At 72.7% G+C, this 57,050-nt stretch carries 48 protein-coding genes and 1 pseudogene (2 of these 49 cut by a window edge); 17 read left to right on the top strand and 32 right to left on the bottom strand.

Annotated features, from left to right (window positions below):
• Positions 1-695, top strand: the 3' portion of a protein-coding gene (cseC, locus tag ABZ490_RS29135; RefSeq protein ID WP_358996122.1) for a two-component system sensor histidine kinase CseC. The gene continues 640 nt to the left of window position 1, outside the view; 695 of the gene's 1,335 nt are visible here — the last part of the coding sequence; the start codon falls outside the window, past its left edge; the stop codon is at positions 693-695.
• A gap of 106 nt (positions 696-801) precedes the next feature.
• Here cseC and ABZ490_RS29130 read toward each other — a convergent pair.
• Positions 802-891, bottom strand: a pseudogene (locus tag ABZ490_RS29130) (helix-turn-helix transcriptional regulator); the annotation flags it as partial.
• Between the two features lie 66 nt (positions 892-957).
• On the bottom strand, positions 958-2,532 hold the full coding sequence (locus ABZ490_RS29125; RefSeq protein WP_358996120.1) for an MDR family MFS transporter: 1,575 nt from the start codon (positions 2,530-2,532) through the stop codon (positions 958-960).
• 134 nt (positions 2,533-2,666) lie between these two features.
• Between ABZ490_RS29125 and ABZ490_RS29120 the strand changes: the two genes are divergently transcribed.
• Complete coding sequence (locus ABZ490_RS29120; protein ID WP_358996117.1) at positions 2,667-3,254, top strand: TetR/AcrR family transcriptional regulator; 588 nt, start codon at positions 2,667-2,669, stop codon at positions 3,252-3,254.
• A 13-nt stretch (positions 3,255-3,267) separates the two neighbouring features.
• Here ABZ490_RS29120 and ABZ490_RS29115 read toward each other — a convergent pair whose 3' ends face one another.
• Positions 3,268-3,837: a M23 family metallopeptidase gene (locus ABZ490_RS29115; protein WP_358996114.1), complete on the bottom strand. Its 570-nt coding sequence runs from the start codon at positions 3,835-3,837 to the stop codon at positions 3,268-3,270.
• 535 nt (positions 3,838-4,372) lie between these two features.
• Between ABZ490_RS29115 and ABZ490_RS29110 the strand changes: the two genes are divergently transcribed.
• The gene (locus ABZ490_RS29110; RefSeq protein WP_358996111.1) at positions 4,373-5,005 is read left to right on the top strand and encodes an HAD family acid phosphatase; all 633 of its coding nucleotides are present in this window, start codon (positions 4,373-4,375) and stop codon (positions 5,003-5,005) included.
• Positions 5,006-5,080: 75 nt separating this feature from the next.
• On the opposite strand, the gene ABZ490_RS29105 is transcribed toward ABZ490_RS29110, so the two are convergent.
• The gene (locus ABZ490_RS29105) at positions 5,081-7,606 is read right to left on the bottom strand and encodes an ATP-dependent Clp protease ATP-binding subunit (protein ID WP_358996108.1); all 2,526 of its coding nucleotides are present in this window, start codon (positions 7,604-7,606) and stop codon (positions 5,081-5,083) included.
• A gap of 430 nt (positions 7,607-8,036) precedes the next feature.
• On the opposite strand from ABZ490_RS29105, the gene ABZ490_RS29100 reads away from it, so the two are divergent.
• Positions 8,037-8,639, top strand: coding sequence for an SCO3374 family protein (locus ABZ490_RS29100; protein ID WP_358996105.1), 603 nt, complete (start codon positions 8,037-8,039; stop codon positions 8,637-8,639).
• Here the strand turns inward: ABZ490_RS29100 and ABZ490_RS29095 are convergent.
• The 19 genes from ABZ490_RS29095 to ABZ490_RS29005 all read right to left on the bottom strand — a co-directional run bounded on the left by ABZ490_RS29095 (position 8,618) and on the right by ABZ490_RS29005 (position 33,841).
• Positions 8,618-8,953 (bottom strand): Lsr2 family protein, encoded by a 336-nt coding sequence (locus tag ABZ490_RS29095; RefSeq protein WP_055631914.1) that lies wholly within the window; start codon positions 8,951-8,953, stop codon positions 8,618-8,620. The genes ABZ490_RS29100 and ABZ490_RS29095 overlap by 22 nt on opposite strands.
• A 225-nt stretch (positions 8,954-9,178) precedes the next feature.
• Positions 9,179-9,736: an amino-acid N-acetyltransferase gene (locus ABZ490_RS29090; RefSeq protein WP_358996102.1), complete on the bottom strand. Its 558-nt coding sequence runs from the start codon at positions 9,734-9,736 to the stop codon at positions 9,179-9,181.
• A 9-nt stretch (positions 9,737-9,745) separates the two neighbouring features.
• Positions 9,746-10,189: a BlaI/MecI/CopY family transcriptional regulator gene (locus ABZ490_RS29085; protein ID WP_358996099.1), complete on the bottom strand. Its 444-nt coding sequence runs from the start codon at positions 10,187-10,189 to the stop codon at positions 9,746-9,748.
• Between the two features lie 119 nt (positions 10,190-10,308).
• Positions 10,309-10,488 (bottom strand): hypothetical protein, encoded by a 180-nt coding sequence (locus tag ABZ490_RS29080; RefSeq protein WP_358996096.1) that lies wholly within the window; start codon positions 10,486-10,488, stop codon positions 10,309-10,311.
• Between the two features lie 57 nt (positions 10,489-10,545).
• Positions 10,546-11,241, bottom strand: coding sequence for a hypothetical protein (locus tag ABZ490_RS29075; RefSeq protein ID WP_358996215.1), 696 nt, complete (start codon positions 11,239-11,241; stop codon positions 10,546-10,548).
• 127 nt (positions 11,242-11,368) lie between these two features.
• Entirely contained in the window at positions 11,369-12,166 is a 798-nt protein-coding gene (locus ABZ490_RS29070) for a type III pantothenate kinase (RefSeq protein ID WP_358996093.1), read from the bottom strand.
• A 16-nt stretch (positions 12,167-12,182) separates the two neighbouring features.
• A complete protein-coding gene (gene nadC / locus ABZ490_RS29065) occupies positions 12,183-13,169 on the bottom strand; it encodes a carboxylating nicotinate-nucleotide diphosphorylase (protein WP_358996090.1) in 987 nt (328 codons plus the stop codon).
• 5 nt (positions 13,170-13,174) lie between these two features.
• The gene (locus ABZ490_RS29060) at positions 13,175-14,890 is read right to left on the bottom strand and encodes an L-aspartate oxidase (protein WP_358996087.1); all 1,716 of its coding nucleotides are present in this window, start codon (positions 14,888-14,890) and stop codon (positions 13,175-13,177) included.
• Complete coding sequence (gene panC, locus ABZ490_RS29055; RefSeq protein ID WP_358996084.1) at positions 14,887-15,897, bottom strand: pantoate--beta-alanine ligase; 1,011 nt, start codon at positions 15,895-15,897, stop codon at positions 14,887-14,889. The genes ABZ490_RS29060 and panC overlap by 4 nt, the downstream gene beginning before the upstream one ends.
• Entirely contained in the window at positions 15,894-16,850 is a 957-nt protein-coding gene (locus ABZ490_RS29050) for a DUF2520 domain-containing protein (protein WP_358996081.1), read from the bottom strand. Before ABZ490_RS29050 ends, panC begins: the two co-directional genes overlap by 4 nt.
• A 111-nt stretch (positions 16,851-16,961) precedes the next feature.
• A complete protein-coding gene (locus tag ABZ490_RS29045) occupies positions 16,962-19,634 on the bottom strand; it encodes an amino acid adenylation domain-containing protein (protein ID WP_358996078.1) in 2,673 nt (890 codons plus the stop codon).
• A gap of 109 nt (positions 19,635-19,743) precedes the next feature.
• The gene (locus tag ABZ490_RS29040; RefSeq protein ID WP_358996075.1) at positions 19,744-20,568 is read right to left on the bottom strand and encodes an SDR family oxidoreductase; all 825 of its coding nucleotides are present in this window, start codon (positions 20,566-20,568) and stop codon (positions 19,744-19,746) included.
• Between the two features lie 17 nt (positions 20,569-20,585).
• Complete coding sequence (locus ABZ490_RS29035; protein ID WP_358996072.1) at positions 20,586-21,314, bottom strand: alpha/beta fold hydrolase; 729 nt, start codon at positions 21,312-21,314, stop codon at positions 20,586-20,588.
• Positions 21,311-22,705, bottom strand: coding sequence for a cytochrome P450 (locus tag ABZ490_RS29030; RefSeq protein WP_358996069.1), 1,395 nt, complete (start codon positions 22,703-22,705; stop codon positions 21,311-21,313). Before ABZ490_RS29030 ends, ABZ490_RS29035 begins: the two co-directional genes overlap by 4 nt.
• On the bottom strand, positions 22,705-24,009 hold the full coding sequence (locus tag ABZ490_RS29025) for an MFS transporter (protein ID WP_358996066.1): 1,305 nt from the start codon (positions 24,007-24,009) through the stop codon (positions 22,705-22,707). Before ABZ490_RS29025 ends, ABZ490_RS29030 begins: the two co-directional genes overlap by 1 nt.
• Positions 24,002-27,748, bottom strand: coding sequence for a beta-ketoacyl synthase N-terminal-like domain-containing protein (locus ABZ490_RS29020; protein WP_358996063.1), 3,747 nt, complete (start codon positions 27,746-27,748; stop codon positions 24,002-24,004). The genes ABZ490_RS29025 and ABZ490_RS29020 overlap by 8 nt, the downstream gene beginning before the upstream one ends.
• Positions 27,745-28,839, bottom strand: a complete 1,095-nt coding sequence (locus ABZ490_RS29015; RefSeq protein WP_358996060.1) for a cytochrome P450 — start codon at positions 28,837-28,839, stop codon at positions 27,745-27,747. The genes ABZ490_RS29020 and ABZ490_RS29015 overlap by 4 nt, the downstream gene beginning before the upstream one ends.
• Entirely contained in the window at positions 28,836-32,255 is a 3,420-nt protein-coding gene (locus tag ABZ490_RS29010) for an amino acid adenylation domain-containing protein (protein ID WP_358996058.1), read from the bottom strand. The genes ABZ490_RS29015 and ABZ490_RS29010 overlap by 4 nt, the downstream gene beginning before the upstream one ends.
• Positions 32,255-33,841: a condensation domain-containing protein gene (locus ABZ490_RS29005; RefSeq protein WP_358996055.1), complete on the bottom strand. Its 1,587-nt coding sequence runs from the start codon at positions 33,839-33,841 to the stop codon at positions 32,255-32,257. Before ABZ490_RS29005 ends, ABZ490_RS29010 begins: the two co-directional genes overlap by 1 nt.
• A 437-nt stretch (positions 33,842-34,278) precedes the next feature.
• Here ABZ490_RS29005 and ABZ490_RS29000 point away from each other — a divergent pair, with 437 nt between their 5' ends.
• The 4 genes from ABZ490_RS29000 to ABZ490_RS28985 all read left to right on the top strand — a co-directional run bounded on the left by ABZ490_RS29000 (position 34,279) and on the right by ABZ490_RS28985 (position 38,554).
• Positions 34,279-35,496 carry a cytochrome P450 gene (locus ABZ490_RS29000; protein ID WP_358996052.1) on the top strand — a complete coding sequence of 406 codons (1,218 nt, stop codon included), beginning with the start codon at positions 34,279-34,281 and terminating at the stop codon, positions 35,494-35,496.
• Between the two features lie 65 nt (positions 35,497-35,561).
• Positions 35,562-36,332 carry an alpha/beta fold hydrolase gene (locus ABZ490_RS28995; RefSeq protein WP_358996050.1) on the top strand — a complete coding sequence of 257 codons (771 nt, stop codon included), beginning with the start codon at positions 35,562-35,564 and terminating at the stop codon, positions 36,330-36,332.
• Between the two features lie 32 nt (positions 36,333-36,364).
• Complete coding sequence (locus ABZ490_RS28990) at positions 36,365-37,351, top strand: aldo/keto reductase (protein WP_358996047.1); 987 nt, start codon at positions 36,365-36,367, stop codon at positions 37,349-37,351.
• 96 nt (positions 37,352-37,447) lie between these two features.
• Positions 37,448-38,554, top strand: a complete 1,107-nt coding sequence (locus ABZ490_RS28985; protein ID WP_358996044.1) for a DUF5937 family protein — start codon at positions 37,448-37,450, stop codon at positions 38,552-38,554.
• Positions 38,555-38,590: 36 nt separating this feature from the next.
• Here the strand turns inward: ABZ490_RS28985 and ABZ490_RS28980 are convergent, their stop codons facing one another.
• Positions 38,591-39,262, bottom strand: a complete 672-nt coding sequence (locus ABZ490_RS28980) for a response regulator transcription factor (protein ID WP_358996041.1) — start codon at positions 39,260-39,262, stop codon at positions 38,591-38,593.
• An 87-nt stretch (positions 39,263-39,349) separates the two neighbouring features.
• Positions 39,350-40,552 carry a sensor histidine kinase gene (locus ABZ490_RS28975; protein ID WP_358996038.1) on the bottom strand — a complete coding sequence of 401 codons (1,203 nt, stop codon included), beginning with the start codon at positions 40,550-40,552 and terminating at the stop codon, positions 39,350-39,352.
• Positions 40,553-40,670: 118 nt separating this feature from the next.
• Here ABZ490_RS28975 and ABZ490_RS28970 point away from each other — a divergent pair, with 118 nt between their 5' ends.
• Positions 40,671-41,726 (top strand): SAM-dependent methyltransferase, encoded by a 1,056-nt coding sequence (locus ABZ490_RS28970; protein ID WP_358996035.1) that lies wholly within the window; start codon positions 40,671-40,673, stop codon positions 41,724-41,726.
• A 6-nt stretch (positions 41,727-41,732) separates the two neighbouring features.
• Here ABZ490_RS28970 and ABZ490_RS28965 read toward each other — a convergent pair whose 3' ends face one another.
• Complete coding sequence (locus ABZ490_RS28965; protein ID WP_358996032.1) at positions 41,733-42,884, bottom strand: NADH-quinone oxidoreductase subunit D; 1,152 nt, start codon at positions 42,882-42,884, stop codon at positions 41,733-41,735.
• Positions 42,885-43,036: 152 nt separating this feature from the next.
• Between ABZ490_RS28965 and ABZ490_RS28960 the strand changes: the two genes are divergently transcribed.
• Positions 43,037-43,459 carry a PH domain-containing protein gene (locus ABZ490_RS28960; RefSeq protein ID WP_358996213.1) on the top strand — a complete coding sequence of 141 codons (423 nt, stop codon included), beginning with the start codon at positions 43,037-43,039 and terminating at the stop codon, positions 43,457-43,459.
• A complete protein-coding gene (locus tag ABZ490_RS28955) occupies positions 43,456-44,799 on the top strand; it encodes a PH domain-containing protein (protein WP_358996030.1) in 1,344 nt (447 codons plus the stop codon). The genes ABZ490_RS28960 and ABZ490_RS28955 overlap by 4 nt, the downstream gene beginning before the upstream one ends.
• A gap of 66 nt (positions 44,800-44,865) precedes the next feature.
• Here ABZ490_RS28955 and ABZ490_RS28950 read toward each other — a convergent pair whose 3' ends face one another.
• Entirely contained in the window at positions 44,866-46,419 is a 1,554-nt protein-coding gene (locus ABZ490_RS28950) for a hypothetical protein (protein WP_358996027.1), read from the bottom strand.
• A gap of 103 nt (positions 46,420-46,522) precedes the next feature.
• Positions 46,523-47,641 (bottom strand): alpha/beta hydrolase-fold protein, encoded by a 1,119-nt coding sequence (locus tag ABZ490_RS28945; protein WP_358996024.1) that lies wholly within the window; start codon positions 47,639-47,641, stop codon positions 46,523-46,525.
• A 236-nt stretch (positions 47,642-47,877) separates the two neighbouring features.
• Here ABZ490_RS28945 and ABZ490_RS28940 point away from each other — a divergent pair, with 236 nt between their 5' ends.
• From ABZ490_RS28940 to ABZ490_RS28915, 6 genes are all read left to right on the top strand, one after another.
• Complete coding sequence (locus ABZ490_RS28940) at positions 47,878-49,692, top strand: phosphatidylglycerol lysyltransferase domain-containing protein (RefSeq protein ID WP_358996021.1); 1,815 nt, start codon at positions 47,878-47,880, stop codon at positions 49,690-49,692.
• Between the two features lie 133 nt (positions 49,693-49,825).
• Positions 49,826-50,686: a dihydropteroate synthase gene (gene folP, locus ABZ490_RS28935; RefSeq protein ID WP_358996018.1), complete on the top strand. Its 861-nt coding sequence runs from the start codon at positions 49,826-49,828 to the stop codon at positions 50,684-50,686.
• Complete coding sequence (locus tag ABZ490_RS28930; RefSeq protein ID WP_358996015.1) at positions 50,683-51,198, top strand: nuclear transport factor 2 family protein; 516 nt, start codon at positions 50,683-50,685, stop codon at positions 51,196-51,198. Before folP ends, ABZ490_RS28930 begins: the two co-directional genes overlap by 4 nt.
• A gap of 211 nt (positions 51,199-51,409) precedes the next feature.
• On the top strand, positions 51,410-51,769 hold the full coding sequence (folB, locus tag ABZ490_RS28925; RefSeq protein ID WP_358996012.1) for a dihydroneopterin aldolase: 360 nt from the start codon (positions 51,410-51,412) through the stop codon (positions 51,767-51,769).
• Positions 51,766-52,377, top strand: coding sequence for a 2-amino-4-hydroxy-6-hydroxymethyldihydropteridine diphosphokinase (gene folK, locus ABZ490_RS28920; protein WP_358996009.1), 612 nt, complete (start codon positions 51,766-51,768; stop codon positions 52,375-52,377). Before folB ends, folK begins: the two co-directional genes overlap by 4 nt.
• 77 nt (positions 52,378-52,454) lie before the next feature.
• Complete coding sequence (locus tag ABZ490_RS28915) at positions 52,455-52,940, top strand: DUF3180 domain-containing protein (protein WP_358996006.1); 486 nt, start codon at positions 52,455-52,457, stop codon at positions 52,938-52,940.
• Positions 52,941-52,955: 15 nt separating this feature from the next.
• Here the strand turns inward: ABZ490_RS28915 and folE are convergent, their stop codons facing one another.
• The 4 genes from folE to tilS all read right to left on the bottom strand — a co-directional run.
• Positions 52,956-53,561 carry a GTP cyclohydrolase I FolE gene (folE, locus tag ABZ490_RS28910; protein ID WP_358996003.1) on the bottom strand — a complete coding sequence of 202 codons (606 nt, stop codon included), beginning with the start codon at positions 53,559-53,561 and terminating at the stop codon, positions 52,956-52,958.
• Between the two features lie 146 nt (positions 53,562-53,707).
• Entirely contained in the window at positions 53,708-55,747 is a 2,040-nt protein-coding gene (gene ftsH / locus ABZ490_RS28905) for an ATP-dependent zinc metalloprotease FtsH (protein ID WP_358996000.1), read from the bottom strand.
• A 185-nt stretch (positions 55,748-55,932) separates the two neighbouring features.
• Positions 55,933-56,493 carry a hypoxanthine phosphoribosyltransferase gene (hpt, locus tag ABZ490_RS28900; protein WP_358996210.1) on the bottom strand — a complete coding sequence of 187 codons (561 nt, stop codon included), beginning with the start codon at positions 56,491-56,493 and terminating at the stop codon, positions 55,933-55,935.
• 54 nt (positions 56,494-56,547) lie between these two features.
• On the bottom strand, positions 56,548-57,050 hold the 3' portion of the coding sequence (gene tilS / locus ABZ490_RS28895; RefSeq protein WP_358995997.1) for a tRNA lysidine(34) synthetase TilS. 541 nt of this gene lie beyond the right edge of the window; 503 of the gene's 1,044 nt are visible here — the last part of the coding sequence; its start codon lies beyond the right edge, outside the window; its stop codon occupies positions 56,548-56,550.

The following is a 57,050-nucleotide window of genomic DNA, read 5'->3' as shown; positions in this document are numbered from 1 at the left end:
TGGCCGACGCGCTCCAGCAGCGGCTGGAGGCCGAGCGGCGGGTCACCGCCGACATCGCGCACGAACTGCGCACCCCGGTCACCGGTCTGCTGACCGCGGCCGAGCTGCTGCCGCCCGGGCGGCCCACCGAGCTGGTCCTGGACCGGGCGAAGGCCATGCGCACGCTCGTGGAGGACGTCCTGGAGGTGGCCCGCCTGGACAGCGCCTCGGAGCGGGCGGAGTTGCAGGACCTCCTGCTGGGCGAGTTCGTCGCGCGGCGGGTGGCGGCCAAGGATCGGGAGGTCGAGGTGCGGGTCGTCCATGAGTCGATGGTCACGACCGACCCCCGCCGTCTGGAGCGGGTCCTGTTCAATCTCCTCGCCAACGCCGCCCGGCACGGCAAGCCGCCGATCCAGGTCACCGTCGAGGGCCGGGTGATCCGGGTCCGCGACCACGGCCCCGGGTTCCCCGAGGACCTGCTGGCCGAGGGACCGAGCCGGTTCCGCACCGGCAGCGCCGACCGGGCGGGGAAGGGCCACGGCCTCGGCCTGACCATCGCGGCGGGCCAGGCCCGGGTCCTGGGCGCCCGACTCACCTTCCGCAATGTCCGCCCCGCCGGGGCGCCGGACCACATACCGGCCGAGGGCGCGGTGGCGGTCCTGTGGCTGCCCGAGCACGCGCCGACGAACACGGGAAGCTACCCGATGATGCCGTAGTGGACTGCGGCGGGGCGGCGATGCGGCGGTGATCACCCCGTCCGTGCGGCCCGCGAGGGTCCCGGCCGCGCGGGCGCCGTTCCTCGCGATCCGGAGCTGTTCCCAGGCCGGGCGTCTCGCCGTACGCCGCCTCGAAGGCCCGTACGAAGTGGTAGCGGGAGTACCCGGCGTGCGCGGCCAGGGCGTCCAGGTCCAGCCCGGGATCGGCACAAGGCGAAGGCCCCCGGGGCGGACACCCGGGGGCCTTCGGCGGAACGGTCCGTCAGACGGCCTCGACGACCGGCGGGGTCACGGCCGTCGGCTCCTCGTCCGGCTTCTGCGGGCCCGCGCCCTTGAGCGGGACCTCCTTGACGAACACGGCGGCGATCAGCGCGGCCACCGCGACGATCGCGCCCAGCAGGAACGCCGAGTGGGTACCGGCGGACACCGCGTGCTGGTAGGCCTCGCGGGCCGCGGCCGGCAGCTTGGCCAGGCTGGCGGCGTCCAGCTGCGCGGACTGCTCGGTGATCTTCGAGCCGAGGGCACCGGCCCGCTCGGCCATGACGTCCTGGACGCGGTGGTTGAACAGGGCGCCCATGATCGCGACACCGAAGGACGAGCCGAGCGTACGGAACAGGGTGGTGGAGGACGAGGCGACGCCCATGTCCTTCATCTCCACGCTGTTCTGCGCGACCAGCATGGTGATCTGCATCAGACAGCCCATGCCCAGACCGACGACGGCCATGAAGACGCCGGAGGTGAAGCGGGAGGTGCCGGTGTCCATCGTGGACAGCAGGTAGAGGCCGATGACCATCAGGACGCTGCCGACGATGGGGAAGATCTTGTACTTGCCGGTGCTGGTGGTGATGCGGCCCGCGACCATCGAGGTCACCAGCATCGCGCCGAGCATCGGCAGGAGCAGCAGCCCGGAGTTGGTGGCGGAGGCGCCCTGCACCGACTGCTGGTAGAGCGGCAGGAACAGCGTGGCGCCGAACATCACGAAGCCGGTGATGAAGCCGATGACGGACATCAGGGTGAAGTTGCGGCTGCGGAAGATGTGCAGCGGCACGATCGGCTCGGCGGCCCTGGTCTGCCAGAACACGAACCCGATGAGGGAGGCGACGCCGATCCCGATCAGTTCCATGATCCGCGCGGAGCTCCAGGCGTACTCGGTGCCGCCCCAGGTGGTGACGAGGACGATCGAGGTGATGCCCACGGTCAGCAGCACGACACCGAGGTAGTCGATGCCCGCCTTGGCCCGCTTCCTCGGCAGGTGCAGGACGGCGCTGATCGCGGCGAGGGCGATCACACCGAGCGGCAGGTTGATGTAGAAGGACCAGCGCCAGCCCCAGTTGTCGGTGATGGTGCCGCCGACGAGCGGGCCGCCGATCATCGCGAGCGCCATGACGCCGGCCATCATGCCCTGGTACTTGCCGCGCTCACGGGGCGGGATCAGGTCGCCGATGATCGCCATGACGCCGACCATCAGACCGCCGGCGCCGAGGCCCTGCACGGCGCGGAAGCCGATGAGCTCGCCCATGTTCTGGGCCATGCCGCTGAGCGCGGAGCCGATCAGGAAGATCACGATCGAGGTCATGAAGGCGCCCTTGCGCCCGTACATGTCACCGAGCTTGCCCCAGATCGGGGTGGCCGCGGCGGTCGCGAGGGTGTACGCGGTCACGACCCAGGAGAGGTGCTCCAGCCCCCCGAGTTCACCGACGATCGTCGGCATCGCGGTGCCGACGATCATGTTGTCGAGCATCGCGAGCATCATCGTGATCATGAGGGCGAGCAGGACGACCCGCACGCTCTTCGGTTGTTTCTCCGGTTCGGTCTCGACCGTCTGGGTGTCCGCCATGGATTCCACTCCCCTGGGCACTGCTTTGGGCCGCCCACTTACTTGCCGCCCGGCTAGTTCACTACACTGAGGAAAGTAGACCTGTCACTAGCCGGTCGTCAAGTAAGTTTCCGTGGAGCACGAGGAGTACGAGGATGGACGGCACCATGGACGGGACCAAGCAACAGCGCCGCGGCAACACACGCCAGCGCATCCAGGACGTCGCGCTCGAACTCTTCGCCGAGCAGGGCTACGAGAAGACCTCCCTCCGCGAGATCGCGGAGCGCCTGGAGGTCACGAAGGCTGCCCTGTACTACCACTTCAAGACCAAGGAAGAGATCATCGTCAGCATCTTCACGGATCTGACGAAACCGATCGAGGACCTGATCGAGTGGGGCGCGAGCCAGCCGCACACGCTGGAGACCAAGCAGGAACTCGTACGGCGCTACAGCCGCGCCCTGGCCGAGGCGACCCCGCTCTTCCGCTTCATGCAGGAGAACCAGGCGACGGTGCGGGAGCTGCAGATCGGCGACTCGTTCAAGGACCGGATGCGCGGACTGCGGGACATCATCATCGACCCGGACGCCCCGCTCACCGACCAGGTCCGCTGTGTGAGCGCGATCTTCACGCTGCACGCCGGGATGTTCTTCCTCCAGGACCTCGAAGGCGACCCGGAGGACAAGCGCGCAGCCGTCCTCGAGGTCGCCGTCGATCTCGTGACCCAGGCGCATCAGGGCACCTGATCACCCGTCATCGTCAGACGGTCAGCCCGTGGGCGCGCAGGAAGGCGACCGGGTCGATCGCGGAGCCGTAGTTGGCGGTCTTGCGGATCTCGAAGTGCAGGTGGGGACCGCTGGAGTTGCCGGTGTTGCCGGACAGGGCGATGCGCTGGCCGGTCTTGACTATCTGGCCGGCCTTGACATCGATGTGCGACAGGTGGGCGTACTGCGAGTAGGTCCCGTTGGCGTGCTTGATGACGATGGCGTTGCCGTAGGCCGGGCCGTCACCGGCGCCGTTGCCGCCGGCCTTGACCACGGTGCCGCCGTGGGCGGCGACGACCTTGGTGCCGCTCGGCACGGCGAAGTCCTGGCCGCTGTGGGTGGACTGCCACATGGCACCGGCCTGGTGGAAGGTCGCGGACTTGGTGTAGTGCGCCACCGGCTTGACCCAGGCATTGGCGGAGACGGCCGTCTTGGCGGCGGGTACGGCGGCGGACGCCACTCCGGTTCCCAGCACGGCCGTGGCACCCAGGGCGGCGGCCCCGACGGCCACGCGGGTGCGGAGCAGGGACGTACGGGAAGAACGGGACGTGACGCGCTGGAACATGAGGACCTCGTGGGTTCGGGGACAGGAAGACCACCCGGCGCAGGAACGCCTGCCGGGTGGGCCATCCCTTGGTAACCCCGAGGGCGATGGACCCCCAAACGTGTGACGTACGACGGAAGCTAGTACTTAACCCCGAATTTTCCGCCTTCTTGACAGATGGCCCGGGACGCCCCATTTGAAGCCGATCCATGCCGGAGGCCTGGACACCCCCGGGGGTTCCGAACCCTATGTCCCTTTTGCCTGATTTTGCTCTGCCACTACCCGCGCTAGTAGCCCACCGATGACCTGTGCCGCTTGTCACCGGCCGCCCGTCGCAAGGGACTTCGGGATGTGACGGGGGCTACTCGCCTGCCCCCTGGGGGACTTGTGACCCCGGTCACGAATGGTGCACGGGTCTGTGAGCGGAGTCTCACCGCCCCTTACCGTCCAGTAACCCGCAGGTTCCCCCCGGTAACCCGCCGGTTCCCCTCAGGCCATCCCCACAGCGCAGCATGCCCACGACACAGGCAGGCCAGGACGCGAGAGGACCCCACACATGACCACAGGCACCTGGAAGCGCCGCATCGCCATGACAGCCGTGGCGACGGCCGCCGTCACCGCCATGGCCGTCCCGGCGGGCGCCCAGGCCGCTACGGCCACCACCACCTCCACCGTCGCCACCGCCGCCGCGGAGGACGTCGACTACACCACCTGGCAGGCCGACTGCCAGTCGGTGATGAACGAGGCCCTGCCCTATCTGAAGCAGCGCATCGCCGCCGCCAAGACCGGCGAGAAGCAGGCGATCGTCTTCGACATCGACAACACGACCCTGGAGACCGACTTCGGCTTCAGCTACCCCCAGCCGGCCAACAAGCCGGTCCTCGACGTCGCCAAGTACGCCCAGGACCACGGCGTCGCGCTGTTCTTCGTCACCGCCCGCCCGGGCATCATCTACTCGTTCACCGACTACAACCTCAAGTACGTCGGCTACAAGGTCTCCGGTCTCTACGCCCGCGGCCTGCTCGACCTCTTCAAGGACGTCGCCGCCTACAAGACCGCCCAGCGCGTCGACATCGAGAACAAGGGCTACACGATCATCGCGAACATCGGCAACAGCGCCACCGACCTCTCGGGCGGCCACGCCGAGAAGACGTACAAGCTGCCGGACTACGACGGCCAGCTGTCGTAGGGCGGCCCAGCCCGCCGTCAGGGCATGCGAAAGGGGCCGGTGCTGTTGCAGCACCGGCCCCTTTCGGGTTGACGCCTAGGCGTCCTTGCTCAGGTTCGGGCCGGCGCCGCCGGCCGCCTGCTCGATCGGCGGGACGTCCGGCAGGGACGACTTCTCCTCGCCGCGGAAGGTGAAGGTCTTGGTGTCACCCTCGCCCTCGGTGTCCACGACCACGATGTGACCGGGACGCAGCTCGCCGAAGAGGATCTTCTCGGAGAGCGTGTCCTCGATCTCGCGCTGGATCGTGCGACGCAGCGGACGCGCGCCCAGCACCGGGTCGTAGCCCTTCTTGGACAGCAGCTCCTTGGCGGACTGGGAGAGCTCGATGCCCATGTCCCGGTCCTTCAGGCGCTCGTCCACCTTGCCGATCATCAGGTCGACGATCCGCAGGATGTCCTCCTGCGTGAGCTGCGGGAAGACGACCACGTCGTCGACACGGTTGAGGAACTCGGGGCGGAAGTGCTGCTTGAGCTCGTCCGACACCTTGTTCTTCATGCGCTCGTAGTTGCTCTTCGAGTCGCCCGAGGCCGCGAAGCCCAGGTTGAAGCCCTTGGAGATGTCCCGGGTGCCGAGGTTGGTCGTCATGATGATGACCGTGTTCTTGAAGTCCACGACCCGGCCCTGGGAGTCGGTCAGGCGACCGTCCTCCAGGATCTGCAGCAGCGAGTTGAAGATGTCCGGGTGGGCCTTCTCCACCTCGTCGAAGAGGACGACGGAGAACGGCTTGCGGCGGACCTTCTCGGTGAGCTGGCCGCCCTCTTCGTAGCCCACGTATCCGGGCGGGGAGCCGAAGAGCCGCGAGACCGTGTGCTTCTCGCTGAACTCCGACATGTCGAGGGAGATCAGCGCGTCCTCGTCGCCGAAGAGGAACTCGGCGAGCGCCTTGGACAGCTCGGTCTTACCGACACCGGATGGGCCGGCGAAGATGAACGAGCCACCCGGACGCTTCGGGTCCTTCAGACCGGCGCGGGTACGGCGGATCGCCTTGGACAGCGCCTTGACGGCGTCGACCTGGCCGATGACCCGCTTGTGGAGCTCGTCCTCCATGCGCAGCAGGCGGGACGACTCCTCCTCGGTGAGCTTGAAGACCGGGATGCCGGTGGCCGTGGCGAGGACCTCGGCGATCAGCTCGCCGTCGACCTCGGCGACGACGTCCATGTCGCCGGCCTTCCACTCCTTCTCGCGCTTCGCCTTGGCGGCGAGGAGCTGCTTCTCCTTGTCGCGCAGGGAGGCGGCCTTCTCGAAGTCCTGCGAGTCGATCGCGGACTCCTTGTCGCGGCGCACGCCCGCGATCTTCTCGTCGAACTCGCGGAGGTCCGGCGGAGCCGTCATCCGGCGGATGCGCATCCGGGAGCCCGCCTCGTCGATCAGGTCGATCGCCTTGTCGGGGAGGAAGCGGTCCGAGATGTAGCGGTCGGCCAGCGTCGCGGCCTGGACGAGGGCCTCGTCCGTGATCGAGACGCGGTGGTGGGCCTCGTACCGGTCACGGAGACCCTTGAGGATCTCGATGGTGTGCGGCAGCGACGGCTCGGCGACCTGGATGGGCTGGAAGCGGCGCTCGAGGGCCGCGTCCTTCTCCAGGTGCTTGCGGTACTCGTCGAGCGTGGTGGCACCGATGGTCTGGAGCTCACCGCGGGCCAGCATCGGCTTCAGGATGGAGGCCGCGTCGATGGCGCCCTCGGCGGCACCCGCACCGACCAGCGTGTGGAGCTCGTCGATGAACAGGATGATGTCGCCGCGGGTGCGGATCTCCTTGAGCACCTTCTTCAGGCGCTCCTCGAAGTCACCGCGGTAGCGGGAGCCGGCCACCAGCGCGCCGAGGTCGAGGGTGTAGAGGTGCTTGTCCTTGAGGGTCTCGGGCACCTCGCCCTTGACGATGGCCTGGGCGAGGCCCTCGACGACGGCGGTCTTGCCGACGCCGGGCTCACCGATCAGGACCGGGTTGTTCTTGGTACGGCGGGACAGCACCTGCATGACCCGCTCGATCTCCTTCTCGCGCCCGATGACCGGGTCGAGCTTGGACTCACGAGCGGCCTGGGTGAGGTTCCGGCCGAACTGGTCGAGGACCAGGGACGTCGAGGGGGTGCCCTCGGCAGGCCCGCCGGCGGTGGCGGTCTCCTTGCCCTGGTAGCCGGAGAGCAGCTGGATGACCTGCTGCCGCACCCGGTTGAGATCTGCGCCCAGCTTGACGAGGACCTGGGCGGCGACGCCCTCGCCCTCGCGGATCAGGCCGAGCAGGATGTGCTCCGTGCCGATGTAGTTGTGGCCCAGCTGAAGGGCCTCGCGGAGCGACAGCTCCAGGACCTTCTTGGCACGGGGGGTGAAGGGGATGTGCCCGGACGGGGCCTGCTGGCCCTGGCCGATGATCTCCTCCACCTGCTGGCGGACCGCCTCGAGCGAAATCCCGAGGCTCTCAAGGGCCTTGGCGGCGACACCCTCACCCTCGTGGATCAGGCCCAGGAGGATGTGCTCGGTGCCGATGTAGTTGTGGTTGAGCATCCGGGCTTCTTCCTGAGCCAGGACGACAACCCGCCGCGCGCGGTCGGTGAACCTCTCGAACATCGTTAATCGCTCCTCAGAGCGGTCAGGCAGTGGGGGGAACTTCCCCTCCCTGTCCTACCGCAGCTTAGTCCCGCAAGCAGGGACCGCTCATTCCAACTGCCGACACCGTCGATGGCCTCCTGACCCCGAACGCCGACATCTGCTCCAACCTGATGGTGCGAGACGATGTTCCCGCAGGCCAGGCAGTTACCCTCACCATCAGTACGCCGATGGCGAACGTGAGACGTCCTTTCCTGCGTGTCGCCCCCTCCCACTAGGGAAGTCTTACCCGCCGGGGCCGACAGTCCATGCCGTGCGCGCCCTTTCCCTCCGCTACGGGCGAACAACCTTGCGCCTCCCGAGCCCCTTGCGCGCACCGCCGTCCGGCACTGTGCGCGACCAGGACGACACCCAGCGTAACTCCGGGGCTCTTCGGATGGTTCTTCTCGGCATGGTCCGCTCCGTCCCTCTCCCCCGCCGCCCGGACGGGCCGGTCCGCGGCTGGTACGAGAACGAACTGGGGTGGGCGACGGTGCCCGGGGAGCCGGTACGACTTTCGGTGGGCGACCGCTTCGACGTCCTGGAGGTCCCCGCGGAGGCGGGCCGCGCGGCGCTCGGGCGCCGGGCGCCGGGCTTCCCGGTGGCCCTGTACGACAGGACGGACGGCGAGGAGCGCGAGGTCGGCGACGGCCGCCGGATGCGGCTGCTGGTGGCCGCCGGGAGCGCCGAGGAGCTGCCGGGGATCCTCCAGTGGCTGGAGTGGGGCGCGCTGCCGCTGGATCTGACGGCGCTCGGCGAGGGCTCCCTCATGGAGGCGCCGCTGCCGCCGGGGCTCGTTCCGGGCCGCCCGCCCGGTATGCCGGTGCAGGGGGCCGCCGTCTGGCTGCGGCCCCCCGTGGCGGGGTGCGAGGTCGAGGCCTCGCTGCCGACGGTGTCGGCTTCGGGGGGCGTGCGGGACGCCCCCGATCTCGTGCGGTTGGTGGACACGCTGGCAGCGCACTGCCATCGTGTCCGGCTGCGTCGGCTCGCCGCTCAGCCGTTGGCCTTCTCGTAAGCCTCGCGAATGGTCGCCGGAACACGGCCACGGTCGTTGACCTCGAAACCGTTCTCCTTCGCCCACGCGCGGATCTGAGCGGTGTCCTGGCTGCTGCCGGAAGCGGCACGCGCCTTTCCACGCCCGCCCGAGGCGCGGCCTCCGGTACGACGGCCACCCTTCACATAGGCCTCGAGAAGCCCGCGCAGCTTGTCCGCATTGGCGGTCGTGAGGTCGATCTCGTAGGTCTTGCCGTCCAGCGCGAACGTCACGGTCTCGTCAGCCTCGCCGCCGTCGAGGTCGTCGACAAGAAGGACCTGAACCTTCTGTGCCACCGGATTTCCTTTCATCGATAACGTGAGGGACGGGGGTCCGCGGCGTCCGCCGTTTAGCCGCGCCCTGTTATATGCAGTACTGCAGTACGTCGGAAAGCAAACCGCTTTTGCCGGAAAAACACAAACCCCTGGGAGAGGCCGACAGCCCGCCCCTCGCCCGGAAACGTGCGCGTTTCGGACATAGGGCACCGGTCAAGGCCGGTCCGCCGGAATGGGGGGCCACGATCACAGATGCAGAAGCATCCGGCTGTTGCCCAAGGTGTTCGGTTTCACTCGTTCGAGTCCGAGGAACTCCGCGACGCCCTCGTCATAGGAACGCATCAGCTCCGCGTAGACATCGGTGTCGACCGGCGTCTCACCGATCTCCACGAAGCCGTGCTTGCCGAAGAAGTCCACTTCGAAGGTCAGGCAGAAAACGCGACGAACGCCGAGCCAGCGCGCGGTGTGCAGCAACTTCTCCAACAACTGGTGGCCCACGCCGGAACCCTTCAGGCCGGGCTTCACCGCGAGAGTGCGCACTTCAGCGAGGTCTTCCCACATCACGTGCAGCGCCCCGCAGCCGACGACCTCGGCGTTGTCGTCGCGTTCGGCGACCCAGAACTCCTGGATGTCCTCGTAAAGGGTCACCGTCGCTTTGTCGAGGAGGATGCCGCCGCGGACGTACGCGTCAAGGAGTCGGCGCACGACGGGGACATCGGTGGTCCGGGCCCGCCGGACCGTGATGGCTTTAGCGCTGACTTCGGGGTTCTCGGGGTTCTCGCCGGCGGGGCTCTCTGCGGACATGTGCGGACGCTATCGCCCGCCGCCCCCGGATGCCGAGGCGGGGTTCTCCCCGGCGGTGCCGGCGGGGCCGGCAGATGCGGCTTCGGATGTTTCCGGACCTTGGACGATGCGTACGGCGTCGCGCAGCGCCTGTCGCTGTTCGTCGCTCATCATCCCGAAGAAGGCGACGAGGGCGGCGGCGGGGTTGTCGCTCTGCGCCCAGGCGTCGTTCATGAGGGCGGCGGCGTAGGCGGCGCGGGTGGAGACCGCCTCATATCGATAGGCCCGGCCTTCGGCCTCGCGGCGGACCCAGCCCTTCTGATGGAGATTGTCCAAAACGGTCATCACCGTGGTGTAGGCGATGGACCGTTCGCGCTGAAGGTCTTCCAGGACTTCCCGAACGGTCACCGGGCGGTTCCACTTCCACACCCGCGTCATGACCGCGTCTTCGAGTTCTCCCAATGGGCGAGGCACTCTCAGCACAATAGTGGGAGATCTCGGCAATCGCGTGCCGGACGTGCGCTTTCGCCGCCAAACAGGCACAAAAAGGGCGTACGACTCCGGGGGGAGCCGTACGCCGAGGGGGGACGGGGTCAGACGTCCGTACCGGCGGGGGCCTGGCCGGCGCTCTGCGTGCGGGCGAGGGCGGCGTCGACGGCCGCGTCCTCCTTGGCCTTGTTGGCGCCTCCCTGGCTCTTCACGATCACCCTGATCACACCGATGAAGAACACGGCCATGACGACGGGGGGCACCAGCGCGGAGACATAGTCCATGGATCCAGGGTAGCCACGGCGGATCGGGACATCGGGCCGGGGTCGGACCGGCGCGTCTCAGCCGACGGCCAGGCTCCGCCGCTCCGGCTCGTGGTCCGGCTCGGCGGGCGGCGGCGGAGGGGTGGGTCTGCGCCGCGGGAAGACCTCGCCCGGGGTGGGGACGGGGCGGCGGGCGGGCTCGGGGGCGGGCCGCTGCCCGGGGCCGGGAGCGGGCGCGGCGGGCCTCTCGGCGGGCTCCTTGCGGGGTTCCTCGCGCGGATCGTCGTCGGCGGCGGTCGCCGGGAGGCGGTCGGCCTCGGCGCAGCGCCCCCCGGGAAGCGCGAGAAGGCGCGTACGGGACGCCGGGACCAGCGGGGTGGCCGGGGAGGCCTGGCGGGGCGTGCGGCGCGCCAGGCGGGCCCGTACGTCCTGTTCGGCGAGGACCTGGCAGCGGGCCAGGAGGGCGGCGGCGGCCGGGGCGGCGCGCAGGGCCCGCAGTGCGGCGAGGTCCTCGGGGCCGGGCCGGTGCCCGGTGGCCAGGACCTCCTCCAGGAGCGTGAGATAGCCGGCGGCGGCGCCGGGCAGGGCGGCGCGGTACCGGTCGAGGTCGGCCACCAGGAAGGCCCGCAACCGGGCGGCCTCGCCCAGTGCCTCGTCGAGGGACTCGGCGAGGCGATGGCAGTCCTGGACGTCCTCGTCGCGGGCGGGGCCGGGGTGGAGGGCGAGGGCGAGGGCGCGGCGGAGCACACGCAGCTCCTCCGCGCCGAACGCCATGCCGCCGCGGGATCCGTATGGCGTGGGCATGTGCCGACGATACGCGCTAATCGGACAAATTCGGCATAGGGGGCGGGTGTGGCGCGCGCGCATCCGCCCCCTGGCCGTCACCTGCGATGCCCCCGCGTCACATGCGGGAGACGTTCCGCTCGTACACCAGCCGCAGCCCGATCAGCGTCAGCCACGGCTCGTGCTCGTCGATCACCGACGACTCGCCGAGGACCATGGGCGCGAGGCCGCCCGTCGCGATCACGGTGACGTCGTCGGGGTCCTCCGCCAGCTCCCGGGCCATCCGGGTGACCACGCCGTCGACCTGGCCCGCGAAGCCGTAGACGATGCCGGACTGCATCGCCTCGACCGTGTTCTTGCCGATCACGCTGCGCGGCCGGGCCACCTCGATCTTGCGGAGCATGGCCGCCCTGACGCCCAGCGCCTCCACCGAGATCTCGATGCCCGGGGCGATCACCCCGCCCACGTACTCGCCGCGCGCGCTGACCGCGTCGAACGTGGTCGCGGTGCCGAAGTCGACGACGATCGCCGGGCCGCCGTAGAGCTCGTTCGCGGCGACCGCGTTGATGATGCGGTCGGCGCCGACCTCCTTGGGGTTGTCGAAGAGGATCGGCACCCCGGTCTTGACGCCCGGCTCGACGAGGATCGCGGGGACGTCGCCGTAGTAGCGGCGGGTCACCTCGCGCAGTTCGTGCAGCACCGAGGGGACGGTCGCGCAGATCGCGATGCCGTCGATGCCGTCGCCCAGCTCCACGCCCAGCAGCGGGTGCATGCCCATCAGGCCCTGCAGCAGGACCGCGAGCTCGTCGGCCGTGCGGCGGGGGTCGGTGGAGATCCGCCAGTGCTCGACGATCTCCTCACCGTCGAACAGGCCCAGCACCGTGTGGGTGTTGCCCACGTCGATCGTCAGCAGCATGACCGGTACCCGCTCCCTACTCCGCGTCCCGCAGATCCAGGCCGATGTCCAGGATCGGCGAGGAGTGCGTGAGGGCGCCGACGGCCAGGAAGTCGACGCCGGTGTCGGCGTAGGCCTTGGCGTTCTCCAGGGTCAGCCGGCCGGAGGCCTCCAGCAGGGCCCGGCCGCCGACGATGCCCACCGCCTCGGCGCACTCGCCCGGGGTGAAGTTGTCCAGCAGGATCAGGTCGGCGCCCGCGTCCACGACCTCGCGGAGCTGGTGCAGGGTGTCCACCTCGACCTCGATCGGCACGTCCGGGAAGGTCTCCCGGACGGCCGTGAACGCCTGGGCGACGCCGCCCGCCGCGACCACGTGGTTGTCCTTGACGAGGGCCGCGTCCGACAGCGACATGCGGTGGTTGACGCCGCCGCCCGCGCGGACCGCGAACTTCTCCAGGGAGCGCAGGCCCGGGGTGGTCTTGCGGGTGTCCCGCACGCGGGCCTTCGTGCCCTCCAGGGTGTCCGCCCACGCGCGCGTGGCGGTCGCGATGCCCGACAGCCGGCACAGCAGGTTCAGCGCGCTGCGCTCGGCGGTCAGCAGGTCGCGCGTGCGGGTCGTCACCGACAGCAGCTTCTGGCCCGCCTCCACCCGGTCGCCGTCCTCGACGTGGCGCTCGACCTCGAACTCGTCGGTGCACACCACCGAGACGACCGCCTCGGCGACCCGCAGGCCGGCGACCACGCCCGCCTCGCGCGCGGTGAAGTCGGCGGTGGCCACCGCCTCCTCGGGGATGGTCGCGACCGTCGTCACGTCCACGCCGTGCGCCAGGTCCTCCTGGATGGCGACGTTGGCGATGTCCTCGACCTCGACCGGGTCGAGCCCGGCCTCGGCCAGGAGCTGGGCGAGCGCGGGGTCGAGACCGCACTCCAGGTATTCCTCGTCGCCGAGGTCGCCCTCTGCGCCGCAGGCGCAGCCGTCGCCGCAGCCGCCGGTCGGGGCGAGGGGGAGGTCGTCGGTGCTCACGTGTGTCACTGCTCCTGCTGGTGCTGCCGGGTCGGGGGGAAGTCTGCGGTATCGGTGGTGTGTACGGCGAGGGACCGGTCCGGATTCAGCCGTACGACGATGTGGCGGCGCCATGCCGTGTCGTCGCGGTCGGCGTGGTCCTCGCGCCAGTGGCAGCCGCGCGTCTCCTCGCGCAGCGCGGCGGCGGCGACCAGGACGCGGGCCACGCACAGGAGGTTGGTGGACTCCCAGGTGTCCACGCCGGGCTCGGCGGTCTTGCCGTTCTCGTCGAGGGCGTCGCGGGCCTCGGCGTGCAGGCGCTGGAGCTGGTCGGCGGCCTTGGCCAGGGACTCCGCGGACCGCAGCACCCCGGCGCCCTCGGTCATGATCCGCTGGATCGCGAACCGGGCCTCGGCGCCGAGCAGCGGGTGCGCGGGCCGCTGCGGGTGCTCCACCGGGGCGGGCACGGGCGCGTGCAGCCCGTCGCCGGCGTGGCTGTCGGCGATGTCGGCGGCGATCCGCTCGGCGTAGACCAGGCCCTCCAGGAGGGAGTTGGAGGCGAGCCGGTTCGCGCCGTGCACGCCGGTGCAGGCGACCTCGCCGCACGCGTACAGGCCCGGGACGGTCGTCCGGCCCCGGGAGTCGGTGCGCACCCCGCCGGAGGCGTGGTGGGCCGCCGGGGCTATCGGGATGGGCTCGTGGACGGGGTCGATGCCGTGGGCGCGGCAGGCGGCGAGGATCGTGGGGAAGCGGTGCTCCCACATCTCGGCGCCGAAGTGGCGGGCGTCGAGGAACATGTGCTCGGCGTCCTGCTCCTGCATCCGGCGCAGGATCCCCTTGGCGACGATGTCGCGGGGCGCCAGTTCGGCGAGCTCGTGCTGCCCGAGCATGAAGCGCACGCCGTCCGCGTCGACCAGGTGGGCGCCCTCACCGCGGACGGCCTCGGAGACCAGCGGCTGCTGGCCCTCGGCGTCCGGGCCGAGGAACAGCACGGTCGGGTGGAACTGCACGAACTCCAGGTCGCTGACCTCCGCGCCGGCCCGCAGCGCGAGCGCCACGCCGTCGCCCGTCGACACGGGCGGGTTGGTGGTCGCGGAGAAGACCTGGCCCATGCCGCCGGTGGCGAGGACGACCGCGGGGGCGTGCACGGCGCCCACGCCGTCGTGCTGGCCCTCGCCCATGACGTGCAGGCTGACGCCCGCCGTCCGGCCGTCGGCGTCGGTGAGCAGGTCCAGGACGAGCGCGTTCTCGACGGTCCGTACGCCCCGCGCGCGGACCGCCTCGACGAGCGCGCGGGAGATCTCCGCGCCGGTCGCGTCGCCGCCCGCGTGGGCGATCCGGCGCCGGTGGTGACCGCCCTCACGGGTGAGCTCCAGGTCGCCCTCGGCGGACTCGTCGAAGTGCGCGCCGGTCTCGATCAGCCGCCGTACGGCGTCCGGACCCTCGGTGACGAGGAACCGGACGGCGTCCTCGTCGCACAGGCCCGCGCCCGCCACCAGCGTGTCGTCCAGGTGCTGTTCGGGAGTGTCGCCCTCGCCGAGGGCCGCGGCGATGCCGCCCTGCGCCCAGCGGGTGGAGCCGTCGTCGAGCCGGGCCTTGGTGACGACGACGGTGTTCAGGCCGGCGGCTTCGCAGCGCAGGGCCGCGGTGAGCCCCGCCACGCCGGAGCCGACGACCACCACGTCGGCGGAGATCGACCATCCCGGGGCGGGCGCGTGCAGTCGTATGCCTGTGCTGGTCACGAGGCGGCTCCGAAGGTTCCGAAGGTGAGGGGGAGGTTGTCGATCAGCCGGGTCGTCCCGACCCGGGCGGCGACGGCCAGCACGGCCTCGCCGGTGAAGCCGTCCTCGCGGTCGCCGATCTCCGTGAAGTCGGACGGGTCCACGAGGGCGAGGTAGTCCAGTTCCAGCGGCGGGTCGAGCCGGGCGGCCTCGTCGAGGACGAGCCGGGCGGCCGCCAGGACGGCGCCCGCGCCGCCGGGGGCGGCCTGGGCGACGGCGTGCGCGTCGGCCGCCGCGCGGGACTCCCCGAGCGCGCTGAGCGCCTCGGCACGCGCGTGCGTGGCGGGCACCTCCCGCGCGCGGGCCCGCAGCGCCTCCTGCGCGGCGTGCCGGTCGCGGCCGGCGAACAGGGCCGCCGACAGCGCGAGCGCGGTGCGCCGCTGCGGCGCGGACAGATAGCGGTTGCGGCTGGACAGGGCGAGCCCGTCGTCCTCACGGACCGTGGGGACGCCGACGATCTCGATGCCGAAGTTCAGGTCACGGACCATCCGGCGGATCAGGGCGAGCTGCTGGGCGTCCTTCTGGCCGTAGAGCGCCACGTCGGGCCGGGTGAGGTGGAGCAGCTTGGCGACGACGGTGAGCACGCCGTCGAAGTGGCCGGGGCGCGAGGCGCCCTCCAGCCGCTCCCCCATCGGGCCCGCGCCGATCCGGACCTGGGGTTCGCCGCCGGGGTAGACCTCGTCCACGGCCGGGGCGAACACGGTGTCCGCGCCCGCCTCCTCGGCGATCTTGAGGTCGGCGTCCAGGGTGCGCGGATAGCGGTCGAGGTCCTCGCCCTGGCCGAACTGGAGCGGGTTGACGAAGACGGTGACGACGACCTCGCCGTCCGGCCCGGCGAGTTCGCGGGCGGTGCGGATCAGGGTGGCGTGGCCCTCGTGCAGGGCGCCCATCGTCATCACGACGGCCCGGCGTCCGGTGCGCACGCGTGCGTGCAGATCGGCGGCGGTGCGCAGGAGGATGGGGGTCATCGGGCGTCTCCTTCGGTGCCCGGCGTGCCGGGGGTACCCGGGGCGCCGTCGGCCCGGCCCGCGAGGACGCCGAGGAGGTCCTCGGCCAGTTCCGGCTTGAGCAGTCCGTGGGCGAGCGCGCGGTCGGCGGTCGCCCGGGCCATCGCCAGATACCCGGCGACGGTCTGCGGGGCGTGCCGGCGCAGCTCGGCGACGTGCGCGGCGACCGTGCCGGCGTCACCGCGGGCGACGGGGCCGGTGAGCGCGGCGTCGCCGGAGCGCAGTGCGTTGTCGAGGGCGGCGCCGAGCAGCGGGCCGAGCATCCGGTCGGGGGCCTCGACGCCGGCCGCGCGCAGCAGCTCCATGGACTGGGCGACGAGGGTGACCAGGTGGTTGGCGCCCAGGGCGAGGGCCGCGTGGTAGAGCGGGCGGTTCTCCTCGGCGATCCACTCGGGTTCGCCGCCCATCTCGATGACGAGGGCCTCGGCGGCCAGCCGCAGCTCAGCGGGGGCGGTGACGCCGAAGGAGCAGCCGGCGAGGCGCTGGACGTCCACGGGCGTGCCGGTGAACGTCATCGCCGGGTGCAGGGCCAGGGGCAGCGCGCCCGCGCGCAGGGCGGGTTCGAGGACCTTCGCGCCGTAACGGCCGGAGGTGTGCACCAGGAGCTGCCCGGGCCGTACGGCGCCGGTCTCGGCGAGGCCCTGCACCAGGCGGGGCAGGGTGTCGTCGGGGACGGTGAGCAGCACCAGGTCGGCGTGGCGGAGGACCTCGGCGGGCGGCATCAGCGGCACGTCGGGGAGCATCAGCGCGGCCCGCCGCCGGGAGGCGTCGGAGACGCCGGAGACGGCCACGGGGCGGTGTCCGGCGAGCTGGAGGGACGCGGCCAGGGCGGGTCCCACACGGCCGGCGCCGACGACGCCGACGGTGAGCCGCGCGGGGCGGTCCCTGGGGTCTGGTTGTTGAAATGCACTCACGCGAGGGCGGCCTTCCCGTTCCAGTCCGCGCGGGGTACCGGACGATTTCTCGTCATGTTAACGCGATTGGGGTGCGGGGCGGCCTGCTCGTCTCGCGGCGAGGCTGGGGGATCAGCCGGTGAGGGCCCGGATCGTGGGGGTGCGGTAGAGGTCGCGCAGCGGTACGGCGGTCAGTCCGCGGGCGCGCAGGGCGGCGCTGACACGGACGGCGAACAGGGAGTTTCCGCCGAGTTCGAAGAAATCGTCGTCGAGGCCGACGGGGGTGCCGAGGACGGATGCCCAGATCTCCTGGAGGGCCTCGGCGAGACCAGCGTCACGTACCGGGGCGGAGTCCTGCGGGGCGGCCGTCGCGGGGGCCGTGGCGCGGAGCGGGGCCGGGAGCCGGGCCGGGTCCAGCTTGCCGTTGGCCGTGAGGGGGAGGGTGTCGAGGGGGGTGACGGTCGCCGGGACCATGTGCTCGGGCAGGATTCCGGCGGCGCGCTTGCGGATGCCCTGCGGGTCGGCGGCCGGGACGCCGTCGGCGGGCACGACGTAGGCGTCCAGGCGGGCCGTGGCCGGGTCGGCGGGGTCGTCGCGGCGGACGACGACGGCCGCGGCGGTGACCGCCGGGTCCTCCAGGAGCACCGAGCGGATCTCGTCGAGCTCGATGCGGAAGCCCCGGATCTTGACCTGGCCGTCGATCCGGCCGAGGTGTTCGAGCCGCCCGTCGGGGCGGAGCCGGCCGAGGTCGCCGCTGCGGTACAGCCGGGCGGAGGGCTCCTCGGCGTACGGGTCGGGCAGGAAGCGTTCCTCCGTCAGCTCGGGCCGGTCGAGATAGCCGGCGGCGACGCCCGCGCCGCCCACCAGGATCTCGCCGGTGACGCCCGGTGGTACGAGCCGGCCGCGCCCGTCGGTGACGTACAGATGCCAGCCGGGCAGGGCGGGGCCGACGGAACGGGAGCCGGCGAGGGCGAGCGCGCGGGTGACGGTCTGGGCCGTGACGTGCACGGTCGTCTCGGTGATGCCGAACATGTTGACCGTGCGGCAGACCGGCTCGGGGTGCCGGTCGAACCAGGGCAGCAGCATGCGGCTGTCCAGCGGTTCGCCGCCGAAGACCACCAGCCGGACCGGCAGCGGGGCGTGGTCGGTCCGCAGCAGCTGGGAGAACGCGGACGGCGTCTGGCTGAGCACCGTGACCCGGCGCTCCAGGAGGAGGTCGCGGAAGTCCTCGGGCTCACGGCTGACGAAGTACGGCACCACGACCAGCCGCCCGCCGGTCAGCAGGCAGCCCCAGATCTCCCACACCGAGAAGTCGAAGGCGGCGGAGTGGAAGAGGGTCCAGGTGTCGTCGGGTCCCAGCCCGTACGCGTCCCGGGTGGCGTCGATCAGGGCGGTCACATTGCGGTGCGGCACCAGCACGCCCTTGGGGCGGCCGGTGGAACCGGAGGTGTAGATGACGTACGCCGGGTCGTCGGGGGCCGGTCCGGGCAGCTCGGCCGGGACGGCGGTCGCGGCGAGGGCGTCGGGCGTCGCGAGCACGGTGCCGTCCCCGCGCGGGAACTCGGGCAGCCGGGTCACGACCAGGCGCAGGCCGGCGTCCTCGACGGTGTGGGCGAGCCGTTCGGCGGGGTAGGCGGGGTCGGTCGGCACGTAGGCGGCACCGGCCCGGACCACGCCGAGGAGGGTGACGACGAGTTCCGCGGTCCGCTCCAGGCAGACGCCGACGCGGTCGCCGCGCCGTACGCCGTGGGCCAGCAGCCCGGCGGCGATCCGGGCGGACCGTTCGTCCAGGTCCCGGTAGGTGAGTTCGGTGGTGCCGTCGCAGAGGGCGACGGCGTCGGGGGAGGCGGCGGCGATCCGCGCGAACGCGGCGGGCAGCGTGTCCGGTGCGGAGCGGAGTGCTCCGGCGGGGCGGCCGAGCCGGGCCACCCGGGCCCGTTCGTCCGCGTCCAGCAGTTCGACGTCCGCGACCGTCGTCCCCGGGGCGAGGACGCCCTGCCGGCAGACCTCGGCGTAGTGCCGGGTGAACCCCTCGGCGACCGCCGGTGAGACATGGCTGTGCCGGTAGTGGCAGGTGAGACGGGTGCCGCCGGAGGGGAGGGGCGAGAAGACGAAGGTGAGGGGGAAGGGCGGGGCGAGGCAGGGGAGGTGGCCGGCCGGGGGCGCGCCGGGGTCGTCGAGGAGCCCCGCCAGCACCGCCCCGGTCGCCCGCCGCGGTTCCGTCCGGGCCAGATCGCGCAGGGTGGCCGTCTCCGGCAGGTCGTACCGGAGGGACCCGGTCCGGTCGGCGACCGTCGCCGAGCCGGTCCCGCCGTGGCCGTCGTAGCGGGCGAGGGTCAGCGCCAGGGCGGACGGACTCGGCGCGGCCGGGAAGGGCAGGTCCAGGGCGTACGCACCGCAGGTGGTGGCGGACGGGTCGCCCCCGCCCCAGTCCGGGGCGTCGGCCGGGGGCGGGAACGGGGAGCGGTCGGTGGCGGGTCCGGGGCACGGGGAAGGCGGGCGCTCCCCCGTCAGCACCTCGCTCAGATGGCGCAGGCCCGCCCCGTCCAGGCGGTCCCGGTGGGCGACGAGGACCAGGTCGGCCGTGCCGTCGGCGTACCGAAGCAGGACACAGCGCACCTCGCGGGCGACGGGGCGCCGCAGTTCGGCCTCGCGGCGGCGGGCGGCGAGCGGTGCGGCCGGGGCGGCCGGGACGTCGTCCGTCCAGAGCCGCCAGGGGCCCGCAGCGGCCAGCCGCTCCCGCAGTCGTCGTACGTCCGTCCCGGCCGCCGGGACACGGACGGCATGGCACTGTGCACCCGGCACGGGTGACCTCCCCTGTCACTGATCCTGAACCTGAACCTGAACCTGAACCTGATCCTGATCTTGAACCTGATCCTGATCGTGTTGCTGCCCGTGTTGCTGCCCGTGGCGTTCAGCGTGCGGAGAACCCGCCGTCGACCGTCAGGGTCGTCCCGGTGACCTGCCGGGCGTCGTCGGAGAGGAGGTAGACGACCGCCGCCGCCACGTCCTCCGGTTCGATCAGCGCGTTCATCGGCTGCGCGGCGACGAACTCCTCCTCGTGCTCGCTCACCGGCACGTCGAGGGCGCGGGCGATCTCGGCGAGCATCCGGCCCTCGGCGGCCGGGTCGTCGCGGACCGAGCCGGGACAGACGGCGTTGACCCGCACCCGGCGGGGGGCGTAGTCGAGGGCCGCCGCCCTGGTGAGCCCGATCAGGCCGTGCTTGGCGGCCACGTACCCGGCGAAGTGCCGGTAGCCGACCAGGCCCGCCGTGGAGGCGATGTTGACGATGCTGCCCGAGCGGCGGGCGCTCATGGCCTTGCCGACGGTACGGATCATCCGCCAGGCGCCGGAGAGGTCGACGTCGATCATCAGCGCCCACTCCTCCTCGCCGATCTCGTGCGCGGGGCGGCCCGAGGGCGCCGCGATGCCCGCGTTGTTGACGACCCCGTCGAGGGCGCCGAACCGGTCCGCGGCGAGCGCCACCGCCTCCTCGACGGACCGCAGGTCGCGGACGTCGCAGCGGGCCGTCAGCACGGCCGATCCGGCCTCCCGGCACAGGGCCGCGGTGTGCTCCAGCTGCCCCTCGGTGCCCAGCGGGTACGGCACCCCGGGCAGGTCGCCGCAGAGGTCGAGGAGTGCCAGGTCGGCGCCCTCGGCGGCGCAGGCCAGCGCGGTGGCCCGGCCGAGCCCGCGGGCCGCCCCGGTGACGACGACGGTCCTCCCTGTCAGACGCATGGCCCGCTCCTCTCGGCTCAGTGCAGGTCGGCGGTGACGACGGCCAGCAGCTCCGCCGCCGACCCGGTCAGGTACATGTGGCCGCCGGCCAGCTCCGCGGACCGGAAGCCGGCGCCCGCGGCCTTCGCCCAGGCCGCCGCCTCCTCGCCGCTGACGAGTTCGTCGTGGCTGCCGCGGAGCACGGTGAGCGGCGCGGGCAGCGGCAGATCGGTGGACGGCGTGTAGTTCTCGTGCATCTCCACGTCGGCGCGGAGCGTCGGCAGGATCAGCTCGCGCATCTCCGGGTCGTCGAGCGCCTCGTGGGTGTACCCGGCGAACTCGTGGACCCGGGCGAGGAACGCGTCGTCGGGCAGACCGGTGGCGCGGCGGGCGCGCTGTTCGGCGGGTTGCGGGGAGCCGCTGACGAAGAGGCGGGCGAGCGTGGTGTCACCGGGGTCCGCGACGAGACGGTGGGCCAGTTCGTAGGCGAGGACGGCGCCCAGGCTGTGGCCGAACAGGGCGATCCGGCGCGGCAGCGCGGGGTCGGCGTCGAGGGCGGCGCGCAGGTCGCCGTACAGGCCCTCGACCGCGGTGCCGGCCTCGGTGTGCGGTTCCTCGTCGATACGGCGTTCACGGCCTGGCAGTTGGAGCGGCAGGATCGTCAGGCTCTCGCCCGCGATCCGCTGCCAGGGGCGGAAGAAGGAGGCGCCGGCCCCCGCGAAGGGCAGGCAGACCAGGGTCGTGCGCGCGGTCGTCGGCTCGGTCATCGGCTCGTCCCTTCCGGTGCGGCGGCCAGCCGGGCCGTGTAGCGCACCGGCAGCTTCTTCAGGCCCCGGCTGGTGGAGTTGTCGAAGACCCACTCCAGCTCGTCGTGCGGGACGGCGAGTTCGAGGCCGGGCAGGCGGCGCAGCAGGGTCGGGAAGGCGACCGAGCCCTCGACGCGGGAGAGGGGGGCGCCGACGCAGAAGTGGGCGCCGTGGCCGAAGGCGAAGTGGCGGTTGTTGGCACGGGTGATGTCGAGGCGGTCGGGGTGCTCGAAGGCCTCGGGGTCGCGGTTGGCGGAGTCCATGAGGATGTGGACGAAGCCCTCGCGGGGTATCGGGCAGCCGTCGAGCTCCATGTCCTCGGTGGCCACCCGCAGGGTGCCGCGGTAGACGGGCGGTTCGAAGCGCAGGAACTCCTCGACCGCCGACTCGACCAGCTCGGGCTCGCTGCGCAGGAGGGCGAGCTGGTCGGGGAAGCGGAACAGTGCCTGGAAGCCGTTGCCGATGAGGTTGGCGGTGGTCTTGTGGCCGGCGATGATCAGCAGGACGAGGGTGGAGACGAGTTCGTCGTTGGTGAAGACGTCCTCCTCGTCGGCGGCCCGCAGCAGGATGGAGACCAGGTCCTCGCCGAGTCCCTCGGCGCGGCGCCGGTCGAGCAGCCCGATCAGGTACTGCTCGATGCTGTCGCTGGCGACCTTCAGCTGACGGTTCGACTCCTCGTCCGCGAAGGGGGCGCCGCTCAGCCAGTAGCCCCAGGCGTGCAGGTCGGGGCGGTCCTCGATGGGGACGCCGAGGAATTCGCAGATGACCCGCATGGGCAGGGTGAACGCGAACTCCATCAGGTCGATCTCGCCCGACGCGGGCAGCGCGTCGACGAGTTCGTCGGTGATCTCCTGGATGCGGGGCCGCAGCAGGGCCATCCGGCGCGGGACGAAGGCGCGGCTGACCAGCCGGCGCAGCCGGGTGTGCTCGGGCGCGTCCGCGGTGATCATGTTGCGGATGAGGACCGGGCTGCTGTCCTTGAGGAGGTCGCGGAACCAGCCGGGCGCGTTGTCCACGGACTTGGAGAGCCTCGGGTCGCCGAACGCCCTGAGCGCGGTCTCGTACGCGGAGACCACGTAGGCGTCGCCGCCGGGCGGGTAGTCGATGGCGTGGACCGGGCAGCCGCTGGCGCGCAGACGGGTGTTGGCGGCGTGGGTGGCGCCGGGCGCCGGGTCGGGGTGGGTGAAGAACTCCGGGGGGAGGCGGTCGCCGCCGGCCGCGATGCCGACGAGCGCGGCGAGGGCGGGGGCCGGGACGGGGGGCGTGGAAGCCGGGGTGACGGCGGGCTCCTGGGGACCGTCCGCCGGGGTGGTGGCGGGTGCGGAGGGCTGCCGGGTGGTGTCGGCGGGCATCACGTCTCCTTGGAGGTCGGGGCGCCGGACGGCTCCGCCGCGTCGGTGACGGCGTACTCCTCCGGCGGGGCGAGCTTGCGGATGCGGGGGCTGAGCGTGGGCAGGGCGGCCAGGCCCGAGACGATGCCCATGGCCGTGAAGACCGCGGTGGGTCCGGCCAGGTCGAAGAGGGCGCCGACGCCGAACACGCCGAGCGGCGCGGCCACCATCGACATGAACATCACGGCGCCGAGCACCCGGCCCTGGGTCCGGTCGGGCGCCATCGCCGCGAGGTAGGCGAGGAACAGGGCGCTGGTGATGGGCCCGCGCAGGAAGACGCAGGCGACGATGACGCCGAGCGGGACGAGCCCGGAGACGTTGGCGAGCAGGACGGCGGCGACCGGACCGATCCAGGCGGCCGTCAGGAACAGCACCGGCGGCGGCACCCGCTTGATGATCGGGCTCGCGAGGAGCGAGCCGACCACCCCGCCGATGCCGGCGATGGACAGCAGCAGACCGGTGAAGGTGGCGGAGGCGCCCCGGCTCTCGGCGGTGGCGATCAGCGCGAGGAAGACGCCGGTGTGGGTGAACGCCATGTTCGAGCCCATGATCCAGACGATCAGCAGCCGCAGGACGGGCTGCCGGGCCAGGAAGCGGAAGCCCTCGGCGGCGTTGCGCTTCTCGCCGGGCCCGGGGTTCTCCACCTTCAGGGGCTTGCGGATGAACAGCAGCAGCACGGACGACACCAGGAACGACAGGGCCGACGTGAGGAACGGGAAGGCGCGCGCGACGGCGAACAGCGAGCCGCCGGCCGGGGGCCCGCCCATGGTGGCCGCGAAGTACCGGACCTGGTTCTGCGCGGTGGCCTGGGTCAGCTGCGAGGGCGGCACCAGCTGTTTGATGACGGCGAGTCCGGTCGGGTTGGAGACGCCGAGACAGGCCGCCGAGCCGACGGCCACGGCGAGGATGACGACGGGGTGGGTGTGGCCGGTGGAGACGAGGAGCGCCAGCAGCCCGAGCAGGACGACGCGCACCAGGTTGCACACGAGCAGCAGCAGCCGCCGGTCGACGCGGTCGGCGAGGGTGCCGCCGGGGATCGACATCAGGCTGGCGGTGACGAGCTGGGCGGAGCCGACGGCACCGGCGTAGAACGCGGAGCCGCCGGTGGCGAGGATCAGCAGCGGGTAGGCGACCTCGGCGGTCTCCTTGGCCAGCGCGGCGAACGCCTCGCTGGTCCACAGCGCCTGGAAGTCGGCGTTGCGCAGCAGCGGTTTCGGCTCCCCCGGGCGGGCCTGCGCCGCGTCCTGGGTGATCGCGTCAGCCATGGTCACTCCGTTTCTCGTCGAGCACCGCGAGGAGCCGGGCCGCGAGGGGGCCCGCGTGGGGCGGGGCGAGCATCGACCAGTGGTCGCCGGGGACCCGCTCCACCCGCAGCCCGCCGCCGTACAGCCCGGCCAGCCGGGCCCGCAGCCGCTCCGGGCCGTCCGGCGCGAGCCCCTCGGCCGCCGTGAACAGGACCGCGCGGCAGGGCAGCGGGCGCGGCCGGTGGCGCAGCAGGGCGGTCTGCCGGGCGGCGAACCGCCGCCGCAGCTCCGGTTCCCCGCGCAGCCGCCGGCCGAGCGGGCCGACGCCGAGCGCGGCCTCGGCCCGGTGCCGCAGACCGGCGCGCAGGAAGTCGGGGGCGAGGCCGACGGGCAGTCCGGCGGTGTCGGGCACGAAGCCGTCCAGGCACAGCAGGACGTCGACAAGCTCGCCGCGCCGGACGAGCTGCCGGGCCAGTTCATGGGCGACGACGGCGCCGTAGGACCAGCCGCCGAGGGTGTACGGCCCCTCGGGGCGGGCCCGCAGCAGCGCGCCGAGGTGTGCGGCGGCGAGGGCGGCGACCGTGCGCGGGGTGCCCCGGGGGTCGTCGGCGTCCTCCAGCCCGAGCACCGGCCGGGGGCAGCCGGCGGCGGCGAGGGCGCCGGCGAGGTCCCGGTACGGGAGCGCGGTGCCGACGGCGTCGCTGACCAGGAACAGCGGGCGTTCCCCGGGCCGTCCCTCGGCGAGGGTGGCGACCCCGGGCACCGGGGGCGCCTCGGTGCCGCCGGTGACGGCCGCCACGAGGTCGCCGAAGGTGGGCCGGCGGGAGAAGTCGGTGACGGACAGGGTGTGACCGGTGCGCTCCCGGACGGCGGACATCAGGCCGACGGCCATCAGGGACTCGCCGCCCAGCACGAAGAAGTCGTCCTCGTCACGGGCCTCGTCCGTGCCGAGGGTGCGGCACCAGACGTCGGCGAGGACGGCCCGCAGACCGTGGGGGGCGCGGGGGGCGGGGGCGGGCGCCGGGGCGACCGCGGAAGTGCGCGCCGAGGCAGGCTCCGGCGTGCGCGCGGGCTCCCCGGTCCCCCGCCGCGCCTCCCGCCGCTCCTGCTGTGGATCCTCCCCCTGGAACCGGTACCCGGGCAGCGACACCCGCTCCGCCCCCGGGCCTGCCGGCTCGACCAGGTCGCCGAGTGCGCGGTCGACGCCCCGTTCCCACAGGGTGGCGAGCGCCGACAGCAGGGCGTCCTCGGCGGGTTCGCCGGGCCGTCCGGTCAGGCGTACGGCGGTGAAGGCGGCGGCGTCCCAGCCGGCGCTGCGGCGCAGTCCGCCGAGCATCGAGCTGCCGGGGCCGAGCTCGACGTACGTCGTGCAGCCGGAGGCGAGGAGGGTGTCCATGGCGCGGGCGAGCAGGACGGGGCTGCGGAGCTGGGTGGCCCAGTAGTCGGGCCGGGCCACCAGGTCCGGGTCGGCGCGCTCGCCGGTGGTGTTGGAGATCAAGGGCAGCCGGGGCGGGCGGGCGGGCACCGACGACAGGTGGGTCCGCACCGCCTCGGCTGCCGGTTCCATGGCCTTCGAGTGGAAGGCGTGCCGGGTGTGCACCGGCGTGATCGGCAGGCCCGCCAGCGCGGGGCCCGCCAGCAGGTCCGTCAGGGCGTTCTCGGGTCCGGCCAGCACGGCGGTCCCCGGGCCCGCCACGGCGACGGTGACCTCGCCGCCGGCGGGGAGCCGGGCGGCGATCTCCCGCGCGTCGCCGGTGACGCTGACCATGCGGCCGGGTTCGGCGTCCGCCATGGCGCGGGCCCTCAGGTGCACCACGTCGGCGGCGTCCTGCGGGGACCAGACCCCGGCGAGGGCGGCGGCCGCGTACTCGCCGACGCTGTTGCCGAGCAGCGCGGCGGGCCGTACGCCCCACTCCTTGAGCTGGCTGCCGAAGGCGTGCCCGAGGGCCAGCAGGGCGAGCTGCTGGTGCACGGTGTCCGCGAACCAGTCCTCGGACACGCCGGCCTCCGTGTCGACGGCGGGGGTCAGGTCGACGCCATGGGTGTCCCGCACGTGCCGGGCGATCGTGTCGAAGGCGGTGCGGAAGCCGGGGAGCGCCCGGTGCGCGGCGGCGCCGGCGGCGTGCCGCAGGGTGCCCTGGCCGGGGAGGACGAAGGCGACCTTGCCGAGCCTGCGCGGCCCGGCGCCCGCGTCGCGGGCGCTCTCGCGGGCGGCGACCGAGCGCAGCAGCCGTGCCGCCTGCTCCCCGTCGGCCGCCACGACGGCCGCCCGGTGCTTGTACGTCCGCCGCGCGGCAAGGGTCCGGGAGACCTGGGCGACGGTCGGAGCCTGCACGGCCGGCCCGCCGTCCGCACCGGGTTCCGGGGGCGCGGTCCCGGTGAGGGTGTCGGCGAGGAGACCCGCCGCCTCTCCCAGGGCCCGCGGTGCCGCCGCCGACAGCAGCAGGGGGCGGGGGCCGGGGCGGTCGGGCAGGGGGGCGGTGCGGGGGGCGGCGGTGAGGACGACGTGGGCGTTGGTGCCGCCGACGCCGAAGGAGCTGACGGCGGCGGCGCGGGGCGCGTCCCAGGGCTCGGCCCGGTCCAGGATCCGGAACGGTGAACCGTCCAGCTCCAGCAGCGGGTTGGGCCGGGTGTAGTGGGCGGTGGGCACCAGCCGGCGGCGTTCCAGCATCAGCGCGGTCTTGATCAGACCGGCGACCCCGGAGGCCGCGCCGGTGTGCCCGATGTTGCCCTTGACGGCACCGAGCGCGCACCGCGGACGGCCCGGCACCGGACGGCCGAAGACCTCGGCGAGCGCCTGGACCTCCACGGGGTCGCCGAGCCGGGTCGCGGTGCCGTGGGCCTCGATGTGGTCGAGGTCGGCGGGGTCGACGCCGGCCACGCGCTGCGCGGCGCGGATCACCTCGCTCTGCCCGGCCGGGGAGGGCGCGGTGAAGGCCATCTTGTCGGAGCCGTCGTTGTTGACGGCGCTGCCGGTGATCACTGCGGCGATCCGGTCGCCGTCGCGCACCGCGTCCGCGAGCCGTTTGAGGACGACCACGGCGACGCCTTCGCTCGGGACCGTGCCGGCCGCGTGCTCGTCGAAGGGGCGGCAGCGGCCGTCGGGCGAGAGGATGCCGCCGGGCTCGTGGAGGTAGCCCCACTCGCCGTCGGGCATCACGGTGACACCGCCGGCGAGCGCGGCGTCGCACTCGCCGCCGAGGAGGGCGCGCACGGCGAGGTGGGTGGCGGTGAGGGAGGTGGAGCAGGCGGTCTGCACGGTGAGCGCGGGGCCGCGCAGCCCGAGCTTGTAGGCGGCGCGGGTGGCGAGGAAGTCCTTCTCCCGGCCGATGTAGCGGGCGAGTTCGCCCAGGCCGGGGTCGAGGTGCTCGCCCACCCGGTCGGCACCGGCGTACACCCCGACGCGCCCCCGGAAGCGGGTCGGGTCGAGTCCGGCGTCGTCGAACGCGGTGACCGCGGCCTCCAGGAACACCCGCTGCTGCGGGTCGGTGGCGGCGGCCTCGGCCCGGCTGTAGGAGAAGTAGGCGTGGTCGAAGCGGCGGGAGTCGGCGATCACCCCCATCGCGGGCACGAAGTTCTCCCGGCGGACGTACGCCGGGTCGGCGCCCCGCGCGATCAGCTCGTCCGGTGCGGGGCGGCTGATGCCGTCGGCCCCGGCGCCGAGCAGCGCCCAGTACCGTTCCACGTCCCCGGCCCCGGGCAGCCGGCAGGCCATGCCCACGACGGCCACCGCGCCCTGCGCGGCGCTCGGCACGCTCACACCCCCAGCTCGATGTAGAGGTGGTCGAGGCCCACGTACGACAGGTTGGGACCCCACTCGGGGGTCTCGGCGGCGATCCGCGCGTCCGGGAAGCGGGCGGCGAACCGGCGGAGCAGGACGGCCGCCTCCAGCCGGGCGAGGGGCGCGCCCACGCAGTAGTGCGGGCCGAAGCCGAAGACGAGGTGCTGGTCCCCGGTGACCGGACAGGCGCCGCCGCCCCCGGTCTCCTCCAGCAGCCCCTCCCCGGTGAGGCTCACGAGGACGAGATCGCCCGCGCGCATCGACTCCCCGGCGAGTTCCTGGTCGTACGCCACGACCCGGCCCAGGTGCCGCAGCGGCGGCCGGCGTTGCAGGACCCGCTCGACGAACTCCTCGGCCGCGCCCGGCCGCTGTTCCCGTACGGCGTCCCAGACCGCCGGTTCGGCCAGGGCGTCCATGACGGTCGACGCGAGGAGCGAGGAGGTGGTCTCCAGGCCGCCGAAGAGGTTCATCGCCCAGGTCGCGGTGGTGCGGGCGCGGTCCTCGGGGGTCCCCTGCGGGAAGGAGCGGGGGGCGTCGGCGCGGGAGAGCGCCTCGGTCATCTCCACCATCGTGCGGTGCGCCTCGGCCGCGTGGTCGCGGCGGTACATGGCGCCGATGAACAGCGACAGGGTGCGCGCCCAGCGGTGCAGGGTCTCCGGGGGTTCGGCGACGCCCACGACGTGCGCCATCACCCGGCCGGAGATCCCGTCGGCGACGGCCGGGACGACGTCGTACGGCGGGCTCGCGGCCAGCGCGTCCAGGCAGGCGTCGGTGATCTCCTCGACGCGCGGCGCGAGGGAGCGGACGTAGGAGGCGGACAGCAGGCGCTGCACGGGGCGGCGCAGCGCGGTGTGCTCGGGGGCGTCGGTCTGCACGAACCACAGCCGCAGGAACGCGGTGAGGTCGCGGTACTCCTCGCGGACCGCCTCGCCCATGTAGAGCTGGAAGGAGCGCTCGAACGTCCCGGAGGTGAAGCCGGGGTGGTGGAGGACCTGCCGGGCGAGCCGTGGATCGGCGACCACCCAGCATTCGAGGTCCTCGTCCCACGCGAGCGGGGGTGTGGCGTTCACGCGCCGCCGGCCTCCTTCTCGACGAGTGCCCTGAGGCCCGCCGGGGTCGGCGAGAGCAGGAAGTCGCGGAGCCGGACGGTCGTGCCGAGGTGCTCCTTGACCTTGCGCATGAGGCGTACGGCGCCCAGGGAGTTGCCGCCCACCATGAAGAAGTCGGTGTCGGCGTCGATGTCCCCGGCCTCGGTGCCGTCGGCGAGTTCGGCGAACAGCTCGGCGATCCGCGCGGTCAGGGCCGCTCCGGGGTCGGCGGCGCTCCGCTCGGCCTGTCCGGCGGGGACGGCGGAGGCGGCGAGGGCGCGCCGGTCGACCTTGCCGTTGGCGGTGACGGGGATGCCGTCCACGAGCGTCCACAGGGTGGGGACCATGTACGCGGGCAGCGTCCGCTGGAGCAGGGAGCGCAGATCGGTGGCGGCGAGGGCGGCGCCCGGCACCGGGACCACCGCGGCGACCAGCCGCTTGTCGGCGCTGTCCCCCTCGGTGACCAGCACGACGGCGTCCTGTACGGCCGGGTGGCCGCTCAGCACGTCGGCGATGGCGCTGAGCTCGACCCGGTAGCCGCGCAGTTTGACCTGGTCGTCGGCGCGGCCGAGGAAGGTCAGCCGGCCGCGGGAGTCGAGGCGTACGACGTCGCCGGTGCGGTAGAGCCGCTCGGGCACGTCGGGCGAGAACGCCCCGAACGAGCGGGCCGTCTCGTCGGGGTCGCCGAGGTAGCCGTCGGCGAGGCCCTCGCCCGCCGCGTACAGCTCGCCGACCGCGCCGGGCGGCAGCAGCCTGCGGCGGGCGTCGAGGACGTACACGCGCGTGCCGGGCACGGGCCGGCCGATGGGCAGCGGGCCGTCGACCTCGTCGGGCGAGGAGACGGAGTGGGTGGTGGTGAAGGTGGTGTTCTCGGTGGGGCCGTAGCCGTTGGTGACGACGAGGCCGGGGTGGCGGGCGAGGACGCGGGCGGTGTGCTCGTGCGGGACGACGTCACCGCCGGTCAGCAGCTGCCCGAGGCCGCCGAGCGCGTCGGGGGCGAACTCCTCCACGAGCCGGAACAGCCCGGCCGTCAGCCAGGCCACGGTGATCCCGCGCTCGCGCAGGAACGCCCCGAGCTCGGTGGGCGAGGCGAGGCCCGCCGGATGCACCTCCAGGGCGGTGCCGGTGAGCAGGGCGCCCCACACCTCCAGGGTGGAGGCGTCGAAGGCGAGCGGCGACAGCCGCAGCATCCGCTCCCCCGGGCCGAGCCGTACGAACCCGGCGTCGTGCACCAGCCGGATCACGGCCCGGTGCGGCACGGCGACGCCCTTGGGCTCCCCGGTGGAGCCGGAGGTGAAGGCGACGTAGGCCAGGCGGGAGGGGTCCTCGGGGGCCGGTTCGGGGACGTCGGGCGCGGGCTTCCAGTCGGGTTCCCACACGGCCACCGGCTCGGCGCCCAGGCCCCGGAACCGGGCGGCCGTCCCGCCGTCCGCCGGGCCGACCAGCGCGGCGGCGGGCGCGGCGCGGGCCACGATCCTCGCCAGCTGGGCGTCGGTGGCGCTCTGTTCGACGCCCACGTAGGCGGCGCCCGCCCAGAGCACGCCCAGGACGGCGACGGCCTCGGCGACCGAGCGGTCCACGCCGACCAGCACCCGGTCCCCGGGGCGGACCCCGGCGGCGCGCAGCAGCCGCGCCTGTTCCCCGGCCGCGCCGGCCAGTTGGGCGTAGGTGAGGGCCGCCGTGGCGTCCCGTACGGCGACGGCGTCCGGGGTGCGGGCGGCGGCCGCGCGGAACAACGCGTCGAGGGAGGTGTCGGGGAAGGCGGTGCGGGTGGCGTTGAGGGCGGTGAGCCGGGCGTGGCCCTCGGCGGAGAGGCCGCGTACGTCCTCCAGGCGGGCCGCGTCCCCGGTGGCGAGTTCCTCGGCGCCGGCCAGGAAGTCGGCGACGAAGGCGCGGGTCTCGGTCTCGGTCCACACGGCGGTGGCGTACTCGACATGGCCCGCGTAGGCGGGGTCGGAGTGCCCGATGAGCATGGTCAGGTCGAACTGGGAGCCGCCGCCGTGCCCCTCCTCGACGCGCAGGCGGGCGGTGCCCGCGTCGAGGGTGCGGGGCACGAGCTGGTCGTGCATGCCGAAGCAGACCTGGACGAGCGGGTGGCAGCCGAGGCTGCGTTCGACGCCGAGCCGGGCGACCAGTTCCTCGAAGGGGAGGTCGCCCGCGTCGATGGCGCGGCCGAGCGCGGTGTGCACGGAGCGCAGGTAGGCGGCGGGGCTCGCGTCGTCGTCGAGGTCGACGCGGACCGGTACGAGGTTGCCCGCGACGGCGATCAGCCGTTCCAGCCCGGCGCTCTGCCGGCCGAGCAGCGGCACGCCGACGAGCAGACTGCGGGTCCCGGTGCGGCGGCCGAGGGCGAGGGCGAACGCGCCGAGCAGGAAGGCGTACGGGGTGACGCCGAGGGTGCGGGCCCGCTCGGTGACGGCGGCGGACAGGGCCGGTCCGAGGTCGAGGCCGGTGCGTTCGCCGGTGGCGTCCTGGAGGGCGGGGCGCGGCCGGTCGGCGGGGAGTTCGAGGGTGGTGGGCGCCCCGTCGAGGTGCTCCTTCCAGAACGCGGCCTGGGTGTCCCACACGCCCTGTGCGCGCAGGGTCTCCTGGCGGTCCGTCAGCAGCCGTACCGGCGGGGCCTCGCCGGTCCCGGGCTCCGGCCCGGTGCCGGTGAGCGCGGCGTGCCGGGCGGACAGCTCGCGCAGCAGCAGTCCGACCGCCCGGCCGTCGAGCACCATGTGGTGCGCGGCGAGGACGATCGCGTCCCGGCCCTCGGGGTGGGTGAAGAGCAGCAGCCGCCAGGCGGGCGCGGCCGCCAGGTCGAAGGGACTGCGGCCCTGTTCGGCCCCCTCCCGGCGCACGAACGCCTCGAACTCCCCGGCCGGCCCCTCGTGCGCGATCTCCGTCAGCTGCGGGGTGTGCGCGGGCAGCAGTTCCCGTACGACGTCGTCCTCGCCGTCGGCCGTGCTCTCCCGGAAGACCGTGCGCAGGCCCTCGTGGCGGGCGGCGGTCTCGGCGAGCGCCTTGGCGAGGGCGCCGCGGTCGATCCGGCCGCCGTCCTCGGTGTACGCGGTGAAGACGAGGTTGTACGGCGAGCCGCCGGCCACCCGCTCGATGAGCCACATGCCGCGCTGGGCGGGTGAGAGGGCGCCGTCGTCGTCCTGCCGGGGGGTGTCGTGGGCGGTCCCGGCGGGTTGTGCGGCCCGCGCCCCGGCGAGCACCTCGGCGAGCGGGCGCCCGCCGAGGAGGTCGAGCACGGGGATGCGCAGGCCGAGCTGCTCCTGGGCGCGGGCGGCCAGGCGCATCGCCCGCAGCGAGTCACCGCCGAGGGAGAGGAACGTCTCCGTGGCGAAGCTCGCCGGGTCCACCCCGCCGCCGAGGACGGAGACGGCCAGCGCTTCGCGGGCCGGCGCCATCAGAGGGCCTCGGCGGGCTTCGCGAGGAGGTCGGCCTGGCCGCTGACGGTGGCGGAGCGGAACAGGTCGATGGTGCGCAGGGTCCGCCCGGAGGCCTGGCTGAGGCGCTCCACCAGGACCACGAGGAGCAGGGAGTCGCCGCCGGACTCGAAGAAGCTGATGTCGTCGTCGGGGTCGTCGGCGGTGTCCTCGATGCCGAGGACCTCACGCCACACGGATCGCACGAGGTCGAGCCGCTCCTCGGGGTCGTCCAGGTCGATGGTCCGGGCGGGCTGTTCCAGCACGGGTTCCTCCGGTGAGGTGGCAAGGTCCGCGGCACTGCGCCGCAGATCCGTCAGGAAGGCGGACACGGCCATGGGGTCGGTGACGTCCGTCGGGTGGTCGAGGGAGAGTTCGAGCCGCCGTCCTTCGGCGTCGTCCGTGATGCGGACGAACGCCGCGAGGTCGTACTTGACGTAGAGGGGGTCGAGCGGACGCAGCCGGCCGGTGACACCGGGGGCGAGCACGGGGGTGTGGGGGGCGTCGTCCAGGTTGAGCAGGACCGGGGTGAGGGGCGGCCAGATCCGGGTGCGGTCGGGGTTGAGGCGGGCGGCGAGCGCGTCCAGGGGCACGTCGGCGTCCATGAACGCCTCCATGGCGGCGATCCGGGCGGCGCCGAGCAGGTCCCGCCAGGTGGTGCCGGGCTCCAGGGAGATCCGCAGCACCACGGTGGTGATGAACATGCCGATGACGTCCCCGGCGTCTGGGTGGTCGCGGCCGGGCCAGGCGAAGGCGATCAGGAAGTCGCGCTGTCCGCTGTTCCTGGCCAGGGTCGCGGAGAGCAGGGCGACGCCGAGCATGAACGTCGTACAGCCCTCCTCGGCGGCGACCGCCAGGGCCTTCGCCGTGCGGTCGGCGTCCAGCCGGGTGGTGACGGTGGCGCCGAGCCGGGCGGCCTCCAGGTCGTCGCCGGCCCCGCGCTCGAAGGGCAGGGGTACGTCGACGGGGGCACCCCTGAGCCGTTCGACGACCTCGTCGACCTGGGCGGCGATCTCCTCGGGCGGGCGCTCGGGGACGACGGAGGCGGGGTGCGGGGGGTCGCTCAGCCGCGGGACGGTACCGGCGAGCCGGGCGCGGTAGACGGTGAAGATCTCCTCCAGGAGCATCGTGCGCGACAGTCCGTCGACGACGATGTGGTGGGAGACGAGGACCAGCAGGGTGCGGCGGGCGTCGAGCCGTACGACGACGGCCCGGGCGGGTGCGTCGGCGGCCAGGTCGAACGGGGTGCCGCAGAGTGTGCGTACGTACGCGTCGGCCTCGGCGCCGGTGAGTCCCTCGGCCTCGGCGTCGCGCAGCAGGACCGGGCCGGGCTCGCCGTCGGTGCGGTACTCGACCCGGCGCCTGCCGAGGTCGAAGCGGAAGCGGGCCCGCAGGGAGGGATGGCGGGCGAGGGTGAGCCGGGCGGCCTCGACGAGGTGTCCGTGGTCCACCTCGCCGGTGAACTCCACGACGGACGGCACGAGCTGGGTGGGTCGTTGCAGCTCGTCGCGGTCGAGGACCCACAGGCCCTGCTGCATGCGGGTGGCCGGGTACCAAACGGACAACACGCGAGATTCCCCCGAAACTCATGTGAACACTGAAACCGCTTACAGGAGCCGCAAACAGCATGCGGTAAAACGGTGCGCAAACAAATGGAAAGCAAAATGCGTTTCCGACACGGCCAGAACGGTGAGCGCCGCTCAATGGCTGAATTACCGTAGGCAGCCCATGATGAGCATGTCAAGGCTTTCCTTGCCTGGCGCGTTCCCGGCAGGTCAGACCGATTGCGCACCAGTTTCTGGCCAGGTGGCGCAAAATCAATTCAACGCCGAACATGTCCAATTCATTACACTCCCACGAACAGCGTCAACAGATCGTCAAATAATTAAGCTTCACCCGCCACCTGTCGTGTACGTTGGCCCGCGGCATCCTCACCGGACGAAAGGACGACCCCTTGAAAGTCCATGACGCCGCCCGACCCGCAGCAGCGATTTCCGGATGCCCCGTGCACCAGGGGGCGACGGCCGATCTCGTCGACCCCTGGCTGTACAGCGGAGGCGACGCGCACGCCGTCTGGCGGTGGATGCGGGCCCAGGAGACCCTGACCCGCCAGGAGGTCGACGAGAAGCGCGGGTTCTGGAACATCGTCGGGTTCCACGACGCCGAGCGCGTCCTGCGCGACACCGAGACCTTCACCTCGGAGCGCGGCACCATGCTCGACCTGCTCGGCACCGACGACCCGGCCGGCGGCAAACAGCTCGCCGTCACCGACCCGCCGCGCCACACCGAGATGCAGACCCGCCTCAAGAAGGCCCTCGCCGTGAAGGCCGTGGAGCGGCAGAAGGACATGATCAGACCCCTGGTCGTGGACCTGATCTCCCCGCTCGGCGACGGCGGCACCTTCGACTTCGCCGAGGCCATGCTGGCCATGCCGATGTCCGTGACCGGCACCATGATGGGCCTGCCCCGCGCGGACTGGGCCTGGCTCAGCCGGCTGACGACGATCTGCATCGCCGCCGACGACCCCGAGTACCAGGACCCCGGCGGCAAGGCCGCCACCCTGGAACGCGCCCACCGCGATCTGTTCGCCTACTTCCAGGACCTGGTGCGTTTCCGCCGGCAGAACCTCGGCGACGACCTGCTCAGCGTGCTGATCTCCACCGAGTTCGAGGGCCGCCACATGGACCCCGGCGAGATCGTCGCGAACTGCTACAGCCTGCTGCTCGGCGCGAACGTCACCACCCCGCACTCCCCCAACTACGTGATGGCGGAGTTCATCGACCAGGGCGTCCTGGAGGACTGGGCCGCGCACCCCGAGCTCACCACCTCCGCCACCGAGGAGGCGCTGCGCTGGGCCTCGCCGGTCAACCACTTCCTGCGGTACGCCACCCGGGACGTCGAGGTCAGGAACACCCAGGTCAGCGCCGGTGACGCGGTGGTCGTCTGGCTCGGCTCCGCCAACCGCGACGACGCCGTCTTCCCCGACGCGGGCACCTTCGACATCCGCCGCAGGCCCAACAAGCACATCGCCTTCGGCATCGGCCCGCACTACTGCATCGGCCACAGCGTCGCCCGCGTCACCCTGCGCATCCTCTTCGAGGAACTCCTCACCCGCTTCGACACCTTCCGCCCGGCCGGCACCCCGGAACGCCTGGCCTCCAACTTCGTCTCGGGCTGGAAGCACGTACCGATCACGGCCCGCCCCCGGCCGAACACGGGGTGAGCGGGGTGAGCGGGGCCACCGGGATTCCGGGGACTGCGGCCAGGGGGAGCACGGCAGGGGTGCGCGTGCCCGGGACTCCGTGGTTGCGGTGTTTCCACGCCGCCGCGCCCGGTGCCGTGCGGCTGTTCGTGTTTCCGCACGCCGGGGGCAACGCCGCCTTCTTCCACCCGTTCTCGGCGCGGCTCTCGCCCCGGGCCGAGGTGCTGGTCGTGCAGTACCCGGGCCGCCAGGAGCGGTTCCACGAACCCTGCGTCGAGGATCTGCACGAGCTGGCCGACACCGTCGCCGCCGAACTCGCCGAGTGGGCCGAGGAGCCGTACGCCCTGTTCGGGCACAGCATGGGCGCCACGCTCGCGTTCGAGGTGGGCGCCCGGCTGCACGCCGCCGGGGCCCGTCCGCGCGCCCTGTTCGTGTCGGGGCGGCGCGCGCCCTCGGTGCCCGCGCCCGGCTCGGTGCACCGGGCGAGCGACGAGAAGCTGATCGCCGACATGAAGCTCCTCGGCGGCACCGACACCCGGATGCTGGACAACCCCGAGCTGCTCGCGGCGATCCTGCCCGCGGTGCGCAGCGACTACGTCGCCACCGAGACGTACCGCTACCGGGGCGCGCCCCCGCTCGACTGCCCCGTCACCGCGTTCATCGGCGACGTGGACCCGCGCGTGGACGCCCCCATGACCCGGGCCTGGGCCACGCACACGACCGACGCGTTCGCCCTCCACACCTTCGAGGGCGGCCACTTCTTCCTGGTGCCGCATCTCGACGCCGTCGCGCGGACCATCGCCGACGCACTCGCCCCCCAGGCCGGAATCATCAATTCCGGAATGATTAATTCCTGAACCAATTACTCGGAATCCCGAAGAGGACCCTCATGAAATACCGCGTCATCGGCAGCGACCCGGCCACCCGCCGCGAGGTGAGTGTTCTGAGCCTCGGCTCCATGCTCTTCGGGACGGTGACCGACGAAGCGACCTCCTTCGCCCTGCTCGACCGTTTCGTCGAGGCCGGCGGCACCTTCATCGACACGTCCAACAACTATGCCTTCTGGGTCGACGGCACCCAGGGCGGCGAGAGCGAGGAACTGCTCGGCCGCTGGATCCGCAGCCGCGGCATCGGCGACGAGATCACCTTCGCCACGAAACTCGGCGCCCGCCCGAACGAGCCGACGAGCGGTTTCAGCCTGAATGTCGAAGGACTTTCGGCCAAGACCATCCGGGAATCCGCCGAACGCAGCAGGGAGCGGCTCGGCATCGAGCGCATTCACCTGCTGTACGCGCACATCATGGACGAGAAAACGCCCCTGGAGGAGACCGTCCAGGGCTTCGGCGAGGTCGTCGCCGACGGGGTCGCCGGCCTGCTCGGCGCGAGCAACCACTGGGCCTGGCGGATCGAGGCCGCCCGCACCCTCGCCCGGGCGGCCGGCCTGCCCGGCTACGAGGTCCTCCAGCACCACCACAGCTACCTCCGCCAGCGCGCCGACGTCCCGAGCCTGCGCTCGCCCGACGGCAACCAGGGCCTGGTCAGCGCCGATCTGCTCAGCTACGTCCGCGCCCACCCCTCCCTCACCCAGGTCGCCTACTCGCCGCTGCTGGCGGGGGCGTACGTCCGCGACGACAAGCCGCTCGGCCCGGGCTTCGAGCACGCGGGCACCGAGCCCCGCCTCCGGGCGGTGCGCGAGGTGGCGGAGGAGACCGGCGCGAGCGTCAACCAGGTCGTCCTGTCCTGGCTGCTCGGCGGCGACATCCCGATCCTGCCGCTGGTCGGCGCCTCCTCGATCGACCAGCTGAACGACAGCCTGGCCGCGGTCGACCTGGAGCTGACCGCGGAGCAGCGGGCGAAGCTCGACGGCGTGAACTGACCCCGCCCGCGTCCCGGCACGGAGAACCCGGCTCCCGATTGACGGCTGTCGTCAATCGGAGGCCGGGTTGTCGGTGGCGGGGTGCACCATGAGGACATGAGCGTCCGCATCGACATCACGGGGCTGCGGCCGGAGCGGGTCACCGTCGTGCCCTCGCCCCTGGCCGAGCTCGGCATGGCCCTGCACGCGCTGTCCGAGCCCGGACACCACCCCGGTCTCCAGGGCTGGGTCACCGCGGTCACCGCCCGCCTGGACCCGTATCTCGCCGACCGGATGTGCGAGGCGGACTTCCTGTGGCGGACGACGTTCTCCGACCTCTTCCTGCCGTACGCCGGCCTCCCGGGCCGCGACGCCCACCCCGGCGCCACCCTCACCGAGGAACTGGACCTCCTGGACAAGCTCACGGACGAACAGTTCGTGAACGCCGCGACGGAGTTCATGTGCACCCCCGAGTACGACACGCCGGGCCTCGACGTCCTCGCCGACCCCGCCCAGCACCGCCGCGCCCTGGACCTGGCCGCCGCGCGCGGCCCCCGGCAGGTGCACTTCACCCGGCGGCTGCTCGACGACCCGCCCGGGGTGCGCGCCTGGCTGCGGCAGTTCCTCCGGGACTGCGACGAGGCGTTCTTCGCCGACGTCTGGGCCCGGGTGAGCCTCCCGCTCGCCGCCGACGCCCGCCGCAAGACGGACCTGCTGCGCCGCAAGGGCCTGGCGGAGGCGCTCACCTCGGTCTCCTCGGCCGTCTCGCTGGACGAGAGCGGGACGCTGATCTCCGTCGACAAGATGGCCAACGGCCGCACCGCCACGGCGGACGGCGGGCTCCTGCTCGTCCCGACCAGCCTCGGCTGGCCGCATCTGATGGTCCTGCACCGGTACGGCTGGCAGCCGGTCCTGCACTACCCGGTCGGCTCCCCCGAACTGGCCTCGCCGCCCTCGGTCGAGCAGCTGACGCTGCGCATCACCGCGCTCTCCCACCCGGTCCGGATGCGGATCTGCCGGCTGCTGGCCCGCAGCGCCCACACCACGAGCGAGATGGCCCAGTCCCTGGGCATGACGGCCCCCGAGATATCCCGCCACCTCGGGGTCCTCAAGAAGGCCTCCCTCATCACCACCCGCCGCCGCGGCCGGTACGTCCTGCACCAGCTGGACGTGACGGTGGTGGCCCGCCTGGGCAGCGACTTCCTGGAGGGCCTCCTGCGCTGACCGGCGCCCCCGGGGCCACGGCTGACCCGGTCCGGGTCAGCCGTGGCCGCCGGCCCGCACCAGCCCCGTCTCGTAGGCCAGCACCACCACCTGCACCCGGTCGCGCAGCCCCAGCTTGGTCAGGATGCGGCCGACATGGGTCTTCACGGTCGCCTCGGACAGCACCAGCCGGGCGGCGATCTCCCCGTTGGACAGCCCCTGCGCGACCAGCACCATCACCTCGCGCTCACGGTCGGTGAGCCGCTCCAGCCCCTGGTGCCGGGGCTCCTTGCCGGTGCTGGGCAGCATCGGCGCGAACCGGTCGAGGAGCCGGCGCGTGGTGGAGGGCGCGACCACGGCGTCACCGCTGTGCACGGAGCGGATCGCGGCGAGCAGCTCCCCGGGCGGCACGTCCTTCAGCATGAAGCCGGAGGCGCCCGCCTTCAGCCCGGAGAACGCGTACTCGTCCAGGTCGAACGTGGTCAGGATCAGCACCTTCGGCGGCTCCGGCTCCGCGCAGATCCGCCGGGTGGCCTCGACACCGTCCAGCTTCGGCATGCGGACGTCCATCAGGACGACGTCCACCTCCGTGGAGCGCACCAGCTGAAGGGCCTCGACGCCGTCGCCCGCCTCCGCCACGACCTCCATGTCCGGCTGGGCGGCAAGCACCATCCGGAACCCGGTGCGCAGCAGCACCTGGTCGTCGACGAGCATCACGCGGATCGTCATCGGGTCCTCTTCCGTGGGTCGGGTTCCGTGGGTCGGGTCTCTGCCGTGGGTAGCGTGACAGGTGTCAACGAAGGGCGTGCGTCGGCGTCAATGCGCCGGTTTGAGCGGGAGCAGGACGCTGATGCGGAATCCTCCGCCCGGGCGCGGGCCCGCGTCCAGCGTGCCGCCGACCATGCCGACCCGCTCCCGCATGCCGATCAGGCCGTGCCCCTGGCCGTCGGCGCCGCCCTCCTCGTACAGCTCGTGCGGGGCGCCCTTGCCGTCGTCCTCGACGAGCAGCCCGAGACCGTCGTCGAAGTAGACCAGCCGCACGCTCGCCCCCGCGTTGGGCCCGCCGTGCTTGCGCGTGTTCGTCAGCGCCTCCTGCACGATCCGGTACGCGGTGAGCTCGACGCCGCTGGGCAGCGGCCGCGGGGTGCCCTCGATCTTGAAATCGACGGGGAGCCCCGAGCCGCGGCACTGCTGGACGAGGTCCTCGATCTGCTCGACGTCCGGCTGCGGGACGTACTCCCCGACCTCCTGGTGCTCCCCCGTACGCAGCACGCCCAGCAGCCGGCGCATCTCCGCCAGGGCCTGGCGGCCGGTGGAGGAGATCGTCTCCAGGGCCTTCTTCGCCTGGTCGGGCGCGGCGTCGAGGACGTACGCGGCACCGTCGGCCTGCACCACCATCACCGAGACGTTGTGCGCGACGACGTCGTGCAGCTCCCGGGCGATCCGGGCGCGCTCGGCGGCGACCGCGACCTTGGCCTGCGCCTCGCGCTCCTTCTCCAGCCGGGCGTTGCGCTCCTCCAGCTGCGCGAAGTACGCGCGCCGGGTGCGGATCGAGTCGCCGAGCACCCAGGCGAGGGCGAACGGCACGGTCTGGAAGACGATGACCGCGAACTGGCCCGGCACGCTCGCGTGCTCGTGCGGCCAGCGCACCTGCGCCAGCGTGGCCGCGCTCAGGGCCATGACCAGGGCGAGCCGGGAGGCCCAGCGCGCGCCGGTGGCGGCGACCGTGTAGACGATCACCAGCAGGGCGAAGTCGGCGGCCGTGACCCCGACGTTCAGCACGAGCTGGGCCACGCCGAGCGCGGCGGCCAGCACCAGCATCTTCTCGGGCATGATCCGGCGCAGCGCGATGACCAGGCACAGGAGGAGGGCGACCGGCACGAGCAGCGCCGCGGAGTCGGTGCCGCCGCGGTCCTGACCCGCGGTCCCGGCAGCCGCGGTGATCCCGAACAGGACGACGGCCCAGAAGCCGTCCACCCCGGTCGGGTGTCTGCGGAGGAAGTCATAAAGGCGCTGCACGTAACCCAGCGTAGGGAAGCGCCGAGTGTGCGGGGGTCAGCCGAAGGACCGATCCGGTCCCGGCGCGCATACTCCCCAAGGTGGAGGCTGTGATCACCTGGACGCCTAGTCTGACCGGATGACGCACGAAGTGAGCGCCTCCGACGCCCCCGGGGCCCCCGGCGGCCGGCGCGGGTGGCGGGCGGCGGCCGAGGCCGCGCTGTACGGCCCGGACGGCTTCTACCGGCGGCCCGAGGGCCCGGCCGGCCACTTCCGTACGTCGGTGCACGCCTCCCCGCTCTTCGCCGGAGCCGTCGCCCGGCTGCTGTGCCGGGTCGACGAGGCGCTGGGGCGGCCCGGACGGCTCGACTTCGTCGACCTGGCCGCCGGCCGGGGCGAACTCGTCACCGGTGTCCTCGCCGCGCTCCCCGCCGAGGTGGCGGACCGCACGCGCGCGTACGCCGTCGAGCTCGCCGACCGCCCGCCGGGACTGGATCCCCGGATCGCGTGGCTCCCCGCGCCCCCGCCGGACGTCACCGGGCTGCTGTTCGCCAACGAGTGGCTCGACAACGTGCCGCTGGAGGTGGCCGAGGTCGACCCCGCGGGGGTGCCCCGGCTGGTCCTCGTACGGCCGGACGGCACCGAGCGGCTCGGGGACCCGGTGTCCGGCCCGGAGGCCGAGTGGCTGGCGCGCTGGTGGCCGCTGCCGGACGAGCCGGGGCTGCGGGCGGAGATCGGACTGCCCCGGGACACGGCCTGGGCGTCCGCCGTCTCGTCCGTCGCGCGCGGGCTCGCGGTGGCCGTGGACTACGCCCACACGGCGGCCGAGCGCCCTCCGTTCGGCACGCTCACCGGTTTCCGGGAGGGCCGCGAGACGGCCCCCGTACCGGACGGGACATGCGACATCACGGCGCATGTCGCCCTGGACGCGTGCGCGCGGGCCGGGGCGGGGGCGACGGCGCGCGGGACGGCGTACGACCCGCCGGTCCCGCGGCTGCTCACCCAGCGCGCCGCCCTGCACGCCCTGGGCGTCACGGGCGCGCGCCCCCCGCTCGCGCTGGCCTCCACCGACCCCGCCGCCTACGTCCGCGCCCTCGCGGGCGCCGGGGAGGCGGCCGAACTCACCGCACCGGGCGGACTCGGCGACTTCGGCTGGCTGCTCCAGCCGGTGGGACTGCCCGACGCGCTCCTCTAGGCCCGCCTACTTGTCGATGTCCCCGACCACGAAGAACATCGACCCCAGGATGGCCACCATGTCCGCGACCAGGGTGCCCGGCAGCAGCTCGGTGAGGGCCTGGATGTTGTTGTAGGAGGCCGAACGCAGCTTCAGGCGGTACGGCGTCTTCTCGCCCTTGCTGACGAGGTAGTAGCCGTTGATGCCGAGGGGGTTCTCGGTCCACGCGTACGTGTGCCCCTCGGGCGCCTTGAGGACCTTGGGGAGGCGCTGGTTGATCGGGCCGGGCGGCAGCTCGGCCAGCCGGTCCAGACAGGCGTCCGCGAGGTCGAGCGCGGTGTGGGTCTGCGCGAGCAGGCACTCGAAACGGGCGAGACAGTCGCCCTCCTCGCGCGTCACCACCTTCAGGACGTCCTGGAGCTCCCCGTACGCGAGATAGGGCTCGTCGCGGCGCAGGTCGAAGTCGACGCCCGAGGCGCGCGCGATCGGTCCGCTCACGCCGTACGCGTGCACGGCCTCCGGCGACAGCACGCCCACCGCGCGCGTGCGCCCCCGGAAGATCTCGTTGCCGAGGACGAGGTCGTCGAAGACGTCCATGCGCGAGCGGACGGCCGCGACGGCGGCACGCGCGCGGGACGCCCAGCCGGCCGGCAGGTCCTCCTTGAGGCCGCCGACCCGGTTGAACATGTAGTGCATCCGCCCGCCGGAGACCTCCTCCATCACGTTCTGGAGCACCTCGCGCTCGCGGAACGCGTAGAAGACCGGCGTGATGCCGCCCAGCTCCAGCGGGTACGACCCCAGGAACATCAGGTGGTTGAGCACCCGGTTCAGCTCCGCGAGCAGCGTGCGCGTCCACACCGCGCGCTCGGGGACCTCCATCCCGAGCATCCGCTCCACCGCGAGGACCACGCCCAGCTCGTTGGAGAACGCGGACAGCCAGTCGTGGCGGTTGGCCAGCATGACGATCTGGCGGTAGTCGCGCGCCTCGAACAGCTTCTCCGCACCGCGGTGCATATAGCCGATCACCGGCTCGGCGTGCCGGATCCGCTCGCCGTCCAGCACCAGCTTCAGCCGCAGCACCCCGTGCGTGGAGGGATGCTGGGGGCCGATGTTGAGCACCATGTCGGTGCTCTCCGCGGCGCCGCCGATCCCGACCGTGGTCTCCGTCGTAGGAGTCATGGCATCCAGTCTCCCCTACGTACGCTGGCGGTATGGAAACGGGGAGCCCAGGGGGCACCAGGACGACCGAGGCCGGAGCGGGGACCGTGGAGGCCGCGGCGACCGCGGCGGCCGGTCCGGAGTGGACCGGGCTGCCGCCGGGGCTGCTGCGGATGCGGCGACTGCTGCTGGTGGTCTGGCTCGGGCTCGCGGCCGTCGCCGTCGGGCTGGTGCTCGGCCTGTGCGTCGGCCCCGCGTGGGCCGCCTTCGCGCTGCTGCCGCTGGCCGGGACCGGCTGGGGCTGGGTGCTCCTCGGCCGCAACTGGCGCTCCTGGCGGTACGCCGAGCGCGCCGACGACCTGCTGATCAGCCGGGGCGTGCTGTGGCGTGAGGAGACCGTCGTGCCGTACGGCCGCATGCAGCTCGTCGAGGTGACCTCCGGGCCCGTCGAACGGCACTTCGGGCTCGCCAGCGTCCAGCTCCACACCGCGGCCGCCGCCACCGACGCGACGATCCCCGGTCTCGACCCGGCCGAGGCGGAACGGCTGCGCGACCGGCTCACCGAGCTCGGCGAGGCCCGATCGGCGGGCCTGTGACCGCCCAGGACGTCGAGGACGACGTCCCCGTGGCGGCGGTACGGCCGGCCGTCGCCGAGCGCCGGCTGCACCCCGTCACCCCGTTCCGGCGCGCCTGGGCGCCCGTCGCCGTGCTCGTCGGCTGGGCGGTGCACGACCCCGACCAGGCGCAGGAGCAGCTCACCCGGCTGACCACGACGACCCTGCTGATCGCGCTCGCCGTGCTGGTCCCGGCGTCGGCCGCGTACGGCTTCCTGACCTGGTGGTTCACCCACTTCGCGGTGACCGACAACGAACTGCGCATCCGCACCGGCCTGCTGTTCCGGCGCACCGCGCACATCCGTCTGGAGCGCATCCAGGCGATCGACGTGACCCAGCCGCTGCTCGCCCGGATGGCGGGGGTGGCGAAACTGCGGCTCGACGTCGTCGGCGCCGAGAAGAAGGACGAACTCGCCTTCCTCGGCGAGGACGAGGCACGCGCGCTGCGGGCCGAACTGCTCGCGCGGGCGGCGGGTTTCGCCCCCGAGACGGCGCACGAGGTCGGCGAGGCGCCGGCGCGCGAGCTGCTCAGCGTCCCCGCGCGCGAGCTGCTGATCGCGCTGGTGCTGACCGGTTCGGCGTGGGGAGCCGTCGCCGCCGCCCTGGTCGTCCCGCCCGTCCTGTGGCTGCTCACCCACAGCGTGGTGACGGTCCTCGCGACCGGCCTGCCCCTGCTCGGCGCGGCGGGCGCGCGCAGCGCCGGACGGTTCGTGGGCGAGTACGACTGGACGGTCGCCGAGTCCCCGGACGGCCTGCGCATCGACCGGGGGCTGCTGGACCGCACGCACGAGACGGTGCCGCCGGGGCGGGTGCAGACCGTGCGGATCGTGCAGCCGCTGCTGTGGCGGCGCCGCGACCGGGTGCGCGTCGAGCTGGACGTGGCGGGCTCGGCCAACTCCGTGCTGGTGCCGGTCGCCCCGCGCGCGGTCGCGGAGGCCGTCGTCGCGCGCGTGCTGCCCGGGGTGACCGTGCCGGCGGCGGACTCGCTGTCACGCCCGCCGCGCCGGGCCGGGCGGTGCGCGCCGCTGTGGTGGCGGGGGTACGGCATCGCCGTCACGGACGCCGTGTTCGCCACCCGGCACGGACTGCTGCACCGCACCCTCGCTCTCGTGCCCCACGCCAAGGTCCAGAGCGTACGGCTGACGCAGGGCCCCTGGCAGCGGTTGTGGGGGCTCGCCGCCGTCCATGTGGACACGGGGGCCGACAAGACCGTCACAGCCCGTCTGAGGGACGCTCAGGAGGCCGCGGAGCTGCTGCACGCGCAGGCCGAGCGGTCCCGCACCGGCCGCCGGGACGCCCGGCCCGACCGCTGGATGGCGTGACGCCCACAAGCCGAAGGGCCGTGCGGTGACCGCACGGCCCTCGGTGCCACCAGGGGTGACGACGGGTCAGGACACCGCGCTGCGCAGGCCCTGGAGGTCGATCACCTCGGTCTCGTCGTGCGCGGTCAGGTCGATGACCTGGCCGACGCCGCGCGCCTCCTCGCCGGCCGGCTTGAACTCCGCCTCGGCCTCGGCCTTGTGCAGCGCGAGCGCCTCCTGGCCGACGACGTCGGCGAGGTCCTCGTTCTGCACCGAGTCCAGGGCGTCCGGCGTCGCGCTCTTCGTACCGAAGAAGTCGAACCCGCCCTCGACCAGGGGACGCCGCACCGGCTGCGCGGCCGGGACGACGGCCACGGCGGTCGGCACGGTGAAGTGCCCGGACGGCCGCACCACGGGCGCGGCGGGCCGCGGGACGAGCGCGGCGGACAGGGCGGACACGGCGGGGACAGCCGACGCCGACGCCGACGGGGCGGGGGCGGTGGCCACGGCAACGGCGGCCGCCGGGGCGGCGGTTCCGGAGCCGGTGGGCGTGGACTCGACCCCGGAGGGGGTCCGGTCGGCGGCGTCAGCCGGGGAGGCGGCACGCTCGGCACGAGCCACCGGGGACGCCGTACGGCCGGAGCCGACCGGAGCCACGGCACGGCGCTCGGCAGCGGCCGGCTCGGCGTCAGCCGGGGAGGCGGCGGTGCCGTCGGTGGCCGCACCGTCCGCGTTGGTGCCGTCGGAGGCGGCCTCGTCCGCGTCCGTCCGCGTCGATGCCGGAGCGGTTCCGTCCGTCGCCCCGCCCTCGTCGGTCCCGTCGGCCGTGTGGGGGGCGACCGCGCGCGTGTGCTCGTCGGCCGCCTCGGGCTGCCCCTCGGCCTCGTCCTCCTGGGCGGAGTCCTCGCCACCGGCCTTGCCGGACGGGACCTTCACGGGCTCCTGGTCGCCGGAGTCGTCGGCGGCCTCGGCGACGGCCGCGTCCGGGTCGAGCTTCGCCAGCGCCGACCGCGCCCGCGCGTACAGCTGCGCCCCCTCCTTGGAGAAGGCCGCCGGGGTCTTGGTCTCCTCGGCCTCGGGCGTCTCGGACGTCTCGGCGACCGCGGTGTCCGTCCCCGTCCCGTTCTCGGCCGACTCCGGCTCCGCCCCGCCCGCCGGAGGCAGCGCGTGCGGCTCCGGATCGGCCGTGTTCTCTATCTCGAGCAGCCGGCGGCCCTCCAGGGCGCTGGCCCGCTCGGTCTCCGCCGTGGCGTAGCGGCGCAGCAGCGCGGCGTGCTCGTTGCGCAGGCCGGCCAGTTCGGCGCGCTTGGAGCGCAGCCGCTTCTCCAGCTTGCCGCGCAGCTCACGCGATTCGTCGAGGTCGGTCTCCAGCTCGGCGACCCGCTCCTCGAAGCGCCACTCGTCGCTCGCCCGCGCGCGCGTGAGGTCGGCGACCTGTTTGCCGGCGTAGGTGTCCCAGCGGCGCAGGACGGCGGCCCCCACGATCGCGGTGGCCGCGGCGACGGCCGCGACGACGCGGAGCACGGCGGGATCCGAGAACACCCAGGGGCCGAAGGCGCAGATGAGGGAGACGCCTGCGATCGCCGAGGGAGGCAACAGCCTGTGCAGTGGCGGGGAATGGCGGTGACGTCCACGTGGCATGGCCAGAAACTTACCGCGCGTAGGCGAATGTTGGCGCCCCGCCCCGTAAAAACACAGCCATACCGAAGCCTTCACAGGCCACGGAAGCCCGCGGAAGTCAAGATCAATTACTCAGCCGGCCACTGAGCCACTCCAGGGCGGGCGGGATCTCGCGGCGCCAGGTGTTGAAGTTGTGCCCGCCGCTTTCGAGAATGATCGACGAGATCCGGGTCCGGTCCGTGGCCTTCGCCAGGTCGATGAAGTTCAGCGTGGCCTTGTAGTTGGACTCTCCGACCTTGCTCGTGGTGACGAGCAGCGAGGTGTCCGGAGCGGAACGATTCTTCAGAAACCAGCGCAGATCGGCCTCCTTGCGCAGGGTCTCGTCGCCGTGGAACAGGTCGCCGGTGGTCGGATCGGTCGGCGCCTTGTAGTACGCCGACAGCCCCACGCCCGCCGCGTACGCCTCCGGGTGGTGCATCGCGAGCTTCAGGGCGCAGTAACCGCCGGTGGAGTCCCCGATGATCCCCCAGCTCGACGGCTTCTTGCCCACCCGGTAGTGGGCCCCGACCGCGTCCGGCAGGTCCTTGGCGAAGAACGACTCCGTCTGCGGTCCGCCCGGGATGTCCACGCACTCCGTGTCCCGCGGCGGAGCCACCGTCGGCCGCAGCATCACCAGGATCATCGGCTGCATCCGCCCGTCCCCGGCGAGCTGCCGCGCGGTGCGCGGGTAGTGCAGCTTGTCGACGAGCGCCTCGGCCGTACCCGGGTAACCCGTGAGGACGACGGCCACGGGGAACGTGCGCGTGCGGTTCCGCGCGGCGAAGTACTCGGGCGGCAGATACACGTAGGCGGGCGTGCTGATGTGCGTCGTACGGCCCGACAGCACCACCTTCTGGATCTGCCCGCCGAAGTCCGGCCGCCCGCCGCCGCCTTCCACCCGCCGGCTGTCCACGACCCGCAGCGGCCCGGCCGGGGCGCCGTTCGTGTGGTCGACGACCACACCCGGCTCCGTCTCCCGGCCGAGCAGGTCCGCCCAGCTGGCGTAGAAACCGAAGGCCTGATTGGCGGACAGGCCCACGGACACGAAGAGGGCGAGCTGGATGGAGAGCAGCATCCCGACGCGGCCGCCGACGGCCCGCCAGGAACGCCGCGCCAGCCGCGGCCACAGCCATACCGTGCCGGCGAAGAGCGTTAAGGCGAACAGGACTGACAACAGCAGCACTGTGTTGCTCGTGAGACCCATACAACGGTTTCCTGCCTGATCCTGGCCCGGGCGCACATCCGTTCCCCCCGACTCCTTCGCGAGGGCTTGTCCCGGACTTTCCTTGGCCTTTTCAGCGGCTTTGAAGAGGGGAGTGAACCTCTCTCCCCGAGACACCGTCCTAGAGGGCGCAATGTCGCCGGTTGCCCGAATCGGGTCCGGATCCAAGGTCTCTCGCGGAACTACGGGATGCGATGTCTGTCAGGGAAGATGGGGAAATGTCGGGCGGGGTTCCGAACCGATCAAGCCGGGTGCGGCCGCTGATGCGCGGCCCGCGCCCCGAGTCCGTACCCGCCCTCGTCGGCAGAGCCTGTGCCCTCGTGGGACTGCTGGACGTCGCGGCGGGCATCTTCCCGCGGTTCCGGCAGAGCCGTATGCACACGCTCGCCGAGGTGCTGCCCGGCTCGTTCGGCCCGTTCGCGGCGGCGCTCTCGCTCAGCGCCGGCGTCCTGCTGCTCCTGCTCGCCCACGGGCTCAAGCGCAGCAAGCGGCGCGCCTGGCGGGCGGCGGTGGCGCTGCTCCCGGCCGGTGCGGTCGCCCAGTTCGTGTACCGGCACTCGATCGTCGGCGCGGTCATCTCGCTCGCGCTGCTGATCCCGCTGATCGTCCACCGGGACCAGTTCAGGGCCCTGCCGGACCCGCGCAGCCGGTGGCGCGCGCTCGCCAACTTCGTCCTCATGGGCGCCGGTTCCCTCGTCCTCGGACTGGTCATCGTCAGCGTCCACCCGCGGCGCATGATCGGCGACCCGAGCCTGGCCGATCGCATTACCCACGTCCTGTACGGCCTCCTCGGCTTCGAGGGCCCGGTCGACTACCAGGGCAGCACCTCCTGGACCGTCGCCTTCTCGCTCGGCGCCCTCGGCTGGATCACCGCCGTCACCACCATCTACCTCGCCTTCCGGCCCGAGCACCCGGCCGCCCGCCTCACCGGCGAGGACGAGGCCAGGCTGCGCGCCCTGCTGGACCGGCACGGCCGCCGCGACTCCCTCGGCCACTTCGCCCTGCGCCGCGACAAGGCCGTGGTCTTCTCCCCCAGCGGCAAGGCCGCCGTCACCTACCGCGTCGTCTCCGGCGTGATGCTCGCCAGCGGCGACCCCATCGGCGACGTCGAGGCCTGGCCCGGCGCCATCGAGCGCTTCATGGACGAGGCCAAGGCGCACTCCTGGACGCCCGCCGTCATGGGCTGCTCGGAGACCGGCGGCGAGGTGTGGACCCGTGAGACCGGCCTCGACGCCCTCGAACTGGGCGACGAGGCGGTGGTCGACGTGGCGGATTTCTCGCTCGCCGGCCGCGCGATGCGCAACGTCCGGCAGATGGTCAAGCGCATCGAGCGCGCCGGTTACGAAACCCGCGTACGTCGTGTCCGTGACCTCGGCGAGGCCGAGCTGGAGCGGATCCGGCTGGCCGCGGAGGACTGGCGCGGCACCGACACCGAGCGCGGCTTCTCGATGGCGCTGGGCCGCGTCGGCGACCCCGCCGACGGCGACTGCCTCATCGCCACCGCCCACAAGGCCGACGAGACGCCCGGTCCGTACGGCGACCTGAAGGCGATCCTGCACTTCGTGCCCTGGGGCACCGACGGCGCCTCCCTGGACCTGATGCGCCGCGACCGCGCGGCCGACCCCGGCATGAACGAACTCCTCATCGTCGCCGCCCTCCAGGCCGCCCCGAAGTTCGGCATCACGCGCGTGTCGCTGAACTTCGCGATGTTCCGCTCGGCGCTGGCCCGCGGCGAGAAGATCGGCGCGGGACCGGTGCTGCGCGCCTGGCGCGGACTGCTGGTCTTCCTCTCCCGCTGGTTCCAGATCGAGTCCCTGTACAAGTTCAACGCCAAGTTCCAGCCGCGCTGGGAGCCCCGCTTCGTGGTGTACCGCGCCTCGGGCGACCTGCCCCGCATCGGCTTCGCCGCCATGCAGGCCGAGGGCTTCGTGAACCTGGCCCTCCCCCTGCCCCGCTTCCTGCGCCGCCGCTCCCGGCCGGCCCGCGCGTGCGCCCACGGACTCACCGAGAGGCAGGACGTACGGGCCGCCTGAACCGGCGACCGCCCACCGGGCCCCCGTCCCCACCCGGACCGGCCCGGGCGCAGGCCCCGCCCCTCTCCCAGCCCCGGGGCCCGCGCCCGGGCCTCCCGGCGTCCCGGCGCCCCACGGGGCCTACGCTGAACGTATGAGCAAGCAGAGCGGGCGCGGGCAGGTCGCCGGCCTTCCGGACTGGGACCGCTGCGCGGTCATGGGCGTCGTCAACGTGACACCCGACTCCTTCTCCGACGGCGGCCGCTGGTTCGACACGACGGCCGCCGTCAAGCACGGCCTCCAGCTCGTCGCCGAGGGCGCCGACCTCGTCGACGTCGGCGGCGAGTCCACCCGCCCCGGCGCCACCCGGGTCGACGAGGCCGAGGAACTGCGCCGTGTCATCCCCGTCGTCCGGGGCCTCGCCTCCGAGGGCGCCGTCGTCTCCGTCGACACCATGCGCGCCTCCGTCGCCGCCCAGGCCCTCGCCGCCGGCGCCGTCCTCGTCAACGACGTCAGCGGCGGCCTCGCCGACCCCGCGATGATCCCGGCCGTCGCGGAGGCGGGCGCCCCCTTCGTCGTCATGCACTGGCGCGGCTTCCTGGCGGGCGGCAACGTCAAGGGCTCCTACGAGGACGTCGTCACCGAAGTCGTCGACGAGCTGCACGCGCGCGTGGAGGCCGTGCTCGCCGGCGGCGTCTCACCCGACCGGATCGTCGTCGACCCCGGCCTCGGCTTCTCCAAGGAGGCCGACCACGACCTCACCCTGCTCGCCCATCTCGACCGGCTGCATGCCCTGGGGCACCCGCTGCTCGTCGCCGCATCCCGCAAGCGCTTCCTCGGCCGCGTCCTGGCCGGCCCCGAGAGCGCGCCCCCGCCGGCCCGCGAGCGCGACGCCGCCACCGCAGCCGTCTCCGCGATCGCCGCGCACACCGGCGCGTGGGCGGTGCGCGTGCACCAGGTGCGCGCGACCGCCGACGCGGTACGGGTCGCCCGCGCCGTGGAAGGAGCGCGGTGACCGCCCCCCACACCGACGTCGAGCAGGTCGAGGCCGCCAACACCGCCTTCTACGAGGCACTGGAACAGGGTGACTTCGACGCGGTGTCCGCGCTCTGGCTCACCCCCGCCGACCTGGGCGTCGACGAGGAGTACCACGACCCCGCGGACACCGGCGTGATCTCCTGCGTGCACCCCGGCTGGCCGGTGCTGACGGGGCGCGGCGAGGTGCTGCGCTCGTACGCCCTGATCATGGCGAACACCGACTACATCCAGTTCTTCCTCACCGACGTGCATGTCTCGGTCACCGGCGACACCGCCCTGGTGACCTGCACCGAGAACATCCTCAGCGGCGGCCCGGCGCCCCGCGCGGGCGAGGAGCTCGGGCCGCTCGTGGGCCAGCTCGTGGTCGCCACCAATGTGTTCCGCCGCACCCCCGACGGCTGGAAGCTCTGGTCGCACCACGCCTCCCCGGTCCTCGCCGGCAACGACGACGAGCCGGACACCGACGAGGACGACGACAGCCCTTCCTGACGCCGGCCGGAGAAGTGGCTGGAATCACGAACCCGTGAGCAGCCGCGGCCACCAACCCCTGAGCCACCGGCTTCACCAAGGGAAACAGCGGGTGAAGACTGCGCCGCGGGCCGCCCTCCCCGCGCGCCCGCCGCCCGGCCCCGCCGGTGCGCGCAGGTAGATTCGTCCGGGTCGACCGACGATTGCAGAAACGATTGCAGGAGGGATGCGCGTGGATCGTGTCGCGCTGCGCGGCCTGAAGGCCCGCGGGTACCACGGTGTGTTCCCCGAGGAACGCAGGGAGGGCCAGACCTTCGTCGTGGACCTCGTCCTGGGCCTGGACACCCGGCCGGCCGCCGCCGACGACGACCTGGCGAAGACCGTGCACTACGGCATCGTGGCGGAGGAGGTCGTGGCCGTCGTCGAGGGCGAACCGGTCAACCTCATCGAGACGCTCGCCGAGCGCATCTCCCAGGCCTGTCTGCGGCACGAGGGGGTACAAGAGGTCGAGGTCGTGGTCCACAAGCCGAACGCCCCGATCACGGTCCCCTTCGACGACGTGACCGTCACCATCACCCGGAGCCGAGTATGACCGCGTCCTTCACCGAGGGTCACAGCGACCCGACCGTTCAGCCGGTGCCCGCCTCCGTCGTCCAGCAGGTGGACGCCGCCGACACCACCCTGCACAACCCCAAATGGGCCGTGCTGTCCCTCGGCGCCAACCTCGGCAACCGCCTGGAGACCCTCCAGGGGGCCGTGGACGCCCTGGAGGACACCCCGGGCGTCCGGGTCAAGGCGGTCTCCCCGGTGTACGAGACGGAGCCGTGGGGCGTCGAGCCCGGCAGCCAGCCCTCGTACTTCAACGCGGTCGTCCTGCTGAAGACCACCCTGCCCCCGTCCTCGCTCCTGGAGCGGGCCCACGCGGTCGAGGAGGCCTTCCACCGGGTCCGGGACGAGCGCTGGGGCGCGCGCACCCTCGACGTCGACATCGTGGCGTACGCCGATGTCGTGGACGACGACCCGCAGCTCACCCTGCCGCACCCGCGCGCCCACGAACGCGCCTTCGTCCTCGCCCCCTGGCACGACGTGGACCCCGGGGCCGAGCTCCCCGGCCACGGCGCGGTGGCCGCGCTCCTCGACACGATCACCCGTGAAGGCGTCACCGCCCGCAAGGACCTGGAACTCCAGCTGCCCGAGTAGTCGTTAAGGTCAAGACGACCACCACGACACTCGTCCGCGGAAGGACCCGCGGAACCCGGGGGAGCTGAAGGGACACCGTGAGAGAGCTGCACATCAGGGTGCTGGCCGGCGTGTTCGTCGTGGCCGGCGTGCTGTCCTGGGCGGGCGCCCGCCTCTGGAACTCGATCGGGACCCTGCCCAGCGTCCCCCTGGCCGCCCCCATCGTCCTCGCCCTGATCGCCGTGGTCCTGCTGTCCACGGCGCTCTCGCTGCGCGCCCGCCTCAAGGCCCAGCGCGAGCGGCGCCCCGAGGCGAAGGGCGTCGACCCCCTCATGGCGGCCCGCGCGGTCGTCTTCGGCCAGGCCAGCGCCCTGGTCGCCGCCCTCGTGGCGGGCATGTACGGCGGCACGGGGGTCTTCCTCCTGGAGTCCCTCGACATCCCCGCCCGCCGCGACCAGGCCATCTACGCGGGCTTCTCGGTCCTGGCCGGCATCGCCGTCATAGCGTCCGCCCTCTTCCTGGAACGCGTCTGCAAGCTCCCGGAGGACGACGACCACGACAAGGGAGCCGCTTCCCCGGCCTGACGACCGGGGTGCGCCTCAGTGCGCCATGATCAGGCTCATCGCCTCGTTGCGCGTCGCCATGTCGCGCAGCTGACCGCGCACCGCCGAGGTGATGGTCTTGGCCCCGGGCTTGCGGATGCCCCGCATGGACATGCACATGTGCTCGCACTCGACGACCACGATGACCCCGCGCGGCTCCAGGATCTCCATCAGGGCGTCCGCGATCTGCGTGGTGAGACGTTCCTGCACCTGGGGACGGCGGGCGAAGACATCCACGAGCCGGGCCAGCTTCGACAGTCCGGTGATCTTCCCCGAGGTGGACGGGATGTAGCCGACATGGGCGACACCTCGGAACGGCACCAGATGGTGTTCACAGGTCGAGAACACCTCGATGTCCTTGACCAGCACCATCTCGTCGTGCCCCAGGTCGAACGTCGTCGTCAGCACGTCCTCGGGCTTCTGCCACAACCCCGCGAATATCTCCCGGTACGCCCGCGCCACCCGCGCCGGAGTCTCCTTCAGGCCCTCGCGGTCCGGGTCCTCGCCGACCGCGATCAGGAGTTCGCGTACGGCGTTCTCGGCGCGCTTCTCGTCGAACTCGCCGATGGAACCCTCGCCGTCCAGCGTCACGGGGTCGGTCATCTGCTGCCTCGTTCCTAGATGTTCGATGTTCCTAGATGTCCTACAACACCGTATGGATTCGGCCATATGGGAATGCCGCGCCCCCCAGGCTAGAACCTGGGGGGCGCGGCATCCATTCCGGGCCTGGTGGCGGCTCCGGGAGCGGGTCAGCTCTCGGGGCGGTCCTCCGGGGCGGGCTCGGTCACCGGGGCGGACTCCGCCGCGGTCGACTTCGCGGTGGAGATCGCGGGCGTCGCTCCGTTGGCGCCGTTCGTCAGGGCCAGCTCCTTGGGGGAGAGCACCGGCGGACGGGTGGACGGAGTACGCCGCGAGGAACCGGTCCAGGCGGGGCGCGCCGGGCGCTTGACGATGGCGGAGAAGACCTCGGCGATCTCCTCCTTGCCCAGCGTCTCCTTCTCCAGCAGCTGAAGGACCAGGTTGTCGAGGACGTCGCGGTTCTCGACCAGGATCTCCCAGGCCTCGTTGTGCGCGTTCTCGATGAGCTTCTTGACTTCTTCGTCCACCAGGGCGGCGACCTCTTCCGAGTAGTCGCGCTGGTGAGCCATCTCACGGCCGAGGAACGGCTCGGTGTTGTCGCCGCCGAACTTGATGGCACCCAGGCGCTCGGTCATGCCGTACTGGGTGACCATCGCGCGGGCGGTGGCGGTGGCCTTCTCGATGTCGTTCGCCGCACCCGTGGTCGGGTCGTGGAAGACGAGCTCCTCCGCCGCGCGGCCGCCCAGCATGTAGGCCAGCTGGTCCAGCATCTCGTTGCGCGTGGTGGAGTACTTGTCCTCGTCCGGGAGCACCATCGTGTAGCCCAGCGCACGGCCGCGGCTCAGGATGGTGATCTTGTGGACCGGGTCGGAGTTCGGGGAGGCCGCCGCGACCAGGGCGTGACCGCCCTCGTGGTACGCGGTGATCTTCTTCTCCTTGTCCGACATGATCCGGGTCCGCTTCTGCGGGCCCGCGACCACTCGGTCGATCGCCTCGTCCAGCATCTGGTTGTCGATCAGCTTCTTGTCGCTGCGCGCGGTGAGGAGCGCCGCTTCGTTCAGCACGTTCGACAGGTCGGCGCCCGTGAAGCCGGGGGTCCGGCGGGCGACGGCGGCCAGATCGACGTCGGGCGCGACCGGCTTGCCCTTCTGGTGGACCTTGAGGATCTCCAGCCGGCCCTGCATGTCCGGACGGTCGACCGCGATCTGGCGGTCGAAACGACCGGGGCGCAGCAGCGCCGGGTCGAGGATGTCGGGCCGGTTCGTCGCGGCGATGAGGATCACGCCGCCCTTGACGTCGAAGCCGTCCATCTCGACGAGGAGCTGGTTCAGGGTCTGCTCGCGCTCGTCGTGACCACCGCCGAGGCCGGCGCCGCGATGGCGGCCGACCGCGTCGATCTCGTCGACGAAGACGATCGCCGGGGCGTTCGCCTTGGCCTGCTCGAAGAGGTCACGGACCCGGGAGGCACCGACACCGACGAACATCTCGACGAAGTCGGAACCGGAGATCGAGTAGAAGGGGACGCCCGCCTCGCCGGCGACGGCGCGCGCGAGCAGGGTCTTGCCGGTGCCGGGCGGGCCGTACAGCAGCACACCCTTGGGGATCTTGGCGCCGACGGCCTGGAACTTGGCGGGCTCCTGGAGGAATTCCTTGATCTCGTGGAGTTCCTCGACGGCCTCGTCCGAACCGGCCACGTCGGCGAACGTCGTCTTCGGCGTGTCCTTGGTGATGAGCTTCGCCTTGGACTTGCCGAAGTTCATGACGCGGGAGCCGCCGCCCTGCATCTGGTTCATCAGGAACAGGAAGACGACCACGATGAGGACGAAGGGGAGCAGGGACAGCAGGATCCCGACGAAGGCGTTCTGCTTCGTCGGAGAGACCGTGTAGCCCTTGGGGATCTGCTTGTCCTGGTACTTGGTCTGCAGCGTGTTGGCGATGGTCACGCCCTGGTCGCCGATGTAGCTCGCCTGGATCTTCGAGCTGTCCTTGACCTTCACGCCGTCTTTGAGCGTGACCTTGATGGTCTGCTCGTCACCGGTGGTGAGTTTGGCCGACTCGACCTTGTTCTCGTTGATCGCCGCCACGACTTGGCCGGTGTCCACCGTCTTGTAGCCGCCGGACGAGCCGACGACCTGCATCAACACGACCACGGCAAGGACGGCCAGCACGATCCACATGACCGGCCCACGGAAGTATCGCTTCACGTCCATCCATACGGAGCGGTGTCGCCCCGTCCCTCCTGCCATAGTGAGTTTGATAAGACAGTTCTTCTGACGGTACCCCAGCTTTGTCGCGGGAAGCCGCACGGTCCGGCTGGCGAACCCGTCTGCATGCTCCAACGGCGCGAGGGCCGCCGGGGTTCCCGTACGTCCTACGGGTCTGTGACCGGGTGGGTTCAGCCGCCGTAGACGTGAGGCGCGAGCGTACCGACGAACGGGAGGTTGCGGTACTTCTCGGCGTAGTCGAGGCCGTAGCCGACGACGAACTCGTTGGGGATGTCGAAGCCGACCCACTCGACCTCGATGGCGACCTTCGCCGCGTCCGGCTTGCGCAGCAGGGTGCAGATCTTCAGGGTCTCGGGCTCGCGCGAGCCGAGGTTGTTGATCAGCCAGGACAGGGTCAGCCCGGAGTCGATGATGTCCTCGACGATCAGGACGTGCTTGCCCTTGATGTCGGTGTCGAGGTCCTTGAGGATCCGCACGACACCGGAGGACTGGGTGCCCGCGCCGTACGACGACACGGCCATCCAGTCCATGGTGACGGGGGTGGACAGGGCCCGGGCGAGGTCGGCCATGACCATCACCGCGCCCTTGAGCACACCGACGATCAGCAGGTCCTTGCCCTCGTACTCCGCGTCGATCTTCGCGGCCAGCTCGGCCAGCTTCGCGTCGATCTCTTCCTTGGTGATGAGCACCTGCTGGAGGTCGGCACCCATGTCTTTCGCGTCCACCCGCATCACTTTCGGTCGTCCCACCGGCCGGCCCGGACCCTCCGTGCGGAGGGTCGGGAATCAGCCTTGCCGAATCACCAGTCTGCCACCCTGCCGCTGGGCCACGACCTTGCCCGGGAGATTGATGGCTCCCTGGCCGCGCCAGCCGGTGATCAGCCGGTCGACCTCCTCGATGTGCCGCGCGAAGAGGGAACCGGCCGGCGCGCCCGCCTCGATGGCGGCGCGGCGCAGGATGCGGCGGCGGACGGCGGGCGGCAGGGCGTAGAGCTTGGCGCACTCCAGGAGGCCGGTCGCGTCCCGTACGGAGTCCTCGGCGCGGCGGGCCCAGGCGTCGAGGGCGTCGGCGTCGTCGCGGGAGAGCTGGGCCGTCCGGGCGAGTGCTTCGACGACGCCCTTGCCGAGGGCCTTCTCCAGGGCGGGCAGGCCTTCGTGGCGCAGCCGGGAGCGGGTGTAGGCCGGGTCGGCGTTGTGGGGGTCGTCCCAGACGGGCAGGGACTGGACCATGCACGCCTTGCGGGCGGTCTGCCGGTCGAGTTCGAGGAAGGGGCGGCGGTAACGGCCGC

It is taken from the genome of Streptomyces sp. NPDC005811 (genome assembly GCF_040630405.1).
Lineage (GTDB): Bacteria > Actinomycetota > Actinomycetes > Streptomycetales > Streptomycetaceae > Streptomyces.
Note: the sequence above shows the minus strand (reverse complement) of the source record. Positions and strands in the feature narration are given on the sequence as shown.

Excerpts from the sequence above, each read along its gene's own strand:
- ABZ490_RS28980 (WP_358996041.1), bottom strand. The coding sequence starts at position 39,262 with ATGACGATCCGCGTGATGCTCGTCGACGACCAGGTGCTGCTGCGCACC.
- ABZ490_RS28940 (WP_358996021.1), top strand. The coding sequence starts at position 47,878 with ATGTCGGGCGGGGTTCCGAACCGATCAAGCCGGGTGCGGCCGCTGATG.
- ABZ490_RS28985 (WP_358996044.1), top strand. The coding sequence starts at position 37,448 with ATGAGCGTCCGCATCGACATCACGGGGCTGCGGCCGGAGCGGGTCACC.
- folP (WP_358996018.1), top strand. The coding sequence starts at position 49,826 with ATGAGCAAGCAGAGCGGGCGCGGGCAGGTCGCCGGCCTTCCGGACTGG.
- ABZ490_RS28970 (WP_358996035.1), top strand. The coding sequence starts at position 40,671 with ATGACGCACGAAGTGAGCGCCTCCGACGCCCCCGGGGCCCCCGGCGGC.
- folE (WP_358996003.1), bottom strand. The coding sequence starts at position 53,561 with ATGACCGACCCCGTGACGCTGGACGGCGAGGGTTCCATCGGCGAGTTC.
- ABZ490_RS28950 (WP_358996027.1), bottom strand. The coding sequence starts at position 46,419 with ATGCCACGTGGACGTCACCGCCATTCCCCGCCACTGCACAGGCTGTTG.
- ABZ490_RS29010 (WP_358996058.1), bottom strand. The coding sequence starts at position 32,255 with ATGGCGCCGGCCCGCGAAGCGCTGGCCGTCTCCGTCCTCGGCGGCGGG.
- ABZ490_RS29080 (WP_358996096.1), bottom strand. The coding sequence starts at position 10,488 with ATGGACTATGTCTCCGCGCTGGTGCCCCCCGTCGTCATGGCCGTGTTC.
- ftsH (WP_358996000.1), bottom strand. The coding sequence starts at position 55,747 with ATGGACGTGAAGCGATACTTCCGTGGGCCGGTCATGTGGATCGTGCTG.
- ABZ490_RS29075 (WP_358996215.1), bottom strand. The coding sequence starts at position 11,241 with ATGGCGTTCGGCGCGGAGGAGCTGCGTGTGCTCCGCCGCGCCCTCGCC.
- ABZ490_RS28945 (WP_358996024.1), bottom strand. The coding sequence starts at position 47,641 with ATGGGTCTCACGAGCAACACAGTGCTGCTGTTGTCAGTCCTGTTCGCC.
- ABZ490_RS28990 (WP_358996047.1), top strand. The coding sequence starts at position 36,365 with ATGAAATACCGCGTCATCGGCAGCGACCCGGCCACCCGCCGCGAGGTG.
- ABZ490_RS29035 (WP_358996072.1), bottom strand. The coding sequence starts at position 21,314 with ATGACCGAGCCGACGACCGCGCGCACGACCCTGGTCTGCCTGCCCTTC.
- ABZ490_RS29115 (WP_358996114.1), bottom strand. The coding sequence starts at position 3,837 with ATGTTCCAGCGCGTCACGTCCCGTTCTTCCCGTACGTCCCTGCTCCGC.
- ABZ490_RS29120 (WP_358996117.1), top strand. The coding sequence starts at position 2,667 with ATGGACGGCACCATGGACGGGACCAAGCAACAGCGCCGCGGCAACACA.
- panC (WP_358996084.1), bottom strand. The coding sequence starts at position 15,897 with ATGACCCCCATCCTCCTGCGCACCGCCGCCGATCTGCACGCACGCGTG.
- ABZ490_RS29105 (WP_358996108.1), bottom strand. The coding sequence starts at position 7,606 with ATGTTCGAGAGGTTCACCGACCGCGCGCGGCGGGTTGTCGTCCTGGCT.
- ABZ490_RS29040 (WP_358996075.1), bottom strand. The coding sequence starts at position 20,568 with ATGCGTCTGACAGGGAGGACCGTCGTCGTCACCGGGGCGGCCCGCGGG.
- ABZ490_RS29070 (WP_358996093.1), bottom strand. The coding sequence starts at position 12,166 with ATGCTGCTGACGATCGACGTGGGCAACACCCACACGGTGCTGGGCCTG.
- ABZ490_RS29025 (WP_358996066.1), bottom strand. The coding sequence starts at position 24,009 with ATGGCTGACGCGATCACCCAGGACGCGGCGCAGGCCCGCCCGGGGGAG.
- ABZ490_RS29110 (WP_358996111.1), top strand. The coding sequence starts at position 4,373 with ATGACCACAGGCACCTGGAAGCGCCGCATCGCCATGACAGCCGTGGCG.
- ABZ490_RS29090 (WP_358996102.1), bottom strand. The coding sequence starts at position 9,736 with ATGTCCGCAGAGAGCCCCGCCGGCGAGAACCCCGAGAACCCCGAAGTC.
- ABZ490_RS29100 (WP_358996105.1), top strand. The coding sequence starts at position 8,037 with ATGGTCCGCTCCGTCCCTCTCCCCCGCCGCCCGGACGGGCCGGTCCGC.
- ABZ490_RS29125 (WP_358996120.1), bottom strand. The coding sequence starts at position 2,532 with ATGGCGGACACCCAGACGGTCGAGACCGAACCGGAGAAACAACCGAAG.
- folK (WP_358996009.1), top strand. The coding sequence starts at position 51,766 with ATGACCGCGTCCTTCACCGAGGGTCACAGCGACCCGACCGTTCAGCCG.
- ABZ490_RS29030 (WP_358996069.1), bottom strand. The coding sequence starts at position 22,705 with ATGCCCGCCGACACCACCCGGCAGCCCTCCGCACCCGCCACCACCCCG.
- ABZ490_RS28965 (WP_358996032.1), bottom strand. The coding sequence starts at position 42,884 with ATGACTCCTACGACGGAGACCACGGTCGGGATCGGCGGCGCCGCGGAG.
- ABZ490_RS28960 (WP_358996213.1), top strand. The coding sequence starts at position 43,037 with ATGCGGCGACTGCTGCTGGTGGTCTGGCTCGGGCTCGCGGCCGTCGCC.
- hpt (WP_358996210.1), bottom strand. The coding sequence starts at position 56,493 with ATGCGGGTGGACGCGAAAGACATGGGTGCCGACCTCCAGCAGGTGCTC.